Source organism: Acetobacterium sp. UBA5834 (assembly GCF_002435675.1).
Taxonomy (GTDB): domain Bacteria; phylum Bacillota; class Clostridia; order Eubacteriales; family Eubacteriaceae; genus Acetobacterium; species Acetobacterium wieringae.
Genome location: NZ_DJGY01000003.1, coordinates 1 through 57,671 on the forward strand (window position 1 = coordinate 1; position 57,671 = coordinate 57,671).

Annotated in this window: 52 protein-coding genes and 3 pseudogenes (1 of these 55 running past the window's edge); 10 read left to right on the top strand and 45 right to left on the bottom strand. The window is 45.2% G+C overall.

Going from position 1 to position 57,671, the window contains the following annotated elements; genetic code table 11:
- Window positions 1–27 precede the first annotated feature (27 nt).
- The 11 genes and pseudogenes from B3F51_RS00280 to B3F51_RS00330 all read right to left on the bottom strand — a co-directional run bounded on the left by B3F51_RS00280 (window position 28) and on the right by B3F51_RS00330 (window position 15,303).
- Entirely contained in the window at window positions 28–690 is a 663-nt protein-coding gene (locus B3F51_RS00280; RefSeq protein WP_228878621.1) for a chloramphenicol acetyltransferase, read from the bottom strand.
- Window positions 665–1,030: a GIY-YIG nuclease family protein gene (locus B3F51_RS00285; RefSeq protein WP_228878623.1), complete on the bottom strand. Its 366-nt coding sequence runs from the start codon at window positions 1,028–1,030 to the stop codon at window positions 665–667. Before B3F51_RS00285 ends, B3F51_RS00280 begins: the two co-directional genes overlap by 26 nt.
- 34 nt (window positions 1,031–1,064) lie before the next feature.
- Window positions 1,065–1,667 carry a helix-turn-helix domain-containing protein gene (locus B3F51_RS00290; RefSeq protein WP_286944811.1) on the bottom strand — a complete coding sequence of 201 codons (603 nt, stop codon included), beginning with the start codon at window positions 1,665–1,667 and terminating at the stop codon, window positions 1,065–1,067.
- Window positions 1,668–1,887: 220 nt separating this feature from the next.
- Window positions 1,888–5,976 (bottom strand): PEP/pyruvate-binding domain-containing protein, encoded by a 4,089-nt coding sequence (locus B3F51_RS00295; RefSeq protein WP_286944813.1) that lies wholly within the window; start codon window positions 5,974–5,976, stop codon window positions 1,888–1,890.
- Between the two features lie 572 nt (window positions 5,977–6,548).
- Window positions 6,549–7,265, bottom strand: a pseudogene (locus tag B3F51_RS00300) (amino acid ABC transporter ATP-binding protein); the annotation flags it as partial.
- Window positions 7,262–10,252 carry an ABC transporter permease subunit gene (locus B3F51_RS00305; protein WP_286944815.1) on the bottom strand — a complete coding sequence of 997 codons (2,991 nt, stop codon included), beginning with the start codon at window positions 10,250–10,252 and terminating at the stop codon, window positions 7,262–7,264. The pseudogene B3F51_RS00300 and the gene B3F51_RS00305, both read right to left, overlap by 4 nt.
- 122 nt (window positions 10,253–10,374) lie before the next feature.
- Entirely contained in the window at window positions 10,375–10,785 is a 411-nt protein-coding gene (locus B3F51_RS00310) for an ATP-binding protein (protein ID WP_070370794.1), read from the bottom strand.
- On the bottom strand, window positions 10,782–11,384 hold the full coding sequence (locus tag B3F51_RS00315) for a hypothetical protein (protein WP_286944816.1): 603 nt from the start codon (window positions 11,382–11,384) through the stop codon (window positions 10,782–10,784). The genes B3F51_RS00310 and B3F51_RS00315 overlap by 4 nt, the downstream gene beginning before the upstream one ends.
- Window positions 11,381–11,935 carry a GNAT family N-acetyltransferase gene (locus B3F51_RS00320; protein ID WP_148638552.1) on the bottom strand — a complete coding sequence of 185 codons (555 nt, stop codon included), beginning with the start codon at window positions 11,933–11,935 and terminating at the stop codon, window positions 11,381–11,383. Before B3F51_RS00320 ends, B3F51_RS00315 begins: the two co-directional genes overlap by 4 nt.
- Before the next feature lie 3 nt (window positions 11,936–11,938).
- Window positions 11,939–13,561 carry a SpoIIE family protein phosphatase gene (locus tag B3F51_RS00325; protein ID WP_286944817.1) on the bottom strand — a complete coding sequence of 541 codons (1,623 nt, stop codon included), beginning with the start codon at window positions 13,559–13,561 and terminating at the stop codon, window positions 11,939–11,941.
- A gap of 14 nt (window positions 13,562–13,575) precedes the next feature.
- The gene (locus B3F51_RS00330; protein ID WP_286944819.1) at window positions 13,576–15,303 is read right to left on the bottom strand and encodes an MATE family efflux transporter; all 1,728 of its coding nucleotides are present in this window, start codon (window positions 15,301–15,303) and stop codon (window positions 13,576–13,578) included.
- A gap of 361 nt (window positions 15,304–15,664) precedes the next feature.
- Here B3F51_RS00330 and B3F51_RS00335 point away from each other — a divergent pair, with 361 nt between their 5' ends.
- The 8 genes from B3F51_RS00335 (at window position 15,665) to B3F51_RS00370 (ending at window position 24,609) form a co-directional block, all read left to right on the top strand.
- On the top strand, window positions 15,665–16,342 hold the full coding sequence (locus B3F51_RS00335; protein ID WP_286944821.1) for a response regulator transcription factor: 678 nt from the start codon (window positions 15,665–15,667) through the stop codon (window positions 16,340–16,342).
- Complete coding sequence (locus B3F51_RS00340) at window positions 16,342–17,652, top strand: sensor histidine kinase (protein ID WP_286944823.1); 1,311 nt, start codon at window positions 16,342–16,344, stop codon at window positions 17,650–17,652. Before B3F51_RS00335 ends, B3F51_RS00340 begins: the two co-directional genes overlap by 1 nt.
- A gap of 127 nt (window positions 17,653–17,779) precedes the next feature.
- Window positions 17,780–18,487, top strand: coding sequence for an ABC transporter ATP-binding protein (locus tag B3F51_RS00345; RefSeq protein WP_286944886.1), 708 nt, complete (start codon window positions 17,780–17,782; stop codon window positions 18,485–18,487).
- 11 nt (window positions 18,488–18,498) lie between these two features.
- Window positions 18,499–21,084, top strand: a complete 2,586-nt coding sequence (locus tag B3F51_RS00350; protein WP_286944825.1) for an FtsX-like permease family protein — start codon at window positions 18,499–18,501, stop codon at window positions 21,082–21,084.
- Window positions 21,077–21,643 carry a hypothetical protein gene (locus tag B3F51_RS00355; RefSeq protein ID WP_286944827.1) on the top strand — a complete coding sequence of 189 codons (567 nt, stop codon included), beginning with the start codon at window positions 21,077–21,079 and terminating at the stop codon, window positions 21,641–21,643. Before B3F51_RS00350 ends, B3F51_RS00355 begins: the two co-directional genes overlap by 8 nt.
- A gap of 402 nt (window positions 21,644–22,045) precedes the next feature.
- Complete coding sequence (locus B3F51_RS00360) at window positions 22,046–22,639, top strand: MBL fold metallo-hydrolase (RefSeq protein WP_070370785.1); 594 nt, start codon at window positions 22,046–22,048, stop codon at window positions 22,637–22,639.
- Window positions 22,640–22,698: 59 nt separating this feature from the next.
- Window positions 22,699–24,084, top strand: a complete 1,386-nt coding sequence (locus B3F51_RS00365; RefSeq protein WP_286944828.1) for an MATE family efflux transporter — start codon at window positions 22,699–22,701, stop codon at window positions 24,082–24,084.
- A gap of 81 nt (window positions 24,085–24,165) precedes the next feature.
- Window positions 24,166–24,609 carry a hypothetical protein gene (locus B3F51_RS00370; RefSeq protein ID WP_070370783.1) on the top strand — a complete coding sequence of 148 codons (444 nt, stop codon included), beginning with the start codon at window positions 24,166–24,168 and terminating at the stop codon, window positions 24,607–24,609.
- Window positions 24,610–24,708: 99 nt separating this feature from the next.
- Here the strand turns inward: B3F51_RS00370 and ygiD are convergent, their stop codons facing one another.
- The 10 genes from ygiD to B3F51_RS00420 form a co-directional block, all read right to left on the bottom strand.
- On the bottom strand, window positions 24,709–25,497 hold the full coding sequence (gene ygiD / locus B3F51_RS00375; protein WP_228878667.1) for a 4,5-DOPA dioxygenase extradiol: 789 nt from the start codon (window positions 25,495–25,497) through the stop codon (window positions 24,709–24,711).
- A 154-nt stretch (window positions 25,498–25,651) separates the two neighbouring features.
- On the bottom strand, window positions 25,652–26,146 hold the full coding sequence (locus tag B3F51_RS00380) for a GNAT family N-acetyltransferase (protein ID WP_228878670.1): 495 nt from the start codon (window positions 26,144–26,146) through the stop codon (window positions 25,652–25,654).
- Window positions 26,147–26,374: 228 nt separating this feature from the next.
- A complete protein-coding gene (locus B3F51_RS00385) occupies window positions 26,375–27,043 on the bottom strand; it encodes a cobalamin B12-binding domain-containing protein (protein ID WP_070370779.1) in 669 nt (222 codons plus the stop codon).
- A gap of 317 nt (window positions 27,044–27,360) precedes the next feature.
- Window positions 27,361–27,693 (bottom strand): zinc ribbon domain-containing protein YjdM, encoded by a 333-nt coding sequence (locus B3F51_RS00390; protein WP_286944830.1) that lies wholly within the window; start codon window positions 27,691–27,693, stop codon window positions 27,361–27,363.
- Between the two features lie 137 nt (window positions 27,694–27,830).
- Window positions 27,831–32,747: an AAA family ATPase gene (locus B3F51_RS00395; RefSeq protein ID WP_286944832.1), complete on the bottom strand. Its 4,917-nt coding sequence runs from the start codon at window positions 32,745–32,747 to the stop codon at window positions 27,831–27,833.
- 43 nt (window positions 32,748–32,790) lie between these two features.
- Window positions 32,791–33,465, bottom strand: a complete 675-nt coding sequence (locus tag B3F51_RS00400) for an AfsR/SARP family transcriptional regulator (protein WP_286944834.1) — start codon at window positions 33,463–33,465, stop codon at window positions 32,791–32,793.
- A gap of 30 nt (window positions 33,466–33,495) precedes the next feature.
- Window positions 33,496–33,912, bottom strand: coding sequence for a LytR/AlgR family response regulator transcription factor (locus B3F51_RS00405; protein WP_286944837.1), 417 nt, complete (start codon window positions 33,910–33,912; stop codon window positions 33,496–33,498).
- A 153-nt stretch (window positions 33,913–34,065) separates the two neighbouring features.
- Window positions 34,066–35,649 (bottom strand): diguanylate cyclase domain-containing protein, encoded by a 1,584-nt coding sequence (locus B3F51_RS00410; protein WP_286944838.1) that lies wholly within the window; start codon window positions 35,647–35,649, stop codon window positions 34,066–34,068.
- 118 nt (window positions 35,650–35,767) lie between these two features.
- Entirely contained in the window at window positions 35,768–37,471 is a 1,704-nt protein-coding gene (locus tag B3F51_RS00415) for an ABC transporter ATP-binding protein (RefSeq protein WP_286944840.1), read from the bottom strand.
- Window positions 37,472–37,609: 138 nt separating this feature from the next.
- Window positions 37,610–39,337 carry an ABC transporter ATP-binding protein gene (locus tag B3F51_RS00420; RefSeq protein ID WP_286944842.1) on the bottom strand — a complete coding sequence of 576 codons (1,728 nt, stop codon included), beginning with the start codon at window positions 39,335–39,337 and terminating at the stop codon, window positions 37,610–37,612.
- Between the two features lie 255 nt (window positions 39,338–39,592).
- Between B3F51_RS00420 and B3F51_RS00425 the strand changes: the two genes are divergently transcribed.
- Complete coding sequence (locus tag B3F51_RS00425) at window positions 39,593–40,600, top strand: hypothetical protein (RefSeq protein WP_286944843.1); 1,008 nt, start codon at window positions 39,593–39,595, stop codon at window positions 40,598–40,600.
- A gap of 33 nt (window positions 40,601–40,633) precedes the next feature.
- On the opposite strand, the gene B3F51_RS00430 is transcribed toward B3F51_RS00425, so the two are convergent.
- The 15 genes and pseudogenes from B3F51_RS00430 to B3F51_RS00500 all read right to left on the bottom strand — a co-directional run bounded on the left by B3F51_RS00430 (window position 40,634) and on the right by B3F51_RS00500 (window position 50,581).
- Complete coding sequence (locus B3F51_RS00430; protein ID WP_286944844.1) at window positions 40,634–41,134, bottom strand: hypothetical protein; 501 nt, start codon at window positions 41,132–41,134, stop codon at window positions 40,634–40,636.
- Window positions 41,135–41,322: 188 nt separating this feature from the next.
- Window positions 41,323–41,832, bottom strand: coding sequence for a ferritin-like domain-containing protein (locus B3F51_RS00435; protein ID WP_148638579.1), 510 nt, complete (start codon window positions 41,830–41,832; stop codon window positions 41,323–41,325).
- Between the two features lie 278 nt (window positions 41,833–42,110).
- On the bottom strand, window positions 42,111–42,848 hold the full coding sequence (locus B3F51_RS00440; RefSeq protein ID WP_250934162.1) for an SDR family oxidoreductase: 738 nt from the start codon (window positions 42,846–42,848) through the stop codon (window positions 42,111–42,113).
- An 82-nt stretch (window positions 42,849–42,930) separates the two neighbouring features.
- Window positions 42,931–43,023 (bottom strand): annotated as a pseudogene (locus B3F51_RS00445) (cupin domain-containing protein); the annotation flags it as partial.
- Window positions 43,024–43,084: 61 nt separating this feature from the next.
- On the bottom strand, window positions 43,085–43,444 hold the full coding sequence (locus B3F51_RS00450) for a carboxymuconolactone decarboxylase family protein (protein WP_070370768.1): 360 nt from the start codon (window positions 43,442–43,444) through the stop codon (window positions 43,085–43,087).
- Entirely contained in the window at window positions 43,404–43,889 is a 486-nt protein-coding gene (locus tag B3F51_RS00455; RefSeq protein ID WP_070370767.1) for a flavodoxin, read from the bottom strand. Before B3F51_RS00455 ends, B3F51_RS00450 begins: the two co-directional genes overlap by 41 nt.
- 47 nt (window positions 43,890–43,936) lie before the next feature.
- Window positions 43,937–45,076 carry an aldo/keto reductase gene (locus tag B3F51_RS00460; RefSeq protein ID WP_070370766.1) on the bottom strand — a complete coding sequence of 380 codons (1,140 nt, stop codon included), beginning with the start codon at window positions 45,074–45,076 and terminating at the stop codon, window positions 43,937–43,939.
- Window positions 45,077–45,167: 91 nt separating this feature from the next.
- Window positions 45,168–45,649: pseudogene (locus B3F51_RS00465) on the bottom strand (cupin domain-containing protein).
- Between the two features lie 75 nt (window positions 45,650–45,724).
- Window positions 45,725–46,303 (bottom strand): DapH/DapD/GlmU-related protein, encoded by a 579-nt coding sequence (locus B3F51_RS00470; protein ID WP_070370764.1) that lies wholly within the window; start codon window positions 46,301–46,303, stop codon window positions 45,725–45,727.
- A gap of 45 nt (window positions 46,304–46,348) precedes the next feature.
- Window positions 46,349–46,534, bottom strand: coding sequence for a 4Fe-4S binding protein (locus B3F51_RS00475; RefSeq protein WP_070370763.1), 186 nt, complete (start codon window positions 46,532–46,534; stop codon window positions 46,349–46,351).
- Window positions 46,531–46,806, bottom strand: a complete 276-nt coding sequence (locus B3F51_RS00480) for a hypothetical protein (RefSeq protein ID WP_286944846.1) — start codon at window positions 46,804–46,806, stop codon at window positions 46,531–46,533. The genes B3F51_RS00475 and B3F51_RS00480 overlap by 4 nt, the downstream gene beginning before the upstream one ends.
- Window positions 46,764–47,948: a nickel pincer cofactor biosynthesis protein LarC gene (gene larC, locus B3F51_RS00485; protein ID WP_286944847.1), complete on the bottom strand. Its 1,185-nt coding sequence runs from the start codon at window positions 47,946–47,948 to the stop codon at window positions 46,764–46,766. Before larC ends, B3F51_RS00480 begins: the two co-directional genes overlap by 43 nt.
- Window positions 47,945–48,691: a nickel pincer cofactor biosynthesis protein LarB gene (larB, locus tag B3F51_RS00490; RefSeq protein ID WP_286944849.1), complete on the bottom strand. Its 747-nt coding sequence runs from the start codon at window positions 48,689–48,691 to the stop codon at window positions 47,945–47,947. Before larB ends, larC begins: the two co-directional genes overlap by 4 nt.
- Before the next feature lie 189 nt (window positions 48,692–48,880).
- Window positions 48,881–49,270, bottom strand: a complete 390-nt coding sequence (locus B3F51_RS00495; protein ID WP_070370760.1) for a MerR family transcriptional regulator — start codon at window positions 49,268–49,270, stop codon at window positions 48,881–48,883.
- A gap of 159 nt (window positions 49,271–49,429) precedes the next feature.
- On the bottom strand, window positions 49,430–50,581 hold the full coding sequence (locus tag B3F51_RS00500) for an aldo/keto reductase (RefSeq protein ID WP_286944888.1): 1,152 nt from the start codon (window positions 50,579–50,581) through the stop codon (window positions 49,430–49,432).
- 263 nt (window positions 50,582–50,844) lie between these two features.
- On the opposite strand from B3F51_RS00500, the gene B3F51_RS00505 reads away from it, so the two are divergent.
- A complete protein-coding gene (locus B3F51_RS00505; protein ID WP_070370758.1) occupies window positions 50,845–51,447 on the top strand; it encodes a hypothetical protein in 603 nt (200 codons plus the stop codon).
- Between the two features lie 109 nt (window positions 51,448–51,556).
- Here the strand turns inward: B3F51_RS00505 and B3F51_RS00510 are convergent, their stop codons facing one another.
- The 9 genes from B3F51_RS00510 to B3F51_RS00545 form a co-directional block, all read right to left on the bottom strand.
- A complete protein-coding gene (locus B3F51_RS00510) occupies window positions 51,557–52,909 on the bottom strand; it encodes a diguanylate cyclase domain-containing protein (protein WP_286944850.1) in 1,353 nt (450 codons plus the stop codon).
- A 169-nt stretch (window positions 52,910–53,078) separates the two neighbouring features.
- Window positions 53,079–53,876 carry an SDR family NAD(P)-dependent oxidoreductase gene (locus B3F51_RS00515; protein WP_286944852.1) on the bottom strand — a complete coding sequence of 266 codons (798 nt, stop codon included), beginning with the start codon at window positions 53,874–53,876 and terminating at the stop codon, window positions 53,079–53,081.
- A 214-nt stretch (window positions 53,877–54,090) separates the two neighbouring features.
- Complete coding sequence (locus tag B3F51_RS00520) at window positions 54,091–54,741, bottom strand: DUF3786 domain-containing protein (protein WP_148638591.1); 651 nt, start codon at window positions 54,739–54,741, stop codon at window positions 54,091–54,093.
- The gene (locus B3F51_RS00525) at window positions 54,734–55,276 is read right to left on the bottom strand and encodes a DUF2284 domain-containing protein (RefSeq protein ID WP_286944853.1); all 543 of its coding nucleotides are present in this window, start codon (window positions 55,274–55,276) and stop codon (window positions 54,734–54,736) included. Before B3F51_RS00525 ends, B3F51_RS00520 begins: the two co-directional genes overlap by 8 nt.
- A gap of 72 nt (window positions 55,277–55,348) precedes the next feature.
- Window positions 55,349–55,786 carry a MarR family winged helix-turn-helix transcriptional regulator gene (locus B3F51_RS00530; RefSeq protein WP_228879957.1) on the bottom strand — a complete coding sequence of 146 codons (438 nt, stop codon included), beginning with the start codon at window positions 55,784–55,786 and terminating at the stop codon, window positions 55,349–55,351.
- Between the two features lie 140 nt (window positions 55,787–55,926).
- Window positions 55,927–56,247 (bottom strand): hypothetical protein, encoded by a 321-nt coding sequence (locus B3F51_RS00535; RefSeq protein WP_286944855.1) that lies wholly within the window; start codon window positions 56,245–56,247, stop codon window positions 55,927–55,929.
- Between the two features lie 76 nt (window positions 56,248–56,323).
- The gene (locus B3F51_RS00540; RefSeq protein ID WP_286944857.1) at window positions 56,324–57,385 is read right to left on the bottom strand and encodes a HAMP domain-containing sensor histidine kinase; all 1,062 of its coding nucleotides are present in this window, start codon (window positions 57,383–57,385) and stop codon (window positions 56,324–56,326) included.
- A complete protein-coding gene (locus B3F51_RS16250) occupies window positions 57,382–57,531 on the bottom strand; it encodes a winged helix-turn-helix domain-containing protein (protein WP_411161476.1) in 150 nt (49 codons plus the stop codon). The genes B3F51_RS00540 and B3F51_RS16250 overlap by 4 nt, the downstream gene beginning before the upstream one ends.
- On the bottom strand, window positions 57,531–57,671 hold the 3' end of the coding sequence (locus B3F51_RS00545; protein ID WP_414632355.1) for a response regulator transcription factor. It continues 384 nt past the right edge of the window; only the last 141 of its 525 coding nucleotides appear in the window; the start codon falls outside the window, past its right edge — the gene reads right to left on this strand; its stop codon occupies window positions 57,531–57,533. Before B3F51_RS00545 ends, B3F51_RS16250 begins: the two co-directional genes overlap by 1 nt.

A 57,671-nucleotide genomic window follows, 5' to 3' on the forward strand; every position in this document is an offset into this window, starting at 1 on the left:
CAATTTAGTTGGTCAAAAACACTCTTGTCATAGCCCAATCCACTGTTCGGGGTGATTCATCGCATCCTGAAATTTTTCCAAAAATAAACCCACATGATAACCATCAGCAACTGCGTGGTGAACAGTGATCGAAAAGGGCATCATTTTCCGGCCCTCTTTTTGAAAAAAACGGCCCGCCTGCAAGATCGGAAAATAATAATCGGCCTTCGCATAGGGGACTGGTGAATAACTAGTAAATTGAGTCCACGGCACCATCCCCACCATAAAGCTATTCGGCGGCGGCAGCTCTGGTTTGGCCAAAATCCCGTGATTCCCAGAATATCGTTTTTGATCTTCCATATAGTTGTGATAAAAGACTTCAAAATCCGGATCATATTCTGTCCACATATTTGACATGGTTTTGTCATCCTCATGAAAACAGGCATAAGAAGGATGTAAGACCTCATAATACCCCAGCTGATCGGCCGTTTTAGCAACCCGAAATTCCGGCTGCTCGGTAATCAGTTTTGCCGTCAGATAGAGATAGGCCGGAAAAAACTTCTTTCCAGCTTTTTTAATTAGATGATACGCCTCTGTCATATCGATCTCCACACTCATACTAAATCCAGTCGGCAGCATTTCAGTAAAATAATAAAAGTATGGTCGTCGATCCCAGGTTTCAAAATCAATGAGATGTAATTGCGTGTTCATTTATTCGTTCTTCCTTTTGTTTATCAATCCAGATTTCAAGCAATATTGCAATGTCATCACTAAACTCTGCCTCGCTCTGCGTTTCACCTTTTTTTATTTCTTCCAGAACGACAAATGAAAAGGATTTGGCGCCATAGGCTTTCCAATCTTCCAGCATTGCGGGCTCCGGGCACGAATTCGTGGCAACAGCAAAGCCAAAGCGGTTTTGTTGTCCGACCATATTTTGGGTCGATTTTATCCAAATCCGGTCATTTCCACTGCATTTTATGCCATAAATGCCCCCGACAACCCTTCTGTTTTTATAGTTCTCTTTTAATTCTTTTTTTGATCGTGTTTCCATAAACCTAATTCTCCTAAACCTGTATCTATTTTGCTTACAGCACCCAAAGACCATCTTTGCTGCAATAATAGTACATTTTGCTGCCAAACTTTTTACTCAGCTTGCCGCCACTCATTTTCGGCAGTCGCAGGGCCGCCGGCTGCTCCGGATAAAGCCTGACAAACAAGCTGCGATCACTTGATACATAGGCCACAAAAGAAATAAAATGGGCCTTGGTCATTTCGTGATCAAAGGTAATATAATATTCTCCATCGTCATCCTGGATGGTTACTCTGTGTTTTTCATCGGCTGGTTTTGCCACCAGTGGTGCCAGTTTGCGACCGCAGCAGGAAAGCTCGGCATCGCCAGTGGTGCTGATTACGTTGCCACAGTTGGGACAAACATAAAATTTTATTCGCTTCAAGTTTCCTGTTTCCATATCATTCAGTTCCAGATCTCCCAATAGTATTTTTTCAATATTTACCTCAAACAGTTGTGAAAGTTCTCCCAGCAGGGATACATCTGGACAACCCAGGCCCCGCTCCCATTTGGAGATGGTCTTATCACTGAGGTGCATCCGCTCAGCAACCTGTTTCTGGGTCATCGCCTTTTCGCTTCGTAAGGCCTTTAGTAGGTAGCCTACCTTATTACAATCCAATTGTCGTACCTCCATATGAACTATAGTAATTGATCGATGGAATTTATTCAATCGACGCTCCGTAGAGTTTCGGCTGTTTCTGCTGTCACGATCAAACACGCTTCCCTAAAAAGAACTCGCAATTATTTCTACTGATCGTTTTCGATATAACGAAAACCATCTCACTTATTCGTATTCGTTTTCGTTATATCGTAATCTATTATCAAGTTAACTCCCATGCTTAAATCTCACCGATCTCATAATTCCCCTTGTAAATATTCCCCAGCCCACCGTCGATGGAGATGGGATCTCCCGATTTAAAGCGATGTCCATTGATGGTACATTCTTTGGTTGAATCATTGACTTCCAGCCCCTTACATTTAACAATACAAACCTTACCAACGCTGGCAGCCGCCACGGCAGCATGGGAGGTGACCCCGCCCTTGGCGGTGATCAGCCCGTCGCAGACAAAAATTAAGGGAATATCATCCGGAACCGTATCCGGTCGCACCAGAATAATTTTGGCCTCGGGACAGTGTCGTTTTAAATCCTCCATATCCGCCATATCAAAGGCCAAAAGCCCGGACAACACCGCACTGCTCATGCCGATGCCGTGACCAACCAGTTCCATTTCGTTGGGTGCTGGCAGAAAACTGGAAAAAGCTGTCTGTTTTTTGAGGTTCTGATTCCTCGTCTGGAGAATATATAGATCTTCCGGGTTATCAGACTCAAAGGTAAACTCTATTTCCTGGTGGACAAAACCATATTCTTCGATCAGTCGAACCGCATAACGCGTCAGTGCCTGGTAGATATTGGGAAAGCCCGATTCCAAGGACAGACTGCTGTCCCGATAATCCCGTTTTCTTTGTGCCTCGCTAATCGGCAGGGTATTGACCAGGCCGGAAACCACATCTTCACCCTGACTGCAGAGGGCAAAATCACCGTAAAGATTGATCCCGGCGCAGCCGTTAAAAGGACTACTGGTAAATACCACCCCAGTACCAGAGCGGGCCGAACGGTTGCCCAGCACCATTTTCTGAACCACCACAGCGGTGCCCCAGTCCTTTGCAATCTGCAGATGATCCCGATAGTAGACGGCACTTTCCGAAAACCATGAATCCAAAACCGAGCCAATGGCCTGTTTCAGCTGCTTGAAGGGGTCGTTTTCAATTTCGATTTGATAGTCCGTTAAAACCATTTTATAGCTAAAAGCAATGGTTCTCATCTGCTCGGGACTGAAGTTGATTTTTAGCGTCACGCCCCACTGCTGTTTATATTCCAGCATCACCCGGTCAAACACATCCCGGTCAATGCCATAGGCCATCCCCCAACTCTGCAAAAAGCGCCGATAACAATCCCAAGCCGTCCAACCATAGCCCTGCTGTTGGCTGAATGCGGCCGCGATTTCATCATTCATGCCAACGTTTAAAAATGTTTTCATGGCCCCGGGCAAAGAAATGGATGAACCCGAGCGGATCGAAAAGAACAGCGGATTTTCGGCACTGCCAAAGGTTTGGCCGGTGATCGTCTCAATCATTGCAATATGTTTTTGGATCTGCCAATCCATATCCCGCCGCATATCCGGATGGCCCTCAATGGTTTCCTTGTGCCGGAATACTTCGGTGGTGATCACAAATCCCGGCGGAACATGAAAGCCATAGTTGATCAGCTTCTTCAAAAAATAAGCCTTGGCCCCCAGAAAAACCGGGTTATCAATAGCAAGCGTGGCTTCGGTCAGGAGGCTAAACGAAATATCCGGGTCGTATGTCAGCATGCTTTCAATAAAGGAACTGGAATAGTTTTTCATCAGGCTTCTCAGCCCGCTGATGGTGTCGGTGATAAAGTTATCCAGATCCTGAACCAAAAAAGCAGTTGACAGGTTGTCCCGGAGGAATTTCTCAGATTCGATATGATAGAGTCGGCGCTCATCGCCAACCACTTTTTGTTGCTTTGCCACCAGAATCTGAGGAATAATAACCCGCATCGGAATCTCAAAAAGATCGAAAAAGTATTCGCTGATAATTTGTTTGATATCATTGGCCATAAACTGAAAAATATTGATATATTGATGGATCGAAAAGCTGGGCGAGGCCAGCCCGAATTTCAGCATATCGAGATGAGAATTAAGCCCCTGATTAACAATTCCGTCCAGCTCCAGGCCATCCTTAAACAGCAGCAGAATATGATAAATCTGACGAAAGGTTTTGGCCGTAATGTACTCAGCGTTAAAGGGCTGGGTAATCTGGGTCATCAGTTTGACTACGGTTCGTTCGAGCCGATACATCAGCCCCAGTGCATCAAATTTGGGCTCCACATATTCGCCATACATCGAGGGAATATCGGCGGCGATATGGCGCTTGTAATATATGTTTTCAGAGGCTTCGCTGGGACGGGGATCCAGAATAATCGTTTTAAGGCGGTTCATATGCTGATAAATCTGGCGGATCGCCGCTTCCTGATCATTTTGTTTCAGGCAGTTTTTTAATTCACTCAGATCACCAGTCAGATTGGGGCTGTAACCGCTGAGCATGGCCAGCACATCATCAAATTCAAAGGAGTACTTTTCCAGCAGCAGGAAATAAACCCGAAAAAGATCGAGTACCCGCTTGTTGTCCAGCCCCTGTTCCGAACCAAACCGGTGCAATCCCGCCCGGATCGCCTCAATATCCAGACGTAACAGCCCAACCGGGGTGGTTTCCAGCTCCTGACACAGCCCGATCATCGTGTCATGGGGTCGGCTAAACCACTTGCTTTGAGGATCAAGACTTTCATAAATTTCCTGGGGAATCAGCTCCTTTAGCGGTTCCTTATTGCCATCATACCAATAGGTAATGATTTTCCGGGCCAGATCAATATGCGTATTGTTACTTTCGATATGGATCTGTTTGCGCATAAAATGAATCAGTCGATCCTTGCGCCGGGAGGCCTCATCAATGGCAGTGGTCACATCCCGGAGCTCGCCCTCGGCGCCGATTTCTTTGAAATAGACCGGAAATATCCGGGCCAGCTGCTTGATTTCGCGGTAAACCGGGGTGATCTGACTGTTAAGCAGCCGGGTAATATCCCGCTGAAACAGATCGGTGTCCGAAATAAAGATCCCCCCCAGCTTGAGGTTGACAATCAGCGCCGCCAACAGCTCCCGCATCGCCCGAGGATCTTCCTCGATTAATTCCAGCCAGACCCGAATATTTTTAACGTGGTTCGAATCAATCAGAATCTGCCAGTCACTATTGAGACTTAATTTCCCCGGAGCGTTAAAACCCAGTCCGATCAGCGCTTTGGTAAAATAATCGATATTGGCTCGATCCCCGGTGGCAATGATTTCTTTACCCAACGTCAGCAGACAGTCCAGCACGGTATCGCCATGCTCCTGCCTGAGTTCCTGAAACTCGGCCATGATGGTGTTGATAAATTCGGTAATATCCTGGGAATCCAGTTCATCAAAAATATTGCCCAGATTCCGGTTGATATCATAGATCAGATGGTCGTTCAGAGTTGCCATGCCCGGTAAATGCAGGAGATAATACAGATAATAGATGGTTTCGATATGAGTCGGAAATTTTTCTGAAAAACTGCGGAAATAGTTGGCGATGTCATTGAAGAACAGCTGCTCCTGAAGTTCCGGCCAATGAATCGCCTGTTGGCGACGGGTTCTGAGGGCTTCAAAAAATGCCTGCCCAATGGCCTCAATATCGGTTGCCTGTAGATGGGGGAACAATTTCTGCCGGGAGTTAAACCAAACCTCAGCCTGAGAGCTTTGCTCCCAGAAATCAATGCACTGATCCAGAAGATGTGCAACGATCGCTTCCAGAATTTCAGCAAATTCAGGCTCTGCTGCCACCTTATTGAGATAAATTTTGAACACACCGGAATTCTTGACATAAAGCAGTTCATGCTGAGCCATATCCTCCTTAAGGACATCGATACATAAAAAAATAACCGCTTTGGGATACGCATCAAAACTGGCCAGCCGATCCATAAAACGGATCAGAACCTGGCTGAGCAGCGTCCGCTGGCTGTCTTTGAGCTTGGATCGCAGCACTGAGCGGATTATCTCCACCAGAACGGTGAAAGCCTGTTCTGACTCCGGTAGATCATGATAGAGCCAGATATCACCCAGACAAATGGTCTGCAGCGACTCGATGACATAGCGATTATTACGATATTTATGATTGAGCTCGATTAAAAATTCCTGGGTCCGTTTATGAATCCCCCAGTACTCTTTTGATAATTCACCGAACCACTGCTGTTGCTCCGGGATTTCAATATGGGTTTCCCGGGTCTGATTAAGATTGGCCTCTAAGGCCTTTGAAGAAAACACGTTAGCCATTTTATTATCCCCCTGATTCAATCTATTTGGGTAAATGTCGGCTTTACCTTTTCCTCAGTATAGCATAATCACTCGCCGAATTGAAACCGTTTTCGCAGCCAATCCTATTTATTTACTACGTCAAACGCCTCCGAATCGGCTTTGATTCGGAGGCGTTTGGTAAAATCATCGTTCGTCGAGCGCAACGTGAGTTATTTTTGTTGGGCTGGTTAAATAATTACCTTAACCGTATTTCGGCCCGCTTCATGACTAACGTCAAGTGATTTTGCATAGTTATGGATAATCGCCAGGGATAGTTCATTTTCATCGCCCTGCTCCAGATCATAGGCGTCCCCGGAAAAACTGGCCTGGATGGCGATCTCTCCGCTTAAATCCGAATACTCAACTAAAAGTGTGACACTGGCTCTGGGAAAGGCCCGCAATAGAATGGCCAGCACCAGTTCTTCACAAACCAGCTGGACATTCATAATCCGCCGATCGGAAAACATCTGTTTTTTAAGGAAGCTTTCGATTTTGGCATTAAGTTCATAAAGATCAAAGCCGCTGCCTGCCGCCGTGTATTCAAAGGCTGAAATCTTCCGGATAAAGGCCCGGGTCTTGGGCTTCTGTGGATGGTCAAAAATTTCTGCCGGTACTCCGTCTTCGTAAATGCCCTGCTCATCCATATAGAAGACCCGGCTGGAAACATCCCGGGCAAACTTCATCTCATGGGTTACAATCATCATTGTCATCCCGGTTGATGCCAGCTTGCGGATCACCCCCAGCACTTCGCTGACCATGGTCGGATCCAGGGCCGAGGTGGGCTCATCAAAGAGCACCACCTCGGGTTTCATCGCCAGAGTTCGGGCGATCGCCGCCCGCTGTTTCTGGCCGCCGGATAATTCGTCCGGAAAGGCCAGCGCTTTTGACCGCAGCCCGACCATTTCCAGATAGGCCAGCCCTTCTTCATAAGCTTGCTGACGCGGGATTTTGAGTAGATTAACCGGCCCCAGCATCAAATTTTCGATGATCATCAGGTGGGAAAAGAGGTTAAAGGACTGAAAAACCATCCCCATTTTCTGGCGTAATTTTGCTACATCGGCATTTTTATCGAGAATATTCTGCCCTTCAATATAAATTTCTCCAGCAGTCGGCTTTTCAAGCAGATTAATGCACCGCAAAAAAGTCGACTTACCACAGCCCGACGGCCCGATAATCGAGATCACCTCGCCTTTTTTAATCTCGGTGTTGATATCCTTTAGCACCTGTAGCTGACCATAGCTTTTCGACAGATCTTTTATTTCAATCATTTTTGCACCTCAACAACTTCTGCGTCAATCTCAACAACGCCTTTGACTACCCGTTTCCGGCGTTTGGGGTCAATCTGTACTTCAATCTTTCCCAGTAACAAAATAAACAGGTAGGTGATGACAAAATAGATCGCCGCCGTTACCACCAGTGGAAAAAACGCTTCAAAGGTCCGGCTTCGGATAATATCGGTCATCTTGGTCAAATCCTGGATAGCAATATAACCGACCACCGAGGTCATTTTTACCATACTGATAAATTCGCCTTTAAAAATCGGCAGAATGTGCCGTAGCGCCTGGGGCAGGGTGACTTTAAAAAAGCTGGCCACTCTGGTAAACCCCAGTGCGTAGGCAGCCTCCAACTGCCCTTTATCGGTGGCGTCAATGGCGGTTCTGAAAATTTCTGCCGAATAGGCGGCAAAATTAATCGAAAACCCAACCACCGCAATCAGTACCGGATGGATGTCCACCGAAGCAAAAATAATATAGTAAAGGATCATCAACGTCAAAACAATCGGCACGCCCTGAATCAGCCGAATATAAACGACCGCCAGGCCTGAAATCAGGCCCACCCGGGAACGACACATCGCACAGATGAGGGCCCCTAATAAACTACCAAAGAGCAATGACAACAGCGAAATGACAATCGTCGTTGAAAGTCCCTCCAAAATCAGTTGATACCGGTCTTCAACAACAAAAGTCTTGTTAAAGCTCTCCCCCAATGACGCTATCATGCCAGCCCATTGTTGTCCTCCTGTCGAAGCAGCCACTGCCTGATTTCTGACAATCGCCACAGCCTGATCAGACTTTAGTGGTGTCAAAAAACGAATCGATGCAGCCCGTTCCGGAGTATACGCAAGATAGAAGGCCAGATCAATTTTTCCTGACGTGATACTAGGAATGATCGCTGAAAAATCCATTGGCTTTATCTCCACGTTCATTCCCATCCTGGCAGCCAGACTACGTGCCAGATCAACTTCAAGACCAACCAGTTCGTTATCCTTATAATAGGAATACGGATAATCGTCGCCTAAAACTCCGGCTATCAGGGTTCCTTTCTCGCCAGTCAGATCAACCGGCGTCAGCACTTTTTGGTCTTCGTTTTCGCCCATCCATTTTTCGGTCATCGCTTTTAAACTGCCATCATCGATCATTGTTTTAACCGTGGCATCAAGGGCATCGCCGAGCTGGGTATTGGTCTTACTGACTCCGATTGATGACGAGATATCCGCATAAGGCGGCAATGCAATCAGATCAGGGTTCTGCTCAATAATTTCGGCAACCTTTGACTGACTTGTCAGCAGCGCATCGATTTTTTTTGATTTTAGCGCTTCAAGCATCGACGAAAAATCATTGAATTCATATTCATCAGCCTGATAAAGTGGTCGAAAATTGTCAATATGAACCATCCCGGTAATAAAACCAACCCGCTTGCCATTCAGCTCCTCATTGGTTTTAATGGATTGATCAACCATTGACGCTGCCGCCATATCTTTTCTGATCAAAGCACTGTTGTGCAAGACCACATAGGCATCCGTGTAGAGCACCTCTTGCCCCCGCTCATCAGTCTTAAAGAAGTCAGAAATAATCACATCGCCCTTCCCGCTTTGGAGGGCTGGAATCATCGCCTGATAATCCATGGTAATGATTTCATAATCGAGATTGGCATAACTGGCAAAGCGTTTCATAAATTCAACATCAAAGCCAGTCAGTTGTCCATTTTCATAATAGTTCATCGGTTCGGTTAAACCATTGGTAATAATCGTGATTTTTTTCTCCGGATTTTGGGGCTTGGGTATATCCGGCATTTCCCCACCGGTGTTATTTATCCACCGCTTCACCATCGCTGCTGCCGTACCATCGGCCTGATATTGTTTAATAAAAGCATTGAGCTGCTCATTCATGGCCGTATCATCAAGTCGGACAACAGCGGCAATCTCGATATTGCCCAGCTCTTCGTCAAGCTTGACCAGATCCGGGTTGCTTAACAAAATCCGATCAACCCCAGAGCTATCATAAATCACAGCGGTCACCTTACCGCTTTTAAGCGCCGCCACCCCATCCATAAACTGAGTAAAGTAGGAAATGTCAGCATTGGGCATCAGTTCTTTAGCCACCTCTTCCGGCGGAGTTCCCTCCGGTACGCCAATGGTGTAGCCAGCTTTATTCAGATCACTGCAACTGTTGATCGTTTTCTGACTGCTCTGAGCACCTTCAGTTGCTGCCTGTCGATCGGCCTTGACAACAAAAACCTGGGGATTGGGAAAATAACCAGCGGTAAAATCGACCTTTTCCGATCGCTCCGGGGTGTTATACATGGCCGCAACCACATCACTATTTCCCGATTGGAGACTGTCAATCATCGCTTTAAAGTCCATATCCTGAAATTCGACCTGCATCCCCAGTTCATATGCGATGCGGCTCAGTAATTCCACATTCATCCCGGTTAGCTCCCCATCCTGAACAAAACACCGGGGCTCAGTCAGGGATGTGACGGCTACCCGCAATACCGGGCCGCTGACATTTTTGGGCACGTCAACAATTTCATAGTCGCCGCCCGCTTCCGGAAACCAGTGACCTTTAATTTCCTCCATGGTGCCATCGCTTAAATAGCGGTTCAACACCGCATTAAGTTTCTGGTTAAGCTCCGTATTCTCTTTCTTAAGGGCCATTGCTGTCACTTCATCAGTCAGTGCTTCTGGTAACACCATGGTTCCTTCGTTACTCTTTACAAAATTTCGTGCTGTTGCATAATCCATGATGGCATAATCAATTTTTCCCGCCATCAAGGCCGCTGACTCATCCACGTAATTGTTGAAGCGGTTGATTTCGGCCTCGGGGTATTTTTCTGGTGCCAGTGATTCGCTCACGGTTCCAATCAGCGTTCCAATTTTGGCCGTTTCCACCGGTGGAAGGGGCGTCACCGTCTGACTGCATCCGGCCAGCAATACTATCATTACGACGCATAAGCCTATAAAAATGCGTTTCATCAATCGCCTCCATTTTTCATTATTATTAGTTTCAAAGAAATCCCAGTGCTTTTTTCGGCCTAAATCGACCAGCTCTCGTATTTAGTTCTTATCTGCTCTTCATCTCAAAACAAGAGCCTGATTTAGGATACCAGTTTTTTAATGGTTAAAATGTTTTTGTTTTCTTCAAAACGATAGTCTACGGCATCCATACTTTTTTTAACCATCAGCACCCCTAGACCGCCAATTTGCCGTTCTTCGGCGGTTAAGGTAATATCCGGATCGGGATTTTCCAGGGGGTTAAAGGGATCGCCCTGATCAATAAACTGAATTTCCACCAAGGGCGGTTCCCCATAATTATCAACTTGAATGATGACGTTGCCGTCATCCGGAGCATAGGCATAGTTGGCAATGTTCACAAAAATTTCTTCCGCAGCCAAATCAATCTGAAAGATCATTTTCATACTGGCCCCAGCCGTCTCCAATTCGGTATCGATAAATTCAAGCACCTCCGGCAACTTATCTGTCGATGCATTTACAGTTAATTTCTTCATCTTATCTGATCTCCTTTACTGTTGTTCAACAAATCCACCAAAACGCCCAGAACTTCAATCGTCTTGATGGAATGGAATCCAAGCCTTTGATAAAAGTAGTTATTATCTTTTATGTTGCTGTTTTCAAGATAGATGGGACAATCCCTGAATTTTTCAATCGCATAGTCCATCAGGGCCCGCCCCGCCCCCCGATAGACTGAACCGATCATGAAGAGATAGTGATGTTCCTGATTATAATGGTAGCGTTCGGTAATCAGGGTTTCATTCCTCAGCCGGATCATACTTTTTAACTGAATCAGTAAAAAAAATTTGATTATTTGACCAATCATTCCACTGACAAAAACACTGCGGATACTAAAAAAAGGTTTTCCTTTATGATTCCAGATTGATGCCCCAACAATTTTTTCGTCAACAACCGCCACATGGATTTCGCCATTGCGATTATAGTACTCCACCATCAGTCTGATATAGCGGCATAAATCTTTCTCATTCTGAAAAACTGCCAGGTACAAGGGATCACCCTTAAAGGCCTGACCCAAGACTGCCGCAACCTCTTCGAGACGATGTTGATCCAGCTTTTTATCGCTTATTGTGATCATAACTGCCCCAAAACGAGCTCTTGATCGAGTTCAAAAAGAGTCGTCTGATTTCTTGTCCAGATTGCTTGGCCGCCTAAATTTGACATACTTTTGCATCCTTCATTTGTTATTGCAAAACAAAACACCCGCTCAATTGGGAAGCCCTGATTCTGCTTTTGCTTAAGATAATCCCAGAGTTGATCATGCAACTGCTTCGAGATGCCCTGATGCCGGAAAATCTCATCCACCGCCAGATCCAGGATCAGGATGTAATTACCCCTTCCTTTCTCCAGCGGTACTACCTCATTTTCATTCAGATTGTCGTCGATATATTCCTGATTCGACACCGCCCGCTGATAGACGGATTCATCGACCCCAAAAAAGCTGATAAAGCCTGCCAGAGTATCACCTTCATATGCTGCAATAATCCCTTCCGGGAACTTTACAAAGCGCTTTAACGCCATCCCCTGATTGGTTAAAATGTCATCCCCATAAATTTTGCAATCCAGATCAAGAATCGCCTGAAATGCTTCTATTGACAATTCCTGCCCCACTTTAATGGTGATCTCCATCTGCTACGCCTCAAGCTTGAAGCCCAGCATGGTGATGTCGTCAAATTGCGGTTCCTGATCGGCAAACTCATCCACATCCGCAAGAATGTCAGCGCACAGCGCTTTAATATCATGCTCTTTTTTTGCCGCCACCAATGTTTGTAGCCGTTCCAGTCCATAAAACTCTTTTTTGGTATTATTCGCTTCAGGAATTCCATCGGTGTAGAGATAAATAATATCCCCTTTTTCAATTTTTGATTCATTCATCTTATACTTGGCCGTTTCAATCCCGGCACAAACAAAGCCTTTTTTGCCAGTCAGCATTTCAACCTGACCATCTTTTTTCCAGATTATTGCCGGATCATGACCGGCATCACACCACTGGAATACCCCCGTTTTGACGTTGATAATGGCAATCAGCAGGGTCACAAACATACCCTGTTCGTTGTTATTACACAGGGTGACATTGGCTTCGGTCATCACTTCGTCCACCGGCAGGCGTCGGAGCACTAGATCTTTCACCGTGGCTTTGGCCATGGCCATAAACAGTGCCGCTGGCACCCCTTTACCGGAAACATCACCGATGGTAATACAGAAATGGTCATCATCGACAAAAAAGAAATCATAAAAGTCGCCGCCGACGTCCTTGGCCGCCCGCATTGAGGCATACAGGGTAAACTCGTTCCGGTCGGGATATTCAAAGTTCCGGGGCAGCATCCCTTCCTGAATCAGAGTAGCAATGCGAAGCTCGGTCTCAATTCGCTCTCGCTCCGAGGTGACTGTCGTCAGCTCATTAATATAACGAATAATGTCACTGGTCATCTTATTAAAGGCTTCGGCCAGAATTTCGATTTCATCCCCAGTTTTAACATCGATATTCAAAGCCACAATCTCACTTAAGTTCTCATCAACATTGGTATTAACAAAATCCGTGGCGTTATCGACAATCACCTGTAGCGGATCAATAATCGACTTATTGAGAAACAGCAGATAAATGGTGATAAACAAAATTAAGATCAGGGCCGCAATGGATGACACCAGAATGATGTATTTAAAAAGGGTTGCGTTGATTTCCTTCATGGACATATCGGCCCCGACTACTAAAACCGGATTACCCTCACTGTCTTTTAATACATTAAAGGCCGAAATCAGATAGCCAAACTCACTTTCATTGGTGATGACCACTTTAGGCGCATCCGGATCGGTAAACAATCGATTGGCAGCGTCAATATCTTCCTGGGGATAATAGTCCGTTCCCAGAAAATCACCAAGCCCAAAATGACCGGCCATCCCGGGCGTGGTTCCCTGACCAAACACCTTAAATCCTTCTGCGGTTGGTACATAGGCATAAAGATATTCCAGATGATTCTGTTCCTGCAATGTCTGAAATTCTTTAATCAATAGCTCATAGTCGGCATCAGGCTGTCCCGTTTCATAGTACTGATTGACCTTGTCCACCGGTACAAAAACAGATGCCGTTTTGACGAGTGAGGTGATATTTTCTTCATAACGCTTAAACATTGAGTCCCGATAACTGAAATAGGAAATCAACACAATCACCAGCGAAAGCACCAGTGCCAAAATCATACTGGCTGAGGCGAACTTTGTTTTTAGGCTGATGCGACGAATATTCTTTTGATCTTTCATTCTTGCCACCTTTTTTATAGAATAATAAGTAAATTGTTAAATACCAGCGTCCGATTATAGGCAAAGGATTTTGCTTTCTTGCGGACAATCGATACCCCCAAATAATCCAGGGCTTCATCGGGTTTTTCCGATTCTTCAAAGGGATTATAGCTGGTGCTGTCATCCCGGAGCCTGATGTAGATGTCCTCCTCAAACAGGGCAATTTTTATATGTATATAATGGGGTTTCCCGTCATTGAAGCCGAAATTAATGATATTAGCTGCCAGCTCTTCAATGGTCAGATTGATAAAGTAAGCATTTTTGCTGTCGATATCCAGGCGTTCACAAAAAGCTTCGATCTCTAGCACACATTTTTCCAGCTCCTTTATATCCGCCGAAAGGGTGGTTTCATAAAGATTGTCTTTACTGATTACCGGCTCCCGAAACAGTAAAATATTTCGGTACCCCCCTTGTTTTTTGAGCACCAGGGCCGCAAAAAGCAGGATCACCATGGTCACGGTTTCTGCTGCCACCATCGCCAGTGCTGTCCCGACGACGCCAAACGCCGGAATTAACCAGGCGCAAAAGGCGACCAGCAGCAAAAACCCCCGCAAAAAATAAATAATCCCTGCCAGCGTCGGCCGCTTAATGGTCTGATAAAAATGGGCCATAACGCAGTTAAAACAGGTCTGCACCACCCCCAAAGCAAAGATCCGGATGGTCTGGGCTACTAGCGGCAGGTTATCAGTCACCCCAAACATTGCTGCAATCGGCTCGGCCAAAATTAGTAACAACAGGGCACATAAGCTACTAAGCAAAACCGAGGTCTTTAAGGACAGGCTCATGGTGTCATAAACCCCTTCAGTATCCTTTTCCCCGGCAAAGGTTGCCACCAGCGGCGCCAGGGCCAGTGATATCCCATCAAAGATCGCATAGGCAAACAAGGAAACATTAAAGAGAATATTATAAACCGCCAGTCCCCCGACCCCAACCGTTGCACTGAGTAAATTGTTGATGACGACCAGGGTGATACCCTGATAAATAAAGGCCGAGGCGATTCCAAAACCGCCGTGAAAAAGCAGATAGCCAGCTTTGGGGCTCAGGGAAGTCTGCCCGAATTTAAGATGATTATGCTTTTTTAAAAAATGCATGCCATAAACGGCAATCGCACATAACTGTCCGATTATCATCGCCAGAGCGCCACCAAATACGCCCATATTCAGCCCAAAAATAAAGATAAGGTCCAGTACCAGATTGACGATCACCGAGACGCTAATACCCAAAGTGGACAAAAACGGATCAGCATCACTGCGAATCAACAGAGAGATTACCGGCGCCAAAATGAATATCGGTGCGGTGATGACAATCGGCCACATATAGTCTCTGGCTGCATCAATTTCGGCCCCGCCGGTGAGACCAATGATGGTCGGAAGATAGAGACTTCCCAACACGGCAATGGCCAGACCAACGATAGCAGCAAAAAATAATGCCTCGGTAAAATAGGCTCTGACCCCATCTTTATCCTCGGCGCCGATGGCCTCAGCTACTTTCAGAGAGCCACCAACACCAAAGGCATAACCGAACAGATTATAAACCATGTAGATCGGCATTGATACCGCCAGCACCGATAGTCCAACTTCTCCAAAAGCGTTCCCCAGAATAATGGCATCCACAAAGGTACCCAGCACCACTCCCGCTGAGGAAAGAATACTGTTGATGACAAATACGCGAAAAGCCTTGTTAACAAAATGTTGATTATTCATGATGCCCTCTCTCATTGCTTCCTTTTTTAGCCAGGATAGCCACACCCACTGGTTGCCGTTAAATGATCGACACGTCATTTTTGGTGATTAAATATATGATTGACTACAAACAAAATTGCCTGAACAGAATAAAGTTATACGAGGCTATTATAGCATATAAACGACTTTGATTGTCGAACATTTCTTTACTTCTGCTGTAAATTTTCTTACTCTTTGAATATTATACGTCATCACTGATGCTTATTTTTATAAGCCACTAAAATCACTGAATTCTTTATTTTTATTTTATATTTACCGGGTATCATTAATACGACTCACTTTTTCGATTATTTAATATTTACAAACGATGCGGAGGTCGAACATGCCCAAACAAATACTGGTCGCTGATGATGACAGCGATATTGCAGCAATCATTGCCGAGGTTCTGACGGACGAAGGCTATCTCGTCCACACTGCCAGTAATGGACTGGAAGTTCTGGATAAAATAAATACTCATGAAATCAGCCTGTTGATTTTAGATATTATGATGCCTGAAATGGATGGTCTGGAAGTTTTGACGCAGCTAAAAAGAGAAAGCAATACTCCGGTCATGATCCTCAGTGCCAAGGGCCGGGATATTGATAAGGTCATCGGTCTTCAAATCGGGGCCGACGATTACATGGCCAAACCTTTTTCCCTGGATGAATTGGTAGCCCGAGTTTCTGCCCATCTTCGCCGGGAACACCGTCGCGAAAAAATCAACGAAATAATCCGTCTGAGTACTATTGAACTGAGCAAATCCACCTTTCAGGTTTTTGTCAAAGGAACCCCAAAGGATTTTTCCACCAAGGAATTTCTGATTCTCAGCTACCTGATCGAAAACAAAGGTCAGGTTCTGACCCGGGAACAGATTTATGAAGCCGTCTGGAAAGATGCCTACGGCGGTGATATGACAACTGTCACAGTTCACATTAAAAATATCCGTTCAAAGCTGGGATGCGAAAGCAATCTTTTGGAAACCGTCTGGGGTGTCGGTTATCGTATGACAGGAGGTCACTGATGTCGATCCGCTTAAAACTCTCACTTTCCTTTATTTTGCTGTTTTTACTGGTCGTTGGTCTACTGTTGGCAAGCTTTTTCTTTTTTTATCGCGGCGACTATCGGGATGGTCTGGTGGCCGATCGGGAACATTATGAAGCCCTGGCCGCAGATCTCGTAAAGCAAGCGGCTTCACTTGAGGAAGCAGACATTATTGCACTCCTGGCCGCCCAGACTGAAAACGGGGATCAGATGCTGCTTCTTGATTCCAATAATCAGTTAATCTGGTCCAGTGGTGAGGCGCCGCTCAGTACCCGGCTCAGTGTCAAAGACTTTGTCATCCGTGATGATAAAGTACGCTACGCCCTACGGATCAATTATAATTTTCACAGCCGCAATCAGGTTATTGAAGACTACATTTTTCAGTATCTCTGGCTGATTATTCTTTTAATCATTGCCTTATTTATGTCCATTGCCTATTTCCTTCACCGCTCCATTACTTACCCGCTTTCGGTGCTTCATGACCGGATGATTCAGGATCCTTTGCAGATCAAAATTCAGGCACGACATTACCGCAATGACGAAATCGGCGAACTGGAAAAGCGCTACGATGATATGCTGGTTCGCTTACAATCCTCAGACCGGGAACAGCAGACCATGCTGGCGGCCATATCCCATGACTTACGAACCCCACTCACCTCAATTGCCAGCTATACCGATCGCCTCTCGTCGGGAAAAATCACTGATTCTCAAAAAATAAACCACTATTACGCTGTTATCCACCAGAAATCCGAGGATATTCGACTGCTGATTGATCAATTTCAGGAAGCCGCCCAAATTATTCATCACGATCACACCATGAACTTTGAGGTAGTAACGGCGGCTCGTTTCTGGCAATCCCTCCTGAATCCCTATCTGTCAGACTGGGATGATGTGGATGCCAGTATGGACTATAACAGTCACCTTTCCGACACTGCCCAAATTCAGGTCAACAAACCGGCCCTCCAGCGGGTGATCGGCAATATTCTTTGCAATGCCGTTAAATATGGGGGCCATCCACTTTTTGTTGATGTTCATCTGTTTCAAACAAAACACTGGCTAGTCCTAAAAATAGAGAATAACGGGCAACCGGTACCTGGTGAACAACTGCCGCTGCTTTTTGATCGATTTTACCGGATAGAAGCCTCCCGCTCCAAGGAAAAAGGGGGTAGCGGCTTAGGCTTGTACATCTGCCGGGAACTGATTACCCGGCATGGCGGCAGCATCCGGGCTTACCAGCCTACCCGGTATGATTTTGGCATTGAAATCCAACTACCGCTGATTAGTTCTTAATTTTTCTTTACTGTTTCCATATTTTTATTTTATTTCCCAGTCATAAAATGGATTGTGTCAGGAACACCCGGCATAATCCATTTTTTATGGTCGTTTTTTTAAGCGACCGGGAAAGGAATCATTAATGATGAATGAAACAATGATTGAATTCAAAGGAATCACCAAAGAATACACCATGGGCGAAGTTAAAATAGCAGCGCTGGCTGGTGTCGATTTTACCGTAAACCGGGGCGAGTTTGCCATTATCGCCGGTCCCAGCGGTGCCGGTAAAAGCACGATTTTAAACATTCTGGGGGGCATGGATTCGCCCACTGGGGGTGAATTCACCGTCAACAAACAGCCCCTTCACTGCTACGGAAAAAAAGACCTGATTACTTACCGTCGTCAGGAGGTCGGCTTTGTTTTTCAATTTTACAATCTGATCCAAAATCTGACCGCACTGGAAAATGTCGAACTGGCTGTAGAAATTTGCAAGAATCCCTTTCCGCCTCTGGAAGTATTAAAACAAGTGGGTCTGGAAAACCGGATGATCAATTTTCCTTCCCAACTTTCCGGCGGCGAACAGCAACGGGTTTCGATTGCCCGGGCGCTGGCTAAAAACCCCACCCTACTGCTCTGTGATGAGCCCACCGGAGCGCTGGACTACACTACTGGCCGATCGGTGCTGAAGCTGCTTCAGGATACCTGCCATCGTACCGGCATGACGGTGGTGCTGATCACCCATAACTTGGCGATTGCCCCCATGGGTGATCGGATTATTAAAATCAAAAATGGCTGTGTCGAAAGTATGTCTGTCAACGCCACCCCCCTTCCAGTGGAAGATATTGCGTGGTAAGGAGAAAAGCAATGGGAAATACCATTATTAAAAACGCCTTTAAGGAAGTCCGTTTGTCCTTCTCACGATTTTTAGCCATCTTACTGGTCATCATGATCGGCTCCGCTTTTTATACTGGTTTGAAATCGGTGGGTCCTGATCTTGAGGCTTCCGCCGATCGATATTTTGAAGCAACTCACTTCATGGACTTTCGTTTGCTGTCATCTATCGGATTTAATGATGCCGATCTGGCCGCAGTCCGGAACAGTTCCGGCGTGGAAGATGCCCAACCAATTTATACCATCGATGCGTTTTTGTCATATGGGCAGCAGACCAATGTTGCCCATGTAATTTCAATTCCAGATTCGACCGTGGCCATCAATGATCTTCATCTGGTGGAAGGCCGATTCCCTCAACAATCGGATGAATGTGTCGTAGATAAGCAGCGCTCCGAAGCCGGTCCAAAAATCGGCGACACCATAACGCTCTCGTCAGGAACCGAAACACCACTTAGTGAAAGCCTTAGTGAAACTGTCTACCATGTGGTCGGCCTCGCCGAAAGCCCCTCTTATCTGACCAAAGACCGGGGCACCGCTAAATTGGGAACCGGAAAAATAAATAGCCTGGTATTTCTCCCCGCAGCCAATTTTACGCTGCCTGCCTACACTGAAATATTGGTAACCGCTGCCGGAACGTCGGGCATTTCGACCTTTTCTGAGGAATATATCGAAATAACCACGCCACTGGAAGAATCGCTTAATACCGTCGCCAGCCAACGCGTCGAAATCCGCCAGCAGGAACTAAAGGCCGATGCCGAAGCTCAGCTGGCCGCACAAAAAACAGCCTTTGCCGCCGCGAATGGCATCGCTGATCCCAGTCTTCTGGATTCCTCCCCGGAATTTTTAGAAGCTCAAAAATCAATAAATGAGCTGGCGGCACCCCAATGGCATGTCCTCAACCGAGAATCCAATTCGGGTTATCTGGATTATCAAAATACCATTGAAAGTACCAATGGCATCGCCAGTATTCTGCCGCTGTTCTTTTTTGGTATTGCCACCTTGGTCTGTCTGACCACTATGACCCGAATGGTGGAAGAACAGCGCACCCAGATTGGAACCCTCAAAGCGCTCGGTTACAGTAATGCTGCCATTGCCTTTAAATATCTTTTATATGCGGCGACGGCCAGCGTTTTAGGCAGCCTCCTGGGCTGGGCCATTGGTTTTATGCTCATTCCCCAGGTCATCTTTAACGCTTATCGGGTACTTTATACTTTACCCGAAATGACTCCGGCTTTTCATGTTTCAATTGCGTCATTATCGGCGCTTTTTGCCATCTCAGTCACCACTGTCGCCACCTTTTTAAGCTGCCTGACCATCCTTCGCTCTGCCCCTGCGGAACTGATGCTGCCCAGTGCCCCACCACCGGGCAAACGCATTTTTCTGGAAAACGTTGACTTTATCTGGAAAAAGCTTCAATTTAGTCAAAAAATCACCTTTCGAAATCTTTTCCGTTACAAAAAGCGCTTCTGGATGACGGTACTGGGTGTGGCCTGTTGCACTGCCATGCTGGTTGCCGGGCTGGGCTTACGGGACTCCATTGCTACCCAGGTCGCCGAAAAACAGTTTGGTGATATCATGCGCTACGACGTCTCCCTGCAATTAAAAGAAAATTTGACGATGGAACAAAAATCAGCTCTGGTCACTACCCTGGCAAACACTAACCTCTCTACGTATCTGGATAATACCGTTAATAACATCTCGGTGCAAGGTAGCACCGACAATTCAGACCCTATCGACAGCCTGCTGATGGTGCCCGCCGATCCGGCCGCTTTATCCAACTATTTTATGTTGCGCAGTTATGATACCGGAGAGCCCTTAGTTTTATCCGATCACGGGGTGATTTTGACCCAGAAACTTGCTAAAAACCTTGATGTCACCACCGGCGATACCATTGTGATTAAGGAAGATGAAACGACTACCCAGCTTGTGCTGGTGGAAGGAATTGCCGAGAATTACCTTCAGCATTATGTTTTTCTATCTCCGAGCTACTACCAAACCATTTATGGTGAGCTGCCTCAGCCCAACCAGGTTCTGGGCCTACTTGATTCGACCCTGTCACAGGAAGATCTGGCCGCTACCCTAATGGCCACAGCGGGTGTTTCCGCCGTTCGCTTCACTTCTGATAATGAACAGGATTTTCAAAACACTCTGGGAAGTATCAATTATCTGATTTGGATCATTATCATCGCTGCAGCGCTACTGGCGCTGGTGGTGCAATACACCCTGACAACCATCAACATCAGTGAGCGGTTCCGGGAGATCGCTACCATTAAGGTATTGGGCCTTTATGACCGTGAAGTGTCTGCCTACATTACCCGGGAAAGCTATCTGCTCACACTATTCGGAATTCTTCCCGGCCTGATTGGTGGGATCTTTTTGCATGGTTATATTCTGGATGCTGCCGAGGTTGGCAATGTAATGTATGTTGAGTCCATCCTTGCTCAAAGCTTTATCCTCAGTATTTTGCTGACTTTTATGTTTACCTGGCTGGTGAATCTAATCATGATTGGCACCCTTAAAAAAATTAATATGGTGGAGGCATTAAAAAGCAATGAATAGAAAAGAGAAACCCGCTAAAAGAAAAAACAACAGCGTCAGAAAAAAGATTTTGATTCTTATCGGCAGTATTCTGCTTTGTATCGTGATTGCCGGAGTTTCCTGTTTTATATTCAGGGCTTCCGATTCGTCAAACTTACCCGATCCATCAGATCTCAGCTCCTCTGAAATTTCAACCCCAACCACCGGCGTTGAAACAACCTTTACTCAAACACTTGATCAACTGATACAAACCTCGAATCGGATCACTGGTCTGAAAATTAATCAGACACTACTTTCACTCTCAGGATTGAATCAAGCCGTTACAACCATTATGGATAATCAAAAGCAGATTATCGCCCGGTGTCATGAACTCAGTGAAACGACCGCGGATATCCCTGAATCTGATGAAAACATGACCCTGTTTTCTGAAATTAATCAACTCAATAAAAACTTGGATTCCAATTGTGATCAGATCCTGGAGGCCAAAAAACAACGAGACCTAACTGCTTTGGAAGCGCTTTTGAGTGACACTGCCAACCTGCAGAATGGGATTATTGACGCACTGGAGCAGGTCTCTTAAGATAACTTTTAGCGATATCTATATTCATATTCCTTAATGAATTCTTAATCAAGAATCATTTCAAGATACCCTTAAGCATTTCCCTGTATAGTATGAATAAGCAAAGCATCATCAAACACTTAACTATTCTAACCTTTCATGAAAGCAACGGCCCGTTGAAAAGCCGTTGTTTTTATTTTTTGAACATTTATCCCCTTCCAAGCTTTGTTATTGCGCAATTTTTTGCCAACCAACTTTATCAATCGAGTTCTACCATCGTATTCTTCTTAAATTCCTTTGACAAAACCAATTCATAGCGATAAACTGAAAACAGTAGCCTTTGTATTTGGCACTGAATCGGTATTTGCAAAATAATTGAGGCACTTAAATCGACTAAATATTTTTATATAGGGAGAAATTCTAATGGGAAAGTTGTTTTATCAAGGCCACGGTAGTTACCGTCTTGTTTCAGATCAGGGGATTGTAATCTATGTTGATCCATTTGCCGGATCAGGCTACGATCTACCAGCCGATATTGTTTTGATCACCCACGAACATCCTGACCATAATGATTTGTCTCTATTACGCCAAAATCAGGGATGCGTTGTCATCAGACCGGAAACGATCCTGATTAATGGCGTTTATGGTACCCGCTCACTTCATGAAATTGTTATCCAGGCCGTGCCTGCCTATAACTCCGGACATGATAAAAACAAGTGCGTGGGTTATCTGATCGTCCTTGATGGCATTAAAATCTACGCTTCCGGTGATACATCCACCACCGCCTATATGCAAGACGTTTTATCCAAAGAAGCCATTGACTACGCCCTGCTACCAATTGACGGCTTTTACAATATGGATCCTCAGGAAGCATCTGCATGTGCGGCAGTCATCGGAGCCATCCATAGCATCCCCATCCATATGAAACCGGGGTCTTTGTTTGATCGTAAGCTCGCCGAAACCTTTGTTGCCAGAGGTCGCCTGATTCTTGAACCCAATGACGAAATAAAACTGTAAATTTTTAAGGAGGTAGTGCAATCAAACCGATCATTAGAGAACGATCCTTTTATAAACTAGTGGCTACCATTGCCATTCCCATCACCCTACAAAGCCTGATCACCATTGGTGTGAACATGACCGATACGATGATGGTGGGCGCTCTGGGCGAGGTGCCATTGTCTGGTGCCGCTCTGGCCAATCAATTCATTATGGTTTTTCAAATCTGCTGCATGGGCATTGGCATGGGTGCTTCGGTGCTCACCTCCCGTTTCTGGGGAATGAAAAACCATGCTGCTTTAAAAAAATCGATTACCATCATGTTACGGATCTGCCTTGGTTTTGCGCTAATCTTTTCGCTTGTAACCTTTTTTGCGCCTGAAACGATCATGCGTATTTATACAAATGATGCAAAAATTATCCAAGAAGGTGTGCGCTATTTTAAATGGGCGGTTCCCTGTTATCTGCTCTTAGGTCTGTCACTGACATCCACCATTGTGCTACGCAGTGTCGGGCAGGTGCGACTCCCCTTAATTTCGTCGATTTGTGCATTTATTATCAATATTTTCTTCAACTATTTGTTTATCTTCGGGAATTTAGGAGCCCCCCAGATGGGTATTGAGGGTTCTGCCCTATCCACACTAATTGCCCGATTTTTCGAATTCTCATTTATTTGCGGTTATTTATTTTTTGTTGATAAAAAAATAAACTACCGGCTCAGGCATCTCTTTATGCGCTGCCGGGATATCCTTAAAGAATACGACGAGATTGCTATTCCGGTTCTGGTCAGCGATATTTTACTGGCCCTTGGCAATAATGCGGTGGCGATGGTGATCGGCCGGTTGGGCGTCAGTTTCGTCTCGGCCAATGCCATCACCCTGGTGCTGCAACAACTCAGCACGGTATTTATTCAGGGCATTGCCAACGCCAGTGCCATCATAACCGGCCACACCCTGGGTCGCGGTGATGAAGAAGCCGCCCAGCAACAGGGAATCACCTTTTTATATCTGGGCATTGCGGTTGGCATCGGTGGCGCCATCCTTATCTGGATCACCAGCAAACCGATGATTGGTCTTTACACGCTGACCCCAGAAACCCAACAAATTGCGTCTCAGCTGATGTTTGCCATCGGTTTTATTGTGATCTTTCAGTCTGCCAACAGCATCCTGACCAAGGGGGTTCTGCGCGGCGGCGGGGACACCCGGTTTTTAATGGTAGCAGATATTATTTTCTTATGGGTGGCCTCAGTGCCACTGGGCGCCTTGGCCGGTTTGGTCTGGCACCTACCCGCCTTTTGGATCTATACGCTGCTTAAAATTGATCAGGTGATCAAAGCGATCTGGTGTATTTACCGATTGAAGAGCCGAAAATGGATTAAAAAAAATTGCTGCTGCTCCTATCAGTCAAAATCATTAAAAACTCCCCAATATATTAATAGTCATTTCATCACAAAAGTGATAAAATAAAACAATTATCGATTGGCGTTCTATACTTATTAATGGTTTTAATAAACTAAATAATCCCTATCAGAAATGGAGGTAACCATCTTGCGAATTACCAGAGACGACTATCATGGCCGAACAAAAATAACGAAAAAAGAAAAAAAAGAACCGCTTAAAGAGGCACCCGCTGAATCTCCAGCGCCGTTAGAAGCCCCAACATCTGCAGACGCGCCTTTAAGCACCTCGACAAATCTTCCCCAGCCAAATAAAAACAAGGTCGATTTATCGGTAAAGTTATCAGATACTGAAATTAAAAAGCAGTTATCGATATTGGCCGAAGAAACCATGCACCAATTATCAGAAGAAAATAAAACTCTCAGGGATGTTGAAGATATCTATCTTATTTTTAAAGGTCAGATGATGGTCATTAACAAGTGCCGCTTACTCACTGTCAGCGAACAGCAGGAACAGAACGCCCAGGTTTATGCCTGTTATTATAAAAAGAAATTTGAGCTGACAAAACTGGAAATGAAAAAAAAGATGGGCTGATTTTTTTCAGTTTTGCCAACCAATATTATCAAGAATTCGTATCTGAAAAGAAACAAAAACCATGGAACCAATCATGCTCCATGGTTTTTTAGTTCTTTCTTATCGGTCTGGAATTGTTTCGGTTATCAAATAACTTGTCATGGATATGGATCCCAATGTGCGTGAATCATTAAAAACGGTGATTGTCCTATCTCTATCTGATGCGCCCAAAACGTATAACAGCGGATAGAAATGTTCGGGGGTAATAAACGCCAGCTTGGAGGACTCGCCTGCCAAATGGTAATCTATAATCGCCTCATGCTCCACCTTTAAAATTTTCTGCTGAATGTAGTCATCAAAGGCATCTGCCCATGGATAACCGCCATCCAGCGCCCAGTTAACCCGGGACAGATTATGAACAATATTACCACTGCCCAAGATTAACACCCCCTGTTCCCTAAGTGAAATCAGTTCCTGTCCGATTTTATAGTGGGTTTCCGCAGCTGCATGCATATCAATGCTCAACTGATAGACGGGGATTTCTGCTGTGGGATACATGCGATGCAGCACCGACCAGGTTCCATGATCAATCCCCCAGGTGTTATCGACTTTAACCACCCGGCTGATCCGGTTTCGGGTAATCTCTGCCAGTTCCGGCGCCCCAGGGGCCGGGTAGACAACCCGGTATAGTTCATCCGGAAACCCATACATATCATAAACCATCTCTGGTTTTTCCGAGTTGTTGATTCTGGTTTCTGCGGTGTACCAGTGGGCTGAAATAGACAGAATTGCTTTTGGTTTGGGAATTTTCTTCGCAATTTCTTCCCAACCCCGGGTAAATTCATTATTTTCAACTGCATTCATGGGTGAACCATGACCAACAAACAATACCGGCATTTTGGGATTCATTATCACTACCTCCTGCACATTGAGATGATCTCCGATTTTAATCTGATCAATCACTTGTTAGATTTGATTATAACACTAATTGAGGCATCGCTACTTAACAATTCTTTGATACTGGCTTTATCGACACTGACAACCTTAACCTCAGCACTACGCCTCACGAGGCGGCCAACTCAAGCAGGGTATCCCCGGTAATCCGATAAACCGTCCATTCATCCATGGCTTTCGCCCCTAGCGAAAGGTAAAAGTCGATACTTGGCTGATTCCAATCCAGACACCACCATTCCAGACGACCACACCCCCGTTTCACAGCTATTTTGGCAAGCTGCGTAAGAATTGCTTTGCCATAGCCATGTCCACGGTAGTTCGGCAGTACATACAAATCCTCCAGATATAGCCCAGCCTGGCCCAGAAAGGTTGAAAAATTATGAAAGAATAAGGCAAAACCAATTTCTACTCCATTCAACTCCGCAAAAATGACCTCAGCCGTTTTCTTTTCAAACAGCCATTCCGTTAAGCCTGCTTCGGTGGCCACAACCTGATCAAGCATTTTTTCATAGCTGGCCAACTCCTTGATAAAATAAAGAACCAAACCTACATCCTCTTTTTCTGCCTTTCTAAAGGTTAGCCCTGAGTTTACTTCACTTTTCATTTTCTGTTCCTTTCATAAAATGGTTCTCAAAGAAATCCGAATTCGTACTGAGTGACACTTATGGAAACGCATTTGTTTTTAAACCATTATTATCTATTTTCTTACTGTTATTCTAGGTTGTATTATACTACAAATATTTTACGGCAACATCAATTTTCCGACTTTGAGAGGGCATAAAAAAAGGCGTTATAAGCGAAGTAATCCTTCGTCACTATAACACCCCATGCTTTATCCAACTAATTTATTTAAACCCCAAAGCGCATCCCCGGCCATCCATTGTTGACAAATCTTTACACCTTCTGCTGCATTGGCAGTATATCCGTCAGCACCAATTTGTTGGCCGATTTCTGCAGTCACAGGATGTCCACCAACAATTATTTTGGCCGTGACCCCTGCTGCTCTTAAGGCGGTGATGGTCGCTTCCATCGAGTCAATCGACATGGTTAGAATCCCACTCAAGCCAATGATTGCAGGTCTGCAATCTTTGGCTTTCTGCACAAAATATTCAGGATCAACATCAATTCCCAAATCGACAACCTTAAAGCCAGCCGCTTCTGACATTATTTTAAAAATATTTTTTCCGATATCATGCAGATCGCCATAAACGGTTCCCAAAACAATCGTTCCCGACACCTTGGCTTCAGTCTCCCTTAAAATTGGCTTTAGCCGATTAACGGCTTCTGTTAATAATTCCCCTGCAAAAATTAAATCCGCAACAAAGTACTCCCCTTTTTCGAAAAGCGCTCCGACCAAGCCCATACCACTCTGACAAGCTGTGACAGCTTCGCGAACTTCTAGTTCAGAGGGATTCTCCGCAATAAAATCATCGAGTAAATCCATCACCCTTTCTTCATCCAAATCGCCAACTGTCCGTGTTAAAATTCTTAAATCCAGCACTCCAATAACCTTCCTTACTGCGTTTTATGCCTAATTTAGCTTTCATCAATTAAAGAGGTGATCGCATTGATAACTTTAATGTATAGCAATAAGCATGCCAACTTTTTAATATTAAAAAGTTCAACAAAATGACGATTTCATCGCGATTCTAAAAATTCACTCTGCCGATTCGATTGCCACAAGTGAAAACCTGCTTTCTTTTTTTTCATTCCTGAAAACAAAAAACAAACCGATTTTAACACTTAATCAGTGAAATCGGTTTGCTTTGCTTGTTGTAGTCTTTCTTGATCTGATCACTTATTTATGATTGTGAGTCATTATACTTTTTTGACAAATTCGGATTTTAAAGACATTGCTCCGAACCCATCAATTTTGCAGTCAATGTTATGATCACCGTCGACCAGCCGGATATTCTTCACCTTGGTTCCCTTTTTGAGATCCTGGGAACTGCCCTTCACTTTAAGGTCTTTAATTAAAATAACCGTATCACCATGATTTAAAACACTTCCGTTAGCATCCTTAACGGTGAGTTCGCCTTCGCTGGTTGATGTCAGGGTCCATTCATGGGCACATTCCGGACAGATCAACAGTTCTCCATCGGCATAGGTATATTCAGAATTACATTTCGGGCAATTTGGTAAATTTTCCACGCTTTATTCTCCATTCATTATCTTTTTATGGTTTGAGCTATTCATGTTATCATACTCTTCGACAATTGACAAGTAAGCCAGATCGCCGATCTGAACTATGATCTGCTTTGTTTGGCGGTTGTTTTTTGAATTTCTGGTTAATCATAATGCTGGGTAGCTTGCGTCATCCGTGCCATCGGGATCTGTATTACTGCCCGGGTTCCGCCGCCCGGCATTCTGTTTATTTCCAAGCCATGACCGTACAACCGCACTAACCGCATATTGATATTTTTTAAGGCCACCCCTGTGCTGTCACTGCCGTTTTGGCACTTTTCAAAAACATCCTCGGGAATACCAACACCATTGTCGATAACACTGATGATCACAAAATCCGCACGGCGGTGGGCTGAAATTTTAAGAGTTCCGCCATTTTTTTGCGCTGACAAACCGTGCTGCACGGCGTTTTCAACCAAAGGCTGAATCACCAGTGGCGGCAGCAGACATTTTATCTGGTCTTCAATATCATAAATAATATTTAGTCGTTGGCCATACCGAGCTTTCTCGATAAATAGATAGGCTTCCACCAGTTCTAGTTCCTTTTGGAGAGTTACAAGCTTATCCCGATTTTTAAAATCAAAGCTGCCCCGCAGGAAAGCACTGAGATTTGCCAGTAAATCCCGGGTCATCTGGGGTTCATCCAGGGAAAAAGCGGCAATGGTATTGAGGGCATTATAAAGAAAATGCGGTTTGATCTGCGCCTGTAAAAAGGCAATCTCCGATCGCAATAATTCTTCGGTGGAACGATGCAGCGCCTCTTTTGTGGCGATCAGGTTCGTAAACAACTGCACGTTTCGAAGCGAAATTGAAAACTGAGCAGCCAGCAATTGCAGAATCTCAACCTGGCTGTCAGTAAAAACCGCTTTGGCCAAATTGTTTTCAAGATATAAGATGCCGGTGATCAACCCCTGATTTTTAATGGGTAAACCAATCAGGGATTTCGTTTGGTTTTTTTGAATATAGGCATCTTGTTGGAACTCCCCTTGTCCACTCGCATCGCTTAGCACCACCGCTTCGCCGGTATGAATACAGAAATTAATCACCGCCTGGGGTAGCAGCTTGGCAGCTTGCTTGAGGGCAACCGACTGTAAAACGTTTATATCGTTCTCGCCTTCTAAAAACGTTGCATCGATCTTCCAGCCCTGTTCATCCTTTAAGAGTAGCATGGCTTTTTGAGCTCCGGAATTCTCCACCACAATTTTCATGATTTTTCTTAATAAATCGGGAAGTTCGACTTCTTTTGTAACCGCCTGATAGGCACTGGTAATGGCAATCAAGTCGATGGGGGGGACGGCCAGCTTTTCCGCCAGCGCCATTTCATTGCTGGCAAGCTTGAGCACCCCTTCGTATTTCTTTGTCAGCTGCCTGACTTTTGCCCTTGCCCCCCACCGCTGATAGCCCCGGAAGGCTTCGGTCATAAAAAACCCGGCCTGCCGCTTCATGCCGTGCGCTAAAAACATTTTGGCGGCCAGTTCATTGACCAGCGCTTCATCCCGAAGAAAGCCGTTTCGGGCCGCCGTTTCGGCGGCCAATTCGTAGTATTGAAGCGCCTGATCCTTTTTCTCTTCAATCCGGGCCAGTTCAGCCTGCAGCAAATATTGCAGATGTTGAAAGTTTTCCGGACAATAGCTTGACCAGGCCTTTACATATTTGTATTCACGCTTTAGTCGCTGGATTGCCTTTTTCCGTACTTCCCCCTTCATCCCAGCGAGGTTAGCTGCGACTACCAGAAAGTTGCAGATGCGACACTCCACCACATAGGGGGTTCCGGCATGATATTTCAGATATTTATCGGATACTGCCAGATAGTCCAGGGCTTTTGCATAATCATCATATAAATAATGAATATACATCTTTTCTTTATAATAAACCCCGAGGCCGGATAACGAATTTGATTCCCGCAAATTTTTAAGACATTGCTCTTCACTGCCGATGATTCCCATACCGCCATTTTGTTCCTGGGTCTGTTGGGATACTCCCAGCGAGAATTGATGATCCGTTAAACCCAGGTAGTTGAGCCTGCGATTAATAAACATAAACGACATGCTGTAACCGTACTGGTTGTTGGTCTGTTTGATTAACGACACCTGTTCCATCGCTTTTTGGGTTAATTCGGTCAAATCCCGATTCGCCTTGAAGGCATACATAAAGGTTCCGGCTAAAACCACCTGATAATGATCGCCATACCGCAAAGCATCTTCCATAGCTTTTTTAAACCACTGATCCACATCCTGAAAAGATTCACTCCAGGCATAGCCTAAAAAGCCGTAGGCAAATAAAACCCCAGCCCGATACTTGGCCCGGTCTTCCGTTTCAACCAGCTTAAGCGCCAATTTGTGGAATTGATAGGAGCCCTTCAAATCCCCCATTACCGCCAGCAACACCCCATAGCCGGAATAAATCGAAGCTGCTTCCTGGCTGTTTCCATATTGAAGGGTCAGACTCAAACTCTTTAAGGTTGAGAACAGAAACAGGTTAACATTGCCGCCGTTATAGGTCACACTGTTTAACTCACTCATAATCCGGATCATCAGTTTGACGCGATCATTTTGCAGCGGCGGCGCATATAAGAGTTGCTCGGTATTTTTCCCCAGCAGCCGGCCCTTGACCAGCGCCAATTCTCTTATAATCAGATGAAAGCCCGGTTTAAAGGGCAAGCGAATTCCCAGCAGCCGTAAGCCAAGAACCCCATAGTTGATCACCTGATCCAACTGTCCTAGATACCGATATAAAACACTCTGCATCAACCTTATTTCAGCCTGGTCAATGGCCGTTTTGGCATGCTTCATCAGCATCTCAATCTGAGCTTCGGCCAATGGGTATTCTTTATTTAAATAGGCGCATTCCGCATAGGTCTTTATCAGCTCAAAAGTAAGCGGATAGTCCGCTTCCCAGGGGTTATCCGGCAACAGACTGATTGCCGTTTCAATGTACTGCCGGGCCAGCGCAAAGGAGGTGGCGGTTTTGGCCTTTTGGGCAGCCCACAAATTTAATCGCAACACCATTAAGCGTTCCTGCGTGTCATTAATCAAGTCCAGCCCTTCATTTAAATGACAGACGATTTGAATCGCCTGATCCGCTACCTGCTCCGGCGGCAAGCTCTGCCAGATCTTGTTACCAATTTTTAAATGCAGCTGCTTTTTGCTTTCCGGTGGAATCAGGGCTTCACAAGCTTGCTGAATTCGGTCGTGGGCAAATCTGAAGGTCTGCCCCGCCTCTCCCAGATAAAATTCGTAGTAATTATTTTCCGGGATAATAATTTCCCGATCAATGGCTTCCCCCAGCTGATTAAGGATCGCCTGCTCATCCAGATTCAAAACCGCCATCAACAGCTTTACATCAAATGCGGTGCCAATTAAAGCCCCTGCCTTTAATAAGTCCTGAGTCTTTGGTGGCAATTTTAGAATTTGCCCAATCATAAAGTCAACAATATTATCACTGATGGCACACTTCTCGATTTCATCCTCGTCCCATTCCCACTGATGGTTGTCCTCATTGTAATAAATGTACTGGCTGGTATGCAGGTGCAGCAGTAGATTTCGGACAAAAAAGGGGTTTCCCTGAGTTTTCTTGTGAATGACCCTGGCCAGCACGTCTGCTTGATCGGGATGGCAATGGACGGTATCGCTAATAATCCGGGCAATATTCCCCTGATCCAGCGGCTTGACAATGATTGTCGCCGCCTGATCCGATTTTTTTAATTCCTCAAGGCAACGATACAAGGGATGATTTTGCTGAATTTCATGATCCCGATAACCAATGATCACCATCAAGCTGTTCATATCATCAAGGGTCAGCAGATATTTGATCAATTCGACGGAAGACTGATCACACCACTGAAAATCATCTAAGAATACCGCCAATGGTTGTTCTTTTTTTGCGAAGGTTTTAATAAAATTGCCGAAGGTCGTTAAAAAACGGTTGCGGTTCTCGGTTGGCTCCAGTTCTTCCACTGCATCCTGATCGCCGATGATCAACCGCAGTTCCGGAACCAGGTCAATGATCAATTGACCATTATTATTTAGTGCTTTTAGCAACCGTTTTTTCCACTCTTCCAACATCAAATCCGATTCCTGCAACAGGATTCGGACTAATTCTCTGGTCATCTGGGTAAAAACATAATAGGGGGTATTGACCTGCAAGGGCTCCGCTTTTCCGCTGGCAAAAAAAACGTTCCGTTCCGCTGCGGGCCGAAAAAGCTCTTTTATCATCGCCGTTTTTCCCACACCGGCAGCACCGCCTACCAGCAGGATTTGTGAAACCCTTACCGAAGCCTGCTCAGCGAGCTGCCGGATTATGGCCCTTTCTTTTTCCCGGCCATAGAGTTTTTGCGGCAGCCCAAATTTATTTGACCAATCATCCCGTCCCAGCGCAAACTCTTCAGCCCTCCCGGACGCACTGATTGCCTCTATGGCTCGCTTCAGATCACTGATTATTCCGGTAGCACTTTGATAACGCCGTTCCGGTTCCTTTTCCATTAATTTCAGGATGATCTTTGACACCGCCCTGGGGATAGCCGGATTAAGATAATCGGGCGCCACCGGTATTCTGGCAATGTGACAATGCGTCAACTCCAGCATACTATCCGCCGTAAATGGTTTTTGCCCGGTGATTAATTCATACATCGTCACCCCGAGGGAATAATAGTTTGAACGATAGTCGACGGTTCGACTTATTCGTCCCGTCTGTTCTGGTGAAATATAGGCAAACCGGTCTAAATCAAGAAATTCTTTTCTGGAGATTGTTATTTTTTTAGGCATCTGCATCGTTGTCATATCATTATGATCCACCGCTGGTTTTGCCATAAAAATATCGGGACTCACAAAAGCAAGAATCTGATTTTTTTTATGAATGTCTTCAATCGCTTTGATCATTTCAACAAATAACTTTAAAACGGCTGATAATGTATCCTTTGAAAGCGGTTGCTTGCCGCTTCTGATGCTTTTCAATAGTTGGCTGTCAAAATTTGCCAATCCCTGACGGTTCAGCTGACTAAAGCCATGCTTTTGCTCCTGCATGTATCTTGCCCCCAAATTTTTTTACTTCTTTGACATTCCCTCTTTAAGCTTGTTCAAATGCTGAGTAAGGATTTGAAATCAATGTTTTCATATCAATATTTTCCCATGATTCGGCTTCTTTTTTAACATTCTGATAATGGGCAAGCGCCGCTTTTTTATTATTCAGCAAAAAATAAACCGCAATGATTTTCACATGAATCGAGGCATTAAAGGGAAAATTCTTGGCCAATTTCTTTAAATAAAGCAAGGCCGACTCAAATTTCTGTTTTAGAACCTCGGTTTCAACAATCTTTTCCATCAGCTCCAGATAACAAAGTTCCAATTCAGCCTGTCTTCCTGCTGCCCATAGATATCCATTATGCATTAAATAACCTTCCTGATACAACTCAATGGCCCGTTTTTGCTCTTCCAGGTTGAATAGGCTGGCTTTAAATTGTTTATATAAGTCCAAAAATTCATCATAATCCCAATAATCCGGCCGCCATGTCAGGGCGCACTTGCCGCCATCTTTGCGGCTGCTATAAATGGCATTATGCAATCCAAAATGATCCAGATCCTTGCGCAATTGGTAAAGCGTTGTATAAAAAATAGATTGCGCCCGTTCGGTATCCCGATCATACCAGAGTTCTTCCATGATGTTTTCTTTGGAAACAGCATGGCCCTGTTGATGAATTAAAAAAGCCAAGAGTTCTTCCGCCTTGGCCGTCCGAAATTGCATTGTTTCGCCTTGCTCCGAAACCACCGAAAATCATCCGAATGAACGAACAGACACATAACAATGCTTTTGGGGGCGACCTTGTTCTGCCCGTCTTTTTTTATAGCGCATCAAGGTTTTGTTGATTCGATCTGCGGTTAAGGGCTTTAAGATATAATCAAAGGCTTCAATTTCAAAGGCATCGACCGCATAGCTGTCGTAGGCGGTAACAAAGACAATTGCCACCTCTGGTTTGATTTCGTTGATTCGCCCGGCCAGTTCAAGCCCCAGCATCCCCGGCATTTTTATATCCAGAAAGATCAAATCGACATCAAGCATCGGTAAGGCTTCCATCAGCTCATCCTGATCGGAATAAGAGCCGCATACGTTTACCCCGTCACATGTTTTTAAAACACTTTCGGCTATTTTTAGAGCTGGTAGCTCATCATCTACAATTATTACTCGAATCATTGGTCCATTCTCCCTTAATGTGTTCTTTGTTAATCATATCATATTTTTTAGTTTTTATGTGATGGCGTCGCAAAAACTAGTCTAAAACCGCTACATATAAATGGCATTGAAGGTGATCCGTTTCAGTGTTTCAAACCAATCGATTGGCCTCGCTTAACAGGGCTGGTCGTCATAAAAAACCACTTGATTTCGGCCCGCTTTTTTTGCTCCATATAAAGCTTCGTCAGCCTTTTGATAGAGAGTCGCAAACGAACAGTCCGGCAATTTCTGATTGGTTACCACGCCGATGCTGATGGTAACCCTTTCTTCAAGAATATCGGCGGTTTCTTTTTGAACCATCATAAGAATGTGCTGGATAATCGCCTGGGTTCGTTTTTTGCCACAATCCATCAAGGTCAAGCTGAACTCATCACCGCCAATGCGGCCGATCAAATCATCTTTACGAATGCACTGCTTGATGGCCTCCACGACTTTCAGAATCACGACATCCCCGACAGGATGGCCGTAACGATCATTGACCGCCTTGAATTTATCGATATCGATGACCATAAATGCCGCCTGAACCGAGCTGGCCGCATTGACATAGTCAATATAGGCATGCTTGTTGAGGGTCTGAATATGACGATCCATCTCCGCCTGACGTTTCAGCATCAGCTTTTCAAGTCTGAAATTAGTCACATTGCGGATAACCGATACACTACCGGAATAATGATTGCGGTCACTGATAAAATGATGCTGATCAATTTCGTAATATAAGCTGTCGCCTGAATCATTTTCCAGTTCGATTTCAACCGTCCCGTTTTTGCGCTCAATCAGAGCCTTTTGCCATAAGGGCTGGGCCCGCAAAAAGGCAGTATATCCGCTATAATCATAGCGATTCCGGTTTTGAAGCGCAGATTTTTTGTGGCCTGGAGGAGCCTCTTTTTCGGTCATCTGCCAAAAAAAACGTTCTGCCGACTGATTCACTTCAACAATCTCTCCCGCTGCCGATAAAACCGCAATCCCATCCGGCAGGGAATTGATAATCCAATCCTTTGCCAGCGGAGCAATCGTTAAAAAATCATACCGATAAACACTGTAGGCAATAAACAGGTTGGGAATTAAAAAGATCACCGACATCGGAAACACTTCCTCGTATCCGGTCATCAGGTAATTTTTAACGATTAACAGCACCAAAGCCAGGGTAAATCCAATCAGAATGTAAAAAACCTGTTTCTGTCCGCTTTTAACAATTCGGATTTGAAACAGCATCAGAATAACGATGGAAGCAAACATCAGAGCAAAACGCAACAACACAAACATGTTTCCTAAAAATGTCAGTTCGACAACCAGATCCCATTGCCCATTTATTTCTACAAACTCCACCGATTTCCGGATCAGGTCGTGGCTCGGATTGGTAAAGGTCAAAACAATCCCAGCCAAACTGAGAAAGGCTGCCAGCCACACCAAATATTTCAGAAAGCGGTTTTTATTTTCGGTATATTCAATCACAAACCAGAGATTCGCCAGCGGAATGAATGCCATCCCTATCTGAATAAAATTTCGCCAGAAGACCTTTTCTTCATAGCTTTGGGTAAACATGCTGATGGTGGAACCTGCCACCCATAACAAAAGCAGGGCCATCGAGCATAAAAATGGCAACCCGCCTTTTTCGCTGCGATGCCGGTAACTGACAAAGACTAAAAAAAGTGTTACCAGTATCGTCGCAATATTAATGATTAAGACTGTCTGTTTCATATCTTCTTATCACTTCCTGGATTGGCTTCTATTTTGAAGGTTTTTTATGTATTGAATAAAAAAAGGGGGAATCCCCCCTTTTGAGTTTGTCGCCTGCCAATATTTCAATCAGGCAATATCAGCCAACCTCCGGCGCACCGGCAAACTGACTCTCATACATCTGTCGATAGAAGGTTTCACCGGCCAACAGCCCTTTGTGGGTTCCTTTTTCAATGATGTCGCCGTCTTTCATCACCAGAATCATATCCGCTGATTTTATTGTCGACAGACGATGGGCAATGACAAAGCTAGTTTTTCCCTCCATGATTTTAGCCATGGCATTCTGGATTGCCACTTCGGTTCGGGTATCGACGCTGGACGTCGCCTCATCCAGAATCAATAGGGTCGGATTAACCAGCATCACCCGGGCAATCGTCAACAGCTGCATTTCTCCCTGGGACAGGCTGCCATCTTCACCAGCGATCACGGTATCATAGCCCTGTGGCAGGGTCCGGATAAAATGATCACACCGGGATGCCGTAGCTGCTGCGACAATCTCCTCCCGGGTGGCATCCATTTTGCCGTAGGCGATATTTTCAGCAATGGTTCCGTTAAACAACCAGGTATCCTGGAGAACCATTCCCACGATCTTTCTCAACTGGCTTTTTGACAGCTCCTGAATATCGGTATCATCAATCAGAATACGCCCGCCATTTAATTCATAAAACCGCATCAGTAGATTAACCAGTGTCGTTTTTCCGGCCCCGGTTGGACCGACAATGGCCACCATTTCATTGGGTTTCACCGACAAACTGACGCCCTTCATCAGCATTTTTTCGGGGATATAACCAAACTGTACCTCCTCAAAGGTCACTGCTCCCCGGGTTTTGGGCAATTCTTGCAGCGTGGAGTGATCTGGCCGCTCTTCTTCCTCATCCAATACATCGAAGACCCGCTCCGCTGATGCCATCGCAGACTGGAAGGAATTAAGAAAATAGGAGGCTTGGGTAATCGGCTCGGAAATCTGGTTGACATACTGCAAAAACGCCTGGACAATCCCAATGGTCATGGTATTATTGACAACCAGAATCCCGCCGACAATCGCCGTCATGACAAAACCCAGCTGGGTTAGAAAGCGAATCACCGGATAAATGGCAAACATCACAAACTGGGCTTTTTTATTGGCTTCATATTGGCGCTGGCTGATGGCTTTAACTGTTCCCCGCACTGCTTCCTGACGATTAAAGGTTTTGATGATCAGATTCCCGGTGTACAGCTCTTCGATTTGACTGTTTAATTCCCCTAACGCCGACTGATTATCCAGCGCCACCTTGAAATTCTTAGCTGAAATCCATTTAGTAACGACTACACTGATGGACATGGCCAACAGAATCAACACCGTTAAAAAAACATTGAGCGACAACATCACCACGATACTGACTGCAATATTGACCGTACCATTAATAAACTGGAGTAACCCGGTTTTTAATACTTCTGCCACCCGATCCAGATCATTGGTGGTTCTGCTTAAAAGATCGCCGGTCTGGTGGGAATCATAGTAGCGCAGCGGCAGCCTGGTTATTTTTTCACTGATTTTCTGGCGCAGGGAAAGTACCAGCTTTTCACCCACACTGGCCATGGTATACTCTTGCACAAACGAGAAACAGGCACTAAGTAAATAGGCCGCTGCCAGCAGCATCAATGGCACACCAATAATTTCTGCCAACTCGGAAAAGCCTCCGCCGGGGCCGTTTACCCTTAAGTTGTCAATCAGAGCATCGATGGCCCATCCCATAATCAGTGGGGTCACAGCAAACAAGCCAATACTTAGCAGTGTTGACAAAATAATCAATACTACAGCAACTTTTTGCTCTAAAAGCAAAGCGATTAGTCGCTTAATGGTTTTTCTGGTATTTTAGGGTGCATCCGCCATTTCCGGGTCTAACCCTGATCGATCTTGTGTATTTTTTTCATCCATGACTTAACCCTCCCTTTTAACCTGAGAATCTGCAATTTCCCGATAGAGACTACAGTCTCTCAGAAGCTCTTCGTGACGGCCAATTCCCGCAATGCTTCCGTTATCCAGCACAATGATCTGATCCGCATCCATGATACTGCTGATGCGCTGAGCCACCACTATCAGACAGGCATCTTTCATCGCCAGTTTCAGTTCACTTCGCAGCGCCGCATCGGTTTGATAATCGAGTGCTGAAAAGCTGTCATCAAAAATATAAATGGGTGCTTTTTTTACCAGCGCCCGGGCAATACACAGACGTTGCTTTTGTCCGCCTGAGAAATTGCTTCCACCCTGGGCCACCGGACTCTGATATCCAGCTTCCAGCGTTGTAATAAAGGCCTCTGCCTGAGCAATTTTAACCGCCTGCCGTAAATCCGCATCAGTGGCATCGGGCTTACCGGTGCGCAAATTTTCAGCAATGGTGCCACTAAACAAAAATGCTTTCTGAGGAACATAACTGATGGACTCCCGCAGATCGTGCTGGGTCATTCTTCGGATATCATTTCCCGCCACCAGAATCTGACCTTCCTGAATGTCATAAAGGCGCAGCATTAATGCCGCAATGGTACTTTTACCGGAACCCGTCCCCCCGATAATGGCCGTGGTTTTTCCGGCTTCACAACAGAAGCTGAGGTTTCTCAAAACCGGTTCTTCCGCCCCCTGATAAGAAAAACTGACGTCATTAAAGACGATTAGCTTGCTGCCCTTTACGCTTGGCGATGCTACTGCTTCCCGATCATCGGCTATCTCAGGCGCTGTATCCAACACCTCGCTGATCCGTTCTAGACAGGCAATCATCCGGGGTACCATCACAATAACCATCGCCGACATCATTAAGAACATCAGAATAATCACGGTATATTGCATCACTGCCATAATGCTGCCGATCTGAGTGGTGGCCTGCAACACCAGATATCCTCCAAACCACACCACCGCCACCATGGTAATCCCCATAATTGCCCACACCATGGGATTAAACATTGCAAAAATCCGATTGAGGTGAATCACATTGTCGGCATAGGCCACAAAGGTATCATCTGAGCGTTTCTGTTCATAGCTGGTATTATCAAAAGCCCGGATCACCCGGACCCCGACAACCGATTCCCGAACAATCCGATTCACCCGGTCGACCCGGGTCTGGATGGTTCGGGAAACCGGGCTGGCTTTTTTAAAAAGAACCAGAATCAGAATCATAAAAATTACCATTGCCGCCAAAGGAATATAAACCAGCTCCATGCTGACCATCCCCGTCATCACCACAGCAGCCACCGCAATAAGCGGGGTTGGTAAAATCAATTGGGTGATCATGATCATGGTCTGTTGAATAATGGTAATATCCCCGGTGGCCCGGGTAATCATCGATGCTGTTCCGAATTGATTAAACTCACTGACAGAAAGATACTGGGTTTTGTCAAAAATCAACTCCCGCATGTGTTTGCCGGTTAGTGATGCCAGATCAGCACACAAATAACTGCTCCACAATGAAATGAGGGCAGTAATTCCTGCTGCTGCCAACATTTCCAAACCAATCCAAAGAATGGTGTCGATGTCTTTTTCCATGATTCCCACGTTGATAATTTGCGCAACAAAAAACGGAACCAATAAAATTCCAAACACCTGCATCAATGTTACCAGGAAAATCACCCCCAGCATCCCTTTTTTGCTTTTTAGAAATGTGATTAAATGATTCATCTCCAAACTCCTCCCTTTTTACCCGAAGGCCTTGAGTAGCGATATTGCTATTTTTGCTTTATCATCATATTTAAAATTTCTACCCCCTATTTATTATTATATTTATCCAGATTGAACCGAATTTGAACAAAAACCTTATTTGCGTCCCGACGCTCCGAGCGTCCTTGCTTCTTTATGTTTAACCGAACAAATCAAGGGTATCAGAATAAGGCGATGCGGTAATGCTAGCCAATCTTATTTCAAGGACATGAACTCATGAGTAAAGTAAAAGAAACACGTCTGCCTTATCTAAACAATACCTCTGTCATTTTGATCACAATGGCCATCAATCTCGGCATCTTATTGATAACCGGGTGGGGTCGTTCCTTCGATTTGATGTTTATTCTTATCGATGGTGCCATCAGTGGTGTTGTAACTGCCCTGATCGATGTCTTTTTAGTTCGCCACTATGTTGACATTGCCCAAAAAAATCGGACCTTACCAACTAACTTGCCGGTCAATCGGTTTATGATGAAACTGCCTAAAAACATCTATCTCTTTGCGGCCTTGTGCGCTCTTTTTTTTGGTCTGCTGACACCACTGTTTAACGGCATCGTCTTTAAATACTATGATTTTGACACCCTTTCCCTTGCTCAGATGCTTGTTTTAAAGGTGATCTATTCCTATTACCTCAGTGCCAAAATAGTGGAGTTGGCCATTTTTCGCTTAGTCCAGCCGGATTTAACCGGACAACTGCCCGATCAAACAATAACAACACCAACTAAACACTCTGCTCCCCGGGTTACTTATTTTCAACAGCTGTTCAATAATTGGATGACCGACTTTGGGTTAAATATGTTCCGTGGTCTGATTATCGGCACCACCATTGTGACTGACGACAATTTTGTCCTGATCGCTCCCACCCTGCTGCGCAGTGTCGATACAACCGGTTTCATCTCCGGGGTCATCGTCACCTTTATGACCGTTCCCTCCGTTTCCCGGGAAATTATTTATTCGGTTGACTCCGGGAAGACCAAACCATTGACAGAATCAAATCCCTATGTCGCCTGGCTGCCCAAAAACCGCTGGCTACTGACTGTTGTTCTCTGCCTGCCGATCATTGTTCTGACCACCATCGTCTATTATGTGGTCATGAGCTTTTTCGGATTTGAGTCCCTGAATTTTTTCCAGTTTTTCTTTATCCGAATCGCTTATACAACCATGCTGGTGAAGGCGCTGGTTCCGCTTATTATGTTTCGCTACATGCAGCCCCATGCGGTTTAAGCTCGGCCAAACAACACTCCATAATTTTTATAATCAGAAGCTTTCCGTATCCAATCGGCCATCTTTAATCTGATGCAATTTTACCATTACCAGTCTGGCCAACGGCTGGGCAATCAACGCTTCCACGGCAAATGAAATCGCAAAATTTCGAGGCCATTTATAAAAAAACAAGCTAATTGGCTCCATGCTCACTTGTCGACTGCCGATCCAGGTACCGATGACTGTCAGAAAGATTGACATCAGGAAAACACTGCATAAAATATTCGCCAACATATGGGCAGAAAAACTGTCCTCTTTTGCGACAATCTTGCTGGTTAGCCAACTGGCCGGTTTGTAGGTCATTAACACCAATGCAATCACGGTTATCCAGATCAGCGGCATAATTCTAATCGCTTGGGCCCACACATCCATCCGAAAGCCAACTTCAAAACAGGTAATCAGTGGCGCAATGATGTTCACCGAGATGACTGAGATCACCGCCATAAACAAGGCAAACTCTTTTTTGCTTCGTGGCAATTTCATGTAAAAATCCATAAGCCATTTCCTCATTTCTTAATTTTTGAAATTCCGGCAAAAAAAAAAGCGCAAGACCAAAGTTGATCTCACGCTGAACCATTATACGCGCTAAAATTTCAATGCTTGTATTATACCCGAAGTAAAAACATTTTGTAAGTGAATTTTTTATTTTTTAAATTCGATCAGCCTGTTACAATACCCTGTTTTTAGCGACCAACTGCTCTTTCAAACGCTGCCAGATGACTTTCAGAAGCCAGCATTAGCGATTCAAAGACAGTTCGCACATTTTGAGGCAGGTCTTCAGCCAAAAAGCGCTGATACATATCAATGTTCATGATTTCTGCATCTACTCCGACCTGGTAGCTGGCTTTTAGCGAATCGGGAAGGACCACGTCAGCGGCGGCATCATTTACCGGGACAGCGAACCCTGACGCTTCAAACAACGGCAGTAAGGCGCTGATATGCTTTTCCTCAGCTTTCACGATGTTTTTATACGGCTTTACCGAACCATAAACGCTGATAATTTTTGCATATTCGGCCTGGGCTGCATATTCATCCTGAATGGCATAGGTCAACATTTCTTCCAGGGTGTAGCTGTCATCTGCCAGAGCCGCTGCAGATCCTTTTGAAACCTCTGCAGCCATAACATTGGCGGTAGCGAATAGAATCGACAAGACAAGGGCAGTAATTGACAGTAATTTAGCTTGTTTTTTCATACGACTCAACTCCTTAATCGTTTTTTCTATAGAAACATCTTAAGCCGATTCTGTGTCAAATCGATGTCAAAACGACTAATTTTGAAATTATCTTAAGCTTTCGTTCGTTTCGGCCTTGGATGAAACGATTGAAAAATTCACTTGCACCATGGAACATATCCGGCCTGGCCCATGACCTCCCATTCTGGAATGATGACATCAGACATACTTATTTATCTAATCGACAACCGGGGGCCCTACCGGATCATCACGACGATCATCCAATTCGAATTGATAAACTAGCCCCGATATTCCCAGTTCCAGTCGCCATGATAGATCATCCGTTTGTTCATCCCGCCATCAATGGTAATGGTTTCTCCGGTAATAAAGCTTTGCCCGATCAGAAAGAATACCATTTGAGAGATGTCGCTGGGATTTCCCACCTTACCAGCCGGGATCGCTGCCTTATCGGTTTGGCTGTGATCCTCCCGACCGTTTACTTCAATCCACCCCGGGGCAATGCAATTGACGCGTACCGCCGGCCCCAGTGAGATCGCCAAGGCATGCGTCAGGGCGACAATCCCGCCCTTGGCACTGGCATAGCTTTCGGTATCCGGCTCTGATTGAAAGGCCCGGGACGAGGCAATGTTGATGATATGACCCTGGTTTTTTATGAGCTGATCCCGGCACAGGCGGCTCAGTTCATAGGGTGCTTTAAGGCCCACTGAGAGGACATAGTCAAACATTTCATAGCTTAAATCGGACAAAATCCCTTTGTTTCCCTGACAGGCATTATTAACAAGCACATCAATTCGCCCAAGCTTCTTCATGGCAAAATCCACAAATGCTTTCAGACTTTTGGGATTGGCCACATCGCCATAAAAGTAAAACAGCTTGGCGTACTGGGCTTCAAATTCCCGGGACAAGGCTTCATCAAAATCCATAAAACAGACCTGATCCCCCGCCTCAAGAAAATCCAGACAAATCTGTTTTCCAATTCCATGTCCACCCCCGGTAACAAGAATTCCTTTATTCATCGCAAACCCCTTTCGATTCCTATATTTTTTTATTATATCACAACCCATAAAAATGTAATCCGTGGTTGATTACGCTCATGATTTACAATTGATCATAGACCACATCGGTTACCGGCTCCAGCCACTCATTGCTGGCACCTTCCTGGGGGACGGATAGCGACAGATGGGCAAATGCCGATACGTGTTCCAGTTCGTATTTTTCCATTTAATTTTCCTCTCGCTGAGTGTTTAAATGACTAAGCTTCATAAACTTCTTTGGCCAGAGCAAAGGTGGCCCAGGCATTGGGCCAGCCGACATAAAAGGCCAGGTGGGTAATCATTTCCGCCATTTCCTCGGCACTGACACCGTGATTTTGGGCATTGAGTATATGATACTTAAGAGAATTATCAAAAATCCCCTTGGTCATCAAAGCGGTTACGGTAATCATGCTGCGATCCCGTGCCGATAATTGATCCTCCCGGGACCAGACCTCGCCAAAGAGGACATCATCATTCAGTTCTGCAAATTTAGGAGCGAATTCGCCGAGGGCATCCCGGCCTGCTGTTTTTTTTTCATCACTCCACCCCCAGTTGATTAACCCATTCGACCATCTCATCCTTTGACATTCTTGTGTTAAGCAGCCCGCCCTCTTTGATAATCGTTGTTGCTGACATACTGCCTTTCAAGTTTTCAATAGTCTTGCCAAAGCCGCTGCCCCCGGAGGTGGCAAACAGCACAACGGTTTTGCCGGAGAAGTCGTAACTCTCCAGAAACGTGTTGATCAAATGCGGGGCCACATACCACCAGATGGGAAACCCGATGAAAATAACGTCATAACTTTCCACATCCGCATTTTTATCCGCCAGCTCCGGTCGTGAGGCCAGATCGTTCATCTCCCGGCTACTGCGACTCTTTTTGTCATTCCAGTTTAAATCAGCTGATGTATAAGAAACAGCCGGTTTAATTTGATATAGATCTGCCTTGACAGCCTCTGCCAATGTCTTGGCAACCTGTTCCGTTGCGCCGCTGGCTGAAAAATAGGCGACTAATTTTTTGCTCATGCCAAAATTCCTCCTAACAATATTTTTTTAACTATTTTGTAACCGCATCACCAGGCCGGATCTTCGTCAAGCATCTTCTGGAAATCTTTCAGGGCTGCGGGAATGTCGATATTCTGGGGACAGACCTGTTTACACTGGCCGCATTCAATGCAGGCACTCGGACGTTTGTCCTCAGCCATTCCGGCAATGGCCATAGGCGCAATAAAGCCCGGCTGGAACTTGTGGTCATTGTAATGATGCAACAGGGTGGGGATATCCAACTCCTGGGGACATTCCGCACAGCAGTATTTACAGCCCGTGCAGGGCAGCATCGTCAGCATACCATCTCTTATTTCTTCGACTACGGCCAATTCTTTTTCGTTCAGCGGTTTTGAGTCCTCAAAGGTTTTTAAATTGTCTTGTAGCTGTTCCCGGTTTGACATTCCGGATAAAATCATCTTGATGCCGGAGAGGCCCTGTAAAAAACGGAAAGCCCAGGCGGCTGTGCTTTCATTTGGTCGCAGTTCACGGAGCTTATTGGTGTTTTCTTCTGAAAAACTGGCCAGAGCTCCACCCCGCACCGGTTCCATCACCCAGATCGGGATGTTTTTGGCGACCAGCATTTCATAAATTTCATTGGCCTTCTGCAATTTCCAGTCCAGATAATTGAGCTGAATCTGGCAGAATTCCATGTGTTCACCATAGCGTTCCAGAAAACGCTCAATGGTAGGTTTCAGACCATGGGTCGAAAAACCCAGATGCTTGATCCTGCCGTTTTTCTTCTGCTCAATCAGGTACTCAACAATGCCCCAGCGCTCATCAAAATACACCTCGATGTTTCGTTCGTAGACATTGTGGATCAGATAAAAATCAAAATAATCAACACCACATTTCTCCAACTGTTCCTCAAACTGCGCTTTTGCATCCCAGCTTTCCCGAACCTCATAGCCGGGGAATTTGCTGGCCAGGTAAAAACTGTCCCGGGGATAATTTTTAAGTATTTCTCCCATCGCCCGTTCCGAGTCTCCACCGTGATAGCCATAGGCGGTATCAAAGTAGTTTACCCCATTTTTAATCGCAACATCGACCATCTGAGCCGCTTCTTCCTGATTAACCGGGGCAAAAAAGCCTTCTCCGATGGTGGGCAGGCGCATGCCACCAAAACCCAGCGCCGACAATTTTTCATTTTTAAAATCCTGATAAATCATATTTTCCTCCAATTTCTAAATCGCAAACTTTTTTTATCGCTTTATTGTTGATGATGAATCGATTAACCCCTCGTAACTGATGGTTCTGTTTTTACTGGATTTTCAGTTTGTTATACGCTTCATCAGTCACCGGTTCCAGCCATTCATTGCTAGCCCCTTCAACTAAAACCGATAAGGAAAGATGCGCAAAGGCTTCGTCGCTCACGGCTCCATGCCAATGCTTAATTTCCGGTGCAATGTAAACCACTTCGCCACTGTTTAAAAGCCGGGCATCCTTTCCCGCTTCCTGATACCAGCCACGGCCGCCAATACAAATCAGGATCTGGCCTGCGCCATGATGGATGTGCCAATTGTTGCGACACCCTGGTTCAAAGGTGACATTATAAATCCCCACCTTTTTGCACAAACTGCGATTATGAAGATTATGGGTAGTTCAAAGGTGACATTATAAATCCCCACCTCTTTGTCATTTAAGAGACTTAGATAGCTTTTACCAATAAAATAGGGGGCAAACGCCAGATTTTCCTCACCTAATGCGAAATCGGATACCTTTTCCAGTGCTTCTTTTTCCATAATCTCGCTCCTTTTTTGCTTTCATTTTTCATTATTTCCATGAAATTTGGGACAGTTCTTTTATGATTTCGTTATTTATTTCTGATTTACTTCAATCATTTTGATGCTCTTGGCCGGGACCCCGCCGACAATCACTTTAGCCGGGACATCTCTGTTAACCACCGCCCCTGCGGCGACAATGGCCCCGTCACCAATGGTAACCCCGGGAAGTACTGTTGCCTGGGCACCGATCCAGACATTGTTTCCAATTCGAATCGGCGCTGGATACATATCACTGCGTTTTTGCGGATTACTATCATGGTTGAGGGTAGCCAACACCACATTATGGCCAATCAGAACTCCGTCACCAATAAAGATGCCGCCCTGATCCTGAAAACGGCAACCTGAATTGATAAACACATTTTTACCGACGTGAATATTTTTACCACAATCGGTAGAAAATGGCGGAAACAACCCAAAAGTTTCATCCACTGGTTTACCTGTCAGTCTGGAAAATATTTCTCGAATTTCTTCCGGCGGATGATAACTGCCATTGAGCTCGGTTGTCAGTTTCAGAGCTTCCTGGGAGATGGCATGCATCATCAAATGGACTTTCGAGCCACCTTTAACTACTTCTCCCTGATTTAAGTGTTCTAAAAATTCATCAATATCCATTTATTTTCTTTAATCCTCCTATACTTTATCATTTGATCATCCCTGTTATTTTCCAAAAACAGTTACAGCCTGTTTCATTTTCTCAATTATCGGCACGCCAAAGGGACAGTTTACGATGCATTGACCACATGCGATGCATTCGCTGGCGTGGTGGTTAAGCAGCGCATAATGATCTTTAAGGGTCTCCGGCACCGCTTCCTGAATCAAGGCCAGATCCAGATATTTATTCACAGCGGCGATGTCAATTTTTTTGAGTAGGGGGCACAATGGCCGCAATACATGCAATGTCCCCGGAATGAAGCATCAGGGGCATTTGCCAATATCTCACTATAGTCTTTCTCTGCATCACTTGCGGTTGCATAAGCCACCGTCGCCTGGATCTGTTCCTGACTGGATACCCCCACCATCACCGCGGCTACCGCCGGACGGGTTAACGCATAATGGAGGCATTGCACCGGTGTCAGCGCCTGTCCAAAGGGCGATTCTTCCTGACTGAATAACACCCCGGCAGCATGCGTTTAATGGTCCGCTTTAAGCCGGTGCTTTCCATCTGAATCCGCCGGATCCCGATGGTGGTGGTTTCCTCAAAAATAATCTGTTCCAAGGTTTCGATATCTGCTTCGCTACAGATCACATTGAGGAGATAGGCGGGTCGGTTCTTCTTCATATAGACCGGGATATAATGGACATCTCTGGCCCCAGCTTCAAATAATCGCTCCATCACAAAGCCCAGAATCTCACCGCCGCAGTCATCGATATTGGTTTCCAGTTTATAGATATCGCCGTTTTTCTTTGATTTGTCAGTGATCAGCATCGCCCGCAGCAGGCTGGGTCGATCATAGGTCCGTTTGCCAGCTCCGATGCCGGTTTTTTCAATCGCAAACTGCCTGGGCAACTGGTCACAGGTTTTGATGGCCGCCACAATGGCTGCCCCGGTGGGGGTAATCAGCTCACCGTTTGTATCGGTAATATGCAGATTCAGCTGATGGCTGGCGGCAATATGGGTCACTGCTGGCACCGGCACTGGAATCACCCCATGCTGACAGCGTACAAAGCCCCGGCCTTCATAAACGTCCGGCACAATCACTTCCCGGATATTAAGATTATCCAGACAAACAGCAACGGCCACAATATCGACAATGGAATCCACCGCACCCACCTCGTGAAAATGAACCCGCTCCCGGTCCACCCCATGGGCTTTGGCTTCGGCATCGGCAATAATCGAGAAGATCCGGATGGCCAGTGCTTTGGCATGATCGGTGATTTGAGCCTGGTTGATAATCTCAACAATTTCCGGTAAACCCCGATGATCATGGGAATGGTTCTTTTTTTCCTGATGCGGATGATGATGTCCTAGTTCTGTTAGGTGATGATGGGTGTGTTTTTCGCCCTGATGGTGGTGATCATCACCATGCAGATAGGCCATATCGTGATCATGGTTGTCCTGATCCAGAATGACCTGAAAATCACAGACATCCAGCCCCGCCTTTTTCACCCGGCTGATGACGGTCTCAAACCCGGTGATGGGCAAGCTTTTTAAAGCCTTTTTCAATAGCTGCTGATCGGCCCCCAGATCAAGCAGCGCTGCCACTGTCATATCGCCGCTGATGCCGGAATAACATTCCAGGTATAAGGTTTGGCTCATGATCGTACCCCTAAGCGGTTAATCTGGGTGGCCGTATAGCCGGCACCATAGCCATTGTCGATGTTCACCACCGAGATCCCGTTGGCACAGGAGTTGATCATCGTCAACAGCGCCGAAATACCACCCAGGCTGGCGCCATAGCCAACAGAGGTGGGCACCCCGATAACCGGCTTATCCACCAGTCCGCCGATGACACTGGCCAAGGCGCCCTCCATCCCGGCCACTGCAATCACGCAGTTGGCGCTCTGGATCACATCCAGTTGCGAAAGAATCCGGTGAATCCCGGCAACCCCTACATCATAAAGCCGTTCCACATGTGAGCCAAAATACTCAGCAGTCTGGGCAGCCTCTTCGGCCACCGGAATATCAGCGGTACCCGCCGAACAAACGGCAATTTTTCCGACCCGTTGCTTACCCGGTTTTTCGATTTTGATAATTCGGGAGATCTCGTCGTAAACAACTTCCGGAAAGGTCGCTTTGATCATTTCGTACTGTTGCGGATTAGCCCGGGTTCCCATCACCTCACCGTCTTCTTCGTAGAGTTTTTTAAAGATAGACAGTAAATGGGAATTTGCTTTACCGCTGCAAAAAATCACCTCAGCAAAGCCGGATCGCACCTTTCTGTGGGTATCCAGTTTGGCATAACCCATTTCTTCAAAGGGTTGCCGACGAAAAAAAAGCTCAGCTTCCTCAATTGTTAGATCCCCGTTTTGTACTTTTTTTAATATTTCCTGTGTTTTCATTTTTCCTCGTCTTATCACTTCTTTTTATTTTTTCTTTAATATATATTCTTTTTTAATTCGCTTTCATCACCTTGATACCATTAACCCTATCACCTGGAGTCCACTTCAAGTCAAGTGCCTTTATCTATTCCTTAAAAAAATCTCCGTTCTTTTAAGAAACAGAGATTTCTTTCCGCTTATTTAATTCAGTTAAACATCCTTTTCTTTATCCCAGGACAGCACCCCGGTCACTTCGGCTTTTTCATAGATATCAATTTTGTAATTCAGCCGTTCCAGTGTCTTTTGCATATCATCCATTTTTTCCTGAAGTTTTTTTCGTTCATCTGTCAACAGTTCTTTCCGGGCGGAAATGGTTTCATCACCCTGCTGGGTCAGGGCACAGTATTCAATCAGGGCTTCAATGGGAATCCCCGCGGAGCGCATGCATTTTGCCAGTTCAATCCAGGCACAGGATACCTCATCATAATCGCGAACGCCGCTCTTGGTCCGTTTCACCGGCGGGATCAGGCCAATCCGCTCATAGTACCGCAGCGTATCCGGGGATAAATCATATTTTTTGCTGACTTCAGTAATGGTCATCACATATCACCTCGAATTTTCAAATTTTCTTATATATCATTTTAATGTTTTTATCTTATCTTAACCATATCACTTGGAGTCCACTCCAAGTCAAGCAAAATACTTTATTTCTTTAAAAAAATCTCCGTCCAATTAAGGCGGAGATTTTTAGCTTCAACTTTATTCTAAGGTGGCTCTGACATTTTTTAATTCCTCAATGATGGCAATGTTCTGGGGACAGTGTTCTTCACATTTGCCACATTCCACACAATTGGAGGCTTTGGCATCTTGGGGAAACATCGTCTGGTATAGACCTTTGGCTTTGGGGAGGGCATCAAATAGATAGGCATTATTATAAAGTGCAAAATGTCCGGGAATATCGACCCCGGATGGACAGGGCATACAATACCGGCAATTTGTACAGTTGACTTTCATCTTTTCGGTGATTGTTTTCCTGGCAAAATCCACTAACGCCAGTTCTTCATTGGTTAGTGAATGGGCTGCCCCGGCATTGGCCGTATTGACATTATCAACCACCTGCTCCATCGTCGTCATGCCACTGAGTACCACCGAAACCTCAGGATGATCCATCACCCACCGCAGCGCCCACTGGGCCGGAGTTCTTTTGATTGGCGCATTCTCCCAGGCGGTTAAAACGTCCTGGGGTAATTTATCAACCAGGGCCCCTCCTCTGAGCGGTTCCATAATGGTAATCCCCAGTCCTTTTTCAGCCGCATATTCCAGACCTTTTTTACCTGCCTGATAGTTTTCATCCAGATAATTGTATTGAATCTGACAGAACGACCAATCATAGCTGTCGACAATTTCGATAAATAAATCAAAGTCATCATGAAAGGAAAAACCGGCATATTTGATTTTGCCGTCTTTGATGGCCTGATCCAGAAATTCAAAAACGCCCAGACCTTTCAGATTTTGCCAGAAACCGCGATTAAGACCATGCAGCAGGTAGAAGTCAATGGTATCCGTTTCCAGCCGTTTCAGCTGTTTAGCCAATAATCGCTCCATATCCGCCCGGGACTGAATCAGCCATGACGGCAGCTTTGTGGCAATTTTAACCCGCTCCCGATAGCCGCCCTTTAAGGCCCGGGCCACAAAGGGTTCACTCGCACCGCCTTGGTCAAAGCCGGTGCCATGATACGGATAGGCGGTATCAATGTAATTCACGCCATGATCAATGGCATAATGAAGCATGGTGATGGCCTTCTCATCATCAATCTTATTTTGAACCCCATCGATAACCGGTAACCGCATGCAACCAAATCCTAAAACTGAAACCTCTTCATTTGTTTTTCCGAATTTTCGATACAGCATCATTCAATCTCCCTTGTATTAAATTCAAACAATCTGATTATTGATCTACTCTTATTATAATCCCGTCCGAACTTTAGTCCAAGTCAATTTTTAACAAATCTACATTTTTTACTATTTTTTTTTGCACCTGATTCTTAACAATCACGAACGTGCGATCTCCTCAACCACAGATTTCAACCATCGATAACCTCAACATCACCAGATCATCACAATACCCTGTTATAGTAATCCCATCACAAATAAAATTGAAAGGAATTTTAACCATGATAAAAAATAAAAAACTGCTCCTGACCCTGCTGGTTACAGCCACTATCAGCGGTCTTTTGCTGACCGGCTGTACTTCAACCACGGCAGAAACTAAAACGGCCACCACCAATGAGGCCGCCGCATTTGAGGATAACGCCAGTTACGGCGAGGTAACCGCCGTCAGCGGTAGCACCATCACCTTAGCACTAGGCACCATGAATATGGGCAATGGTCAGACGCCACCGGATCAGGGGCAGGCCCCAACCGCAAACAGTAATGCGGGAACCCCGCCAGAAAAACCGGCTGATGATCAGACCACGCCCCCAGCTGATGGCAGCACAACAGCTCCCAGCGAGGACACGACCGGAACCATGCCAGAATTTTTAACCCTCACCGGTGAAACCGCCACGATTGAATTAACCGATGCCATCACCCTGACGCAAATGAGCAATCAGAAGCCCGATCAGCAAACAGCTGGAAGTACCACCGCTACCGCGGCTGATATCACTGTTGGCAGTATCTTGAGAATCATCTATCAGACGGACTCCACTGAAATAGAGTCCATCGAAATCATGATGACCCAGCCCGATGCTGCAGCCACTACCAACACGGCCCTTTAATCTTCTCTGAACGATCCTTTAAAAAACGCCTGATTTTCACTAAGAAAATCAGACGTTTTTTTACTCAGGTCCCAAGCCCTGTTAACCCATTTTCTCCAGGCCACTTGGGTTAACTGAGGGCCAGTCTTGATTTTTGTTCTTTCTTGTCAGCATACATCTCTTCATCGGCAATCTGCAGCAGGGCATCAATGTCCTGTCCATCCTCAGGATATAAGGAAGTCCCAATACTTAAGGTTAGTTTCTCAGAAAGGTCTGCCAGCGAAAACTCACTGGCAAAACTTTTTGCCAAGCGTTCTTTGGCTTGCCTAAGCTCCTGGCGATCTTTGATGTCCGGCAGGATCATCAAAAATTCATCGCCGCCCAGTCGGAAGGCCGCTTCATTGGCCCGAACATTTTTCTGCAAAATCCGGGCAGTCTCAATCAAAACCAGATCGCCGGTGTTGTGTCCATAGGTATCATTGATTTTTTTGAAATGATTCAAATCCATACTCATCAGCCCCACCTGGCGATTGTTTCGTTGGGCCGCAGCCAACACCATGGTCTGATACTCATTTAAATAATGACGGTTAAAAAGTCCGGTCAGGGAATCGTGACTGGACATAATTCGCAATTGATAATTGATTTTCAATGCACGGAAAGTCAGCCTCCCGGCCCCGACGGCCATTAGAACCGCCAGCATAAAGGCAATCCCTAAAATCAGCTGATTATTTTCCCAGCCGCCCTGAGGTGAAACAGCTACCTTCCAGTCAATAAAACCCGGATCGATGTCAAAGGTTAAGGACGACTCGCCAACAACAGAGGTATCCCCGTAAAATGGCTGCTCCGGATTCTGATTATTAAAGAGAGCGACATTTAATCCGGCCTTGTCGGCATAGCTATTGATTTCTTCGATAATCTGGTCGCCTTTAAGAACAATGCTGATCTGCCCCCAATATCCACTGTCTTGACGGACGATTGGCAGCCGGATAATAAAACCGGTTCCCCCCTGAACCAGATCGACTGGCCCCTGAAAGATTGGTACCTGGTCATTCTTTACCTTGAGAACCAGGTCTTTCTGACTTTCAACCTTGGCCAGGTCAACACCAATGGCGGCGCTATTGCCTTCTTTAGGATAATTCCAGATAATGGTTGTATCCTGAATTACTCCAATATTTCTGATCTGATTTTCATTTTTGGATAGGAGATTATCCAAATAGGTATAAGCTGCCGTCTCATCGAGACCGGGATTTGTCTGGATATAAGCCTCAAAGCCCTGAACCAGGGTTTTATTGGTAAAAACCAGATGTTCCAACTGACTTTTGAAATTTATAAATTTATCGGTGGTTTTTAACATCTCCTGCTGTTTGAGGTTATGCATAAACATGCCAATGATCAATAAAAAAACGGTCAGCAGAAAAAGGGCTACTGTAATTGAAACAAGGATTGCCAGATTCTTTTTAAAATAGTTGCTATTCTGATCCATCTTTTTCTCCTGTTGCTGCATCAATGTTTTCTGACTTTAGTTTATCATCAAAACCGCATAAAGACCACTAATTAATCCCTGCTTCTGCTATAATTATCGACCGTTTATTCTGAATTTTTAGTCCTGGGGATTGATCCAAACGATCTCGCAGCGGCTTTCACTTCGCCCATTAATGTTCATTAGCTGCCATCACCTTATTGATCATCCCCATGGCAATAAACGAATTGACTTTATAAAGAAACTTCATCACGTTGCAATCTTTACCAATATATGCCCGCAGCTTTTTCTTCTCCATGGTCTTGATGATCAATTCCGCCGCTTTTTCCGGGGTTAACACCATCTTAGCCTTGCTGCTGTCGGTTGATTCATTGCTTGCCAGGCTGGAATTTTTCTTGATATCGGTCGCAATCCCGCCGGGAATCACCACCGAGACTTTGACATTTGTATCTTTTAATTCGGACGACAACCCTTCGGTCAGTAGTTTAACGGCTGCTTTGGAGGCGCCATAGACACTTTGCCCCGGTACCGGTAAAAAGCCGCCCATACTGGAAACATTGATAATATGGGCTTCCGGACGACTCAGTAAATGCGGCAAAAAGGCTTTAACCATGTAGAGGGTGCCGTAGAAATTGATAGCCATGACCCGTTCGATTCGCGCCATTTCCAAGTCATTCAGCTCAACAAAGGGCTGAATAATCCCGGCATTGTTGATGATCCCATCAATCTTCCCATATTTTTCAATGGCATTTTTGGCAAATGCAAAGACAGCCTCCTTATTGGAAATGTCAACCACTTCGGTAAAGAGTAGGGGATTTTTCCCGGCCATCTGCACTGTTTCGTCCAATGCTTCGGGATTAATATCGACCGCCACGACCATGGCCCCTTTGTTTAAAAGCTGTAATACCAATTCTCTGCCAACACCATTTCCGCCACCCGTTACAACAATATTTTTTGCATTTACGTTCATTATTTTCTCCTTCTTTTCCTAAAAAATTTTTGATTTTTTATCGGCTTATTACCGGTTCTCTTGTTAATTTCTTGTGATAGCCTTATCATACGCCGCAACTATTTCATAACGTTAATATTTTGTTAAGTTCGTGTTAAAGTGACTATTTTCATATTTTTTGCACAAAAAAACACCGAAAAAGTCGGTGTTCACTTAAAAACCAGATGGAGGGTTGCTACTCCCATCCGTCCACGCTTCCATATTCCGCCGTTTTAAGCACTGCTCTGACAAGGCAGCCACATAAAAAAGCCAGACATTCAAATTCCAGAAATTCCGGTGCACTTTCATCAAATAGGGTTTGAATTTCAACTGGAAAATCATCATCGGCTTCCCGATAGATAAACTTAACCGGGATTTTAGGCAACACTTCCAACAGCCAGCTGCGACTATAGGAATCTCTGGAAAGCTCCGGTTCTCCGCCTAATTTTATAATGGTTTTGTCCAATTTATCAACGTCATTGCCAAAAGCTTTAATCAGCGGTGCGTCCATCATGTTGGCTTTTCCGGTGTCGCCACTTGAAAAAATAGTGGTCATCCGAAAAAGGTGTTTGAACAAATAAACCGGATCACCGGTACCCTGAGACAACACATAATGGATCAGGATGGAGCGATTATTAATATTGACCGGTTTCCCATCAGCTGGTATGACACCGGTATTGGTAATGAGATAATCGCGTTTTAAAAAATTGATGGTTATCTGCCCATCAGAATCAATGGGCAGGTTAAAACGGGCGGCGCTTTCCGCCAGGTTACACTCAGCCAACTTGGGCAATAAGGCTTCGTAAATAATATCGTAAGAGCTCGGCCTTGAGTACCGCTTATTCATTAAACAACACCAGGCTAAAACAGGTCACCGTATTGGCCCCATTATTGTATCGGATATTTAAGGCCGGGGCCATCTGCATCACCATAATCCCATAACTTTCGGTGGCCGGATACATTCGGTCAGGAAAGCGGCAGGGAGCATCGGGGTAAGTGCATTTTTTACAGACGGTGCATCCTTCCGTCGATAGCATCAAGGCATCTTTATCAAAGCTACGAAAAACCGCAGCCACCTGATCCGTCAAAGCCTCATGCTCGATCAGAGCCTGCATCCATCCTTTCATATCAAAACTGCTGTCTACTACGGTGGCCGTGGTAAAGAGCATCGCCTTTTCATAGCCATAACATTTTTCCTTGCAGCTCTCCACACTCCCCACTGCTGGCGGGCAGGCCCAGGATTTATTATACATACCGCAGCTATTGCCTTCACAGAGATCCCGGACTTCTTTTGAAAAAATAATTTCATCGGGTTTTAAAAAAGCATATTCCAGAATCGGCAGTTTGGCCAGCTCTTTTTCAATTTCAGTTTGCTTATTCATTGCTACCTTCCTTACATTTTTTGTTTTTCCAACTTCACCTTTTAGTGTATCTACACGATATTGTTAAAAAAATCAAGGTTCTAAAACCTCAATTTTTAATAACAGCTCCTGGAGAATTTTTGTATCTTCCAATCCCAACTGTGCTTCAATTCTTTCCTGAGCCTGTTGCCAGTAAACATGGGCCAGTTCAATTTTTTCTTTACCAGCTGCCGTTAAACAAAGCTGCCGGTTTCGTGTTCCCGGCTGTGCAATATCATGGATCAACCCCTGCTGTTCAAGAGGCTTTAAATTGCGAACCAAGGTGGTCCGATCCAGCCGGATTTCAGCGGCCAACGCACTGACACTCACCGGTTCAATTGCCCGGATGTGTTTTAAAATTGAAAACTGACTGACACTGAGCTGGCTTGGAGCCAAGTAATGGTCGTAGATTTCGGTTATCGCCAGTGAGGCCCGCCGCAGATTGAGACAATTGCATACTGACGATTTTTTGTTTTGGTTTTCTGTTTTCATGTGATCACCTTTTTCAGTGTATATACACGATTAGTATACATGAGTTTTGTTCCTTTGTAAAGTTGATTTGAATAATAATTTATTCAAATCAACTAAAAGATTGTTTAAATAATTTTACCCCTTCATCATGATAAAATCTTTCAATCGAATAACTGACTGGCCTTTTCACAGGCTTCATAAATCACATCGTAATTGCTTTCAATCATCGGATTCATCTGTTCAGTGCTTTTCTTGACATTTTTTTTATAAAGGAAATAGGGTAATCCCCAACCGATAAATCCCGGAATGGCCAGAACAACACACAGCGGAGTCATGGCAGCCAGGTAGGCAAAGGTTGCTCCGGCCATAAACACCGTCCCGACTATTCCCGCCCCCAGGGCTAATGCCATTGCTTTGGTATTTTTGGCACGTTCTAGCTTTTCAATATTGTTAAATGCTCTTTTAGCACTTAACCTTAACATTTTGTTCACCAAAAATGCCGCCAATAAAAATTCTCTCACTTTTTAGGTAAGAGATTTATCAATTCAATATTAATTTTTATAATTTTAACGTTACCGTAAATGTTGTCCCCTTACCCAGCTCACTTTCAACTACAATGGTTCCCCCAATCAGTTCCACCACCCGCTTAACCAGGGCCAGACCCAGTCCGTTGCCTTCCTCAGCATGGGAGGTGTCGCCCTGATAGAAGCGGTCGAAAATCCGAGGGCTGGTTTCGTCACGCATCCCGCAGCCGTTATCACTGACCCTGACAATGGCCAAACCAGCTGCGTTTCGCAACTCAATTTTTACCAGGCCACCTTCTGGGGTAAACTTGATGGCATTGGTCAAGAGATTATTCCAGACAATTTCCAACAAACTTTCGTCGCTGGCAATGGACACTTCATCCAGGTCGGCATCAAATTCAATGTTCTTTTCATCAAACTTTTCTTCCAGCGCCAGCATGCAGCAACGCAGCTGTTCATCCAGGGAATAGGTCTCAGTCTGAATGATCTCCTGGTTTTCCAGCTTGTTGAGCTTTAAAATATTGGTCACCAAGGTGGATAGTTTTTTTGATGCCTCGACAATGGTATCAATATATTCCTGTTTTTCATCCTGGGGCAAGGCTTCTTTTCTGAGCGCTGAGGCGTAACTTTGGATAATAGCCAGGGGTGTTTTCATTTCATGGGACACATTGGCAATAAAATCGCTCTTTAAGGTTTCAATAGTAGCTAATTCCTCCACCATCTTGTTAAAATCATCAATCAGCACCTCCAGCTCATCCTTTTTATTGTCTTTTCGCTGAGAATGAACGTGGACAGTAAAATCACCGCTGGCCACTTTTCGGGCCGCCTGACCGATTTCGGTCAACGGCCGCTGAAATCCGGTATACATAATAAAACGGGTCCCCAAACTGACAATCAGTCCCATAAACAAGGCATAGGACATCCCCACCAACGCCATGATCCAGGGATTGGCCTGGTCCAGCATCTGCTGATTAAAAATCAGCACCTGCCCGGCACTGCAAATTAATACCACCCCAAAGATAATTAAAAATTCTTTCCAGAAAGACCGCCTGGCATTGATCCGTTTATCTTTCTGCTCCCGATAACGAATTTTCATCCTTTAATCACCGCTTTGTAGCCCAATCCCCGGACGGTTACAATCTCCACGTCCTGACAGTCCGAAAGTTTGTCCCGCAGTTTGGTGATCGAAACATCCACGGTTCGGGGGCTGCTTTCGCTGTCATAGCCCCAAAATTCATCCATCAGCTGGGTCCGGGTAAAGGTTCGTTTGGGTAAGATAACAACTTAAATAGAATGTTAAATTCTTTTACCGTCAACGGCAATTCGACGGCGTTGAGATAGGCAGTGGTTTCCTCTTCGTTTAAGACGAGCGACCCCGCCGT

Excerpts from the sequence above, each read along its gene's own strand:
- B3F51_RS00280 (WP_228878621.1), bottom strand. The coding sequence starts at position 690 with ATGAACACGCAATTACATCTCATTGATTTTGAAACCTGGGATCGACGA.
- B3F51_RS00285 (WP_228878623.1), bottom strand. The coding sequence starts at position 1,030 with ATGGAAACACGATCAAAAAAAGAATTAAAAGAGAACTATAAAAACAGA.
- B3F51_RS00295 (WP_286944813.1), bottom strand. The coding sequence starts at position 5,976 with ATGGCTAACGTGTTTTCTTCAAAGGCCTTAGAGGCCAATCTTAATCAG.
- B3F51_RS00305 (WP_286944815.1), bottom strand. The coding sequence starts at position 10,252 with ATGAAACGCATTTTTATAGGCTTATGCGTCGTAATGATAGTATTGCTG.
- B3F51_RS00310 (WP_070370794.1), bottom strand. The coding sequence starts at position 10,785 with ATGAAGAAATTAACTGTAAATGCATCGACAGATAAGTTGCCGGAGGTG.
- B3F51_RS00315 (WP_286944816.1), bottom strand. The coding sequence starts at position 11,384 with ATGATCACAATAAGCGATAAAAAGCTGGATCAACATCGTCTCGAAGAG.
- B3F51_RS00320 (WP_148638552.1), bottom strand. The coding sequence starts at position 11,935 with ATGGAGATCACCATTAAAGTGGGGCAGGAATTGTCAATAGAAGCATTT.
- B3F51_RS00325 (WP_286944817.1), bottom strand. The coding sequence starts at position 13,561 with ATGAAAGATCAAAAGAATATTCGTCGCATCAGCCTAAAAACAAAGTTC.
- B3F51_RS00330 (WP_286944819.1), bottom strand. The coding sequence starts at position 15,303 with ATGAATAATCAACATTTTGTTAACAAGGCTTTTCGCGTATTTGTCATC.
- B3F51_RS00335 (WP_286944821.1), top strand. The coding sequence starts at position 15,665 with ATGCCCAAACAAATACTGGTCGCTGATGATGACAGCGATATTGCAGCA.
- B3F51_RS00340 (WP_286944823.1), top strand. The coding sequence starts at position 16,342 with ATGTCGATCCGCTTAAAACTCTCACTTTCCTTTATTTTGCTGTTTTTA.
- B3F51_RS00345 (WP_286944886.1), top strand. The coding sequence starts at position 17,780 with ATGAATGAAACAATGATTGAATTCAAAGGAATCACCAAAGAATACACC.
- B3F51_RS00350 (WP_286944825.1), top strand. The coding sequence starts at position 18,499 with ATGGGAAATACCATTATTAAAAACGCCTTTAAGGAAGTCCGTTTGTCC.
- B3F51_RS00355 (WP_286944827.1), top strand. The coding sequence starts at position 21,077 with ATGAATAGAAAAGAGAAACCCGCTAAAAGAAAAAACAACAGCGTCAGA.
- B3F51_RS00360 (WP_070370785.1), top strand. The coding sequence starts at position 22,046 with ATGGGAAAGTTGTTTTATCAAGGCCACGGTAGTTACCGTCTTGTTTCA.
- ygiD (WP_228878667.1), bottom strand. The coding sequence starts at position 25,497 with ATGAATCCCAAAATGCCGGTATTGTTTGTTGGTCATGGTTCACCCATG.
- B3F51_RS00380 (WP_228878670.1), bottom strand. The coding sequence starts at position 26,146 with ATGAAAAGTGAAGTAAACTCAGGGCTAACCTTTAGAAAGGCAGAAAAA.
- B3F51_RS00395 (WP_286944832.1), bottom strand. The coding sequence starts at position 32,747 with ATGCAGGAGCAAAAGCATGGCTTTAGTCAGCTGAACCGTCAGGGATTG.
- B3F51_RS00400 (WP_286944834.1), bottom strand. The coding sequence starts at position 33,465 with ATGCAATTTCGGACGGCCAAGGCGGAAGAACTCTTGGCTTTTTTAATT.
- B3F51_RS00405 (WP_286944837.1), bottom strand. The coding sequence starts at position 33,912 with ATGATTCGAGTAATAATTGTAGATGATGAGCTACCAGCTCTAAAAATA.
- B3F51_RS00410 (WP_286944838.1), bottom strand. The coding sequence starts at position 35,649 with ATGAAACAGACAGTCTTAATCATTAATATTGCGACGATACTGGTAACA.
- B3F51_RS00420 (WP_286944842.1), bottom strand. The coding sequence starts at position 39,337 with ATGAATCATTTAATCACATTTCTAAAAAGCAAAAAAGGGATGCTGGGG.
- B3F51_RS00425 (WP_286944843.1), top strand. The coding sequence starts at position 39,593 with ATGAGTAAAGTAAAAGAAACACGTCTGCCTTATCTAAACAATACCTCT.
- B3F51_RS00430 (WP_286944844.1), bottom strand. The coding sequence starts at position 41,134 with ATGGATTTTTACATGAAATTGCCACGAAGCAAAAAAGAGTTTGCCTTG.
- B3F51_RS00435 (WP_148638579.1), bottom strand. The coding sequence starts at position 41,832 with ATGAAAAAACAAGCTAAATTACTGTCAATTACTGCCCTTGTCTTGTCG.
- B3F51_RS00440 (WP_250934162.1), bottom strand. The coding sequence starts at position 42,848 with ATGAATAAAGGAATTCTTGTTACCGGGGGTGGACATGGAATTGGAAAA.
- B3F51_RS00450 (WP_070370768.1), bottom strand. The coding sequence starts at position 43,444 with ATGAGATGGTCGAATGGGTTAATCAACTGGGGGTGGAGTGATGAAAAA.
- B3F51_RS00455 (WP_070370767.1), bottom strand. The coding sequence starts at position 43,889 with ATGAGCAAAAAATTAGTCGCCTATTTTTCAGCCAGCGGCGCAACGGAA.
- B3F51_RS00460 (WP_070370766.1), bottom strand. The coding sequence starts at position 45,076 with ATGATTTATCAGGATTTTAAAAATGAAAAATTGTCGGCGCTGGGTTTT.
- B3F51_RS00470 (WP_070370764.1), bottom strand. The coding sequence starts at position 46,303 with ATGGATATTGATGAATTTTTAGAACACTTAAATCAGGGAGAAGTAGTT.
- larC (WP_286944847.1), bottom strand. The coding sequence starts at position 47,948 with ATGAGCCAAACCTTATACCTGGAATGTTATTCCGGCATCAGCGGCGAT.
- larB (WP_286944849.1), bottom strand. The coding sequence starts at position 48,691 with ATGAAAACACAGGAAATATTAAAAAAAGTACAAAACGGGGATCTAACA.
- B3F51_RS00495 (WP_070370760.1), bottom strand. The coding sequence starts at position 49,270 with ATGACCATTACTGAAGTCAGCAAAAAATATGATTTATCCCCGGATACG.
- B3F51_RS00500 (WP_286944888.1), bottom strand. The coding sequence starts at position 50,581 with ATGCTGTATCGAAAATTCGGAAAAACAAATGAAGAGGTTTCAGTTTTA.
- B3F51_RS00505 (WP_070370758.1), top strand. The coding sequence starts at position 50,845 with ATGATAAAAAATAAAAAACTGCTCCTGACCCTGCTGGTTACAGCCACT.
- B3F51_RS00510 (WP_286944850.1), bottom strand. The coding sequence starts at position 52,909 with ATGGATCAGAATAGCAACTATTTTAAAAAGAATCTGGCAATCCTTGTT.
- B3F51_RS00515 (WP_286944852.1), bottom strand. The coding sequence starts at position 53,876 with ATGAACGTAAATGCAAAAAATATTGTTGTAACGGGTGGCGGAAATGGT.
- B3F51_RS00520 (WP_148638591.1), bottom strand. The coding sequence starts at position 54,741 with ATGAATAAGCGGTACTCAAGGCCGAGCTCTTACGATATTATTTACGAA.
- B3F51_RS00525 (WP_286944853.1), bottom strand. The coding sequence starts at position 55,276 with ATGAATAAGCAAACTGAAATTGAAAAAGAGCTGGCCAAACTGCCGATT.
- B3F51_RS00530 (WP_228879957.1), bottom strand. The coding sequence starts at position 55,786 with ATGAAAACAGAAAACCAAAACAAAAAATCGTCAGTATGCAATTGTCTC.
- B3F51_RS00535 (WP_286944855.1), bottom strand. The coding sequence starts at position 56,247 with ATGTTAAGGTTAAGTGCTAAAAGAGCATTTAACAATATTGAAAAGCTA.
- B3F51_RS00540 (WP_286944857.1), bottom strand. The coding sequence starts at position 57,385 with ATGAAAATTCGTTATCGGGAGCAGAAAGATAAACGGATCAATGCCAGG.
- B3F51_RS16250 (WP_411161476.1), bottom strand. The coding sequence starts at position 57,531 with ATGGATGAATTTTGGGGCTATGACAGCGAAAGCAGCCCCCGAACCGTG.